This is a genomic window from Wenzhouxiangella sp. XN24 (assembly GCF_011064545.1).
GTDB lineage: Bacteria > Pseudomonadota > Gammaproteobacteria > Steroidobacterales > XN24 > XN24.
Map to the genome: position 1 here is coordinate 285,409 of NZ_JAAMFG010000028.1, position 56,259 is coordinate 341,667.

The 56,259-nt window shown below is 67.4% G+C and carries 53 protein-coding genes, 1 tRNA gene, 1 other RNA gene and 1 riboswitch (2 of these 56 cut by a window edge); of the genes, 24 read left to right on the plus strand and 31 right to left on the minus strand.

Translation table 11 applies throughout. From position 1 onward, the window contains the following. The 4 genes in view from G6032_RS05625 to G6032_RS05640 are tightly spaced (each overlapping or abutting the next) and all read right to left on the minus strand, a layout consistent with a single transcriptional unit that may run on beyond the window. A protein-coding gene (locus G6032_RS05625; RefSeq protein WP_165281146.1) for a tetratricopeptide repeat protein crosses the window boundary here: on the minus strand, positions 1 to 1,024 show its 5' portion. It extends 929 nt beyond the left edge of the window; the window shows 1,024 of its 1,953 coding nt (coding positions 1-1,024); it begins with the start codon at positions 1,022 to 1,024; its stop codon lies beyond the left edge, outside the window. Continuing rightward, the gene (locus tag G6032_RS05630; RefSeq protein WP_165281147.1) at positions 1,021 to 3,171 is read right to left on the minus strand and encodes a hypothetical protein; all 2,151 of its coding nucleotides are present in this window, start codon (positions 3,169 to 3,171) and stop codon (positions 1,021 to 1,023) included. The genes G6032_RS05625 and G6032_RS05630 overlap by 4 nt, the downstream gene beginning before the upstream one ends. Next, the gene (locus G6032_RS05635; protein WP_165281148.1) at positions 3,168 to 5,084 is read right to left on the minus strand and encodes a hypothetical protein; all 1,917 of its coding nucleotides are present in this window, start codon (positions 5,082 to 5,084) and stop codon (positions 3,168 to 3,170) included. The genes G6032_RS05630 and G6032_RS05635 overlap by 4 nt, the downstream gene beginning before the upstream one ends. Then, on the minus strand, positions 5,081 to 7,336 hold the full coding sequence (locus G6032_RS05640; RefSeq protein WP_165281149.1) for a tetratricopeptide repeat protein: 2,256 nt from the start codon (positions 7,334 to 7,336) through the stop codon (positions 5,081 to 5,083). Before G6032_RS05640 ends, G6032_RS05635 begins: the two co-directional genes overlap by 4 nt. A 220-nt stretch (positions 7,337 to 7,556) precedes the next feature. On the opposite strand from G6032_RS05640, the gene G6032_RS05645 reads away from it, so the two are divergent. The 7 genes from G6032_RS05645 (at position 7,557) to G6032_RS05675 (ending at position 14,540) form a co-directional block, all read left to right on the plus strand. Next, positions 7,557 to 9,074: a GMC oxidoreductase gene (locus tag G6032_RS05645; RefSeq protein ID WP_165281150.1), complete on the plus strand. Its 1,518-nt coding sequence runs from the start codon at positions 7,557 to 7,559 to the stop codon at positions 9,072 to 9,074. Then, a complete protein-coding gene (locus G6032_RS05650; RefSeq protein WP_165281151.1) occupies positions 9,071 to 9,346 on the plus strand; it encodes a hypothetical protein in 276 nt (91 codons plus the stop codon). Before G6032_RS05645 ends, G6032_RS05650 begins: the two co-directional genes overlap by 4 nt. Next, positions 9,343 to 10,248: a PhzF family phenazine biosynthesis protein gene (locus tag G6032_RS05655; protein ID WP_165281152.1), complete on the plus strand. Its 906-nt coding sequence runs from the start codon at positions 9,343 to 9,345 to the stop codon at positions 10,246 to 10,248. Before G6032_RS05650 ends, G6032_RS05655 begins: the two co-directional genes overlap by 4 nt. Positions 10,249 to 10,358: 110 nt before the next feature. Further along, positions 10,359 to 12,524 carry a PhoX family phosphatase gene (locus G6032_RS05660; protein ID WP_165281153.1) on the plus strand — a complete coding sequence of 722 codons (2,166 nt, stop codon included), beginning with the start codon at positions 10,359 to 10,361 and terminating at the stop codon, positions 12,522 to 12,524. 124 nt (positions 12,525 to 12,648) lie between these two features. Continuing rightward, on the plus strand, positions 12,649 to 13,272 hold the full coding sequence (locus tag G6032_RS05665; protein WP_165281154.1) for a hypothetical protein: 624 nt from the start codon (positions 12,649 to 12,651) through the stop codon (positions 13,270 to 13,272). A 19-nt stretch (positions 13,273 to 13,291) separates the two neighbouring features. Further along, a complete protein-coding gene (locus tag G6032_RS05670; RefSeq protein ID WP_165281155.1) occupies positions 13,292 to 14,236 on the plus strand; it encodes a sodium-dependent bicarbonate transport family permease in 945 nt (314 codons plus the stop codon). Between the two features lies 1 nt (position 14,237). Next, positions 14,238 to 14,540: a transcriptional regulator gene (locus G6032_RS05675; protein ID WP_165281156.1), complete on the plus strand. Its 303-nt coding sequence runs from the start codon at positions 14,238 to 14,240 to the stop codon at positions 14,538 to 14,540. Positions 14,541 to 14,543: 3 nt separating this feature from the next. Here the strand turns inward: G6032_RS05675 and G6032_RS05680 are convergent, their stop codons facing one another. Next, positions 14,544 to 15,251: an SGNH/GDSL hydrolase family protein gene (locus G6032_RS05680; protein WP_206211828.1), complete on the minus strand. Its 708-nt coding sequence runs from the start codon at positions 15,249 to 15,251 to the stop codon at positions 14,544 to 14,546. Positions 15,252 to 15,386: 135 nt separating this feature from the next. Between G6032_RS05680 and G6032_RS05685 the strand changes: the two genes are divergently transcribed. Continuing rightward, on the plus strand, positions 15,387 to 16,400 hold the full coding sequence (locus G6032_RS05685; RefSeq protein WP_165281157.1) for an alpha-L-glutamate ligase: 1,014 nt from the start codon (positions 15,387 to 15,389) through the stop codon (positions 16,398 to 16,400). 46 nt (positions 16,401 to 16,446) lie between these two features. Here the strand turns inward: G6032_RS05685 and G6032_RS05690 are convergent, their stop codons facing one another. Next, positions 16,447 to 18,741 carry a M28 family peptidase gene (locus G6032_RS05690; protein ID WP_165281158.1) on the minus strand — a complete coding sequence of 765 codons (2,295 nt, stop codon included), beginning with the start codon at positions 18,739 to 18,741 and terminating at the stop codon, positions 16,447 to 16,449. A gap of 107 nt (positions 18,742 to 18,848) precedes the next feature. Here G6032_RS05690 and G6032_RS05695 point away from each other — a divergent pair, with 107 nt between their 5' ends. Further along, on the plus strand, positions 18,849 to 19,202 hold the full coding sequence (locus G6032_RS05695; protein ID WP_165281159.1) for a nucleotide pyrophosphohydrolase: 354 nt from the start codon (positions 18,849 to 18,851) through the stop codon (positions 19,200 to 19,202). 56 nt (positions 19,203 to 19,258) lie between these two features. Here the strand turns inward: G6032_RS05695 and G6032_RS05700 are convergent, their stop codons facing one another. After that, a complete protein-coding gene (locus tag G6032_RS05700; RefSeq protein WP_165281160.1) occupies positions 19,259 to 19,543 on the minus strand; it encodes a hypothetical protein in 285 nt (94 codons plus the stop codon). Positions 19,544 to 19,666: 123 nt separating this feature from the next. Here G6032_RS05700 and G6032_RS05705 point away from each other — a divergent pair, with 123 nt between their 5' ends. The 3 genes from G6032_RS05705 (at position 19,667) to G6032_RS05715 (ending at position 24,795) form a co-directional block, all read left to right on the plus strand. After that, entirely contained in the window at positions 19,667 to 20,368 is a 702-nt protein-coding gene (locus G6032_RS05705) for a transcriptional repressor (RefSeq protein ID WP_165281161.1), read from the plus strand. A gap of 142 nt (positions 20,369 to 20,510) precedes the next feature. Continuing rightward, positions 20,511 to 21,584: an efflux RND transporter periplasmic adaptor subunit gene (locus G6032_RS05710; protein ID WP_165281162.1), complete on the plus strand. Its 1,074-nt coding sequence runs from the start codon at positions 20,511 to 20,513 to the stop codon at positions 21,582 to 21,584. 25 nt (positions 21,585 to 21,609) lie between these two features. Continuing rightward, positions 21,610 to 24,795, plus strand: a complete 3,186-nt coding sequence (locus G6032_RS05715) for an efflux RND transporter permease subunit (RefSeq protein WP_165281163.1) — start codon at positions 21,610 to 21,612, stop codon at positions 24,793 to 24,795. Here the strand turns inward: G6032_RS05715 and G6032_RS05720 are convergent. From G6032_RS05720 to G6032_RS05745, 6 genes are all read right to left on the minus strand, one after another. Next, positions 24,734 to 26,113: a diguanylate cyclase gene (locus tag G6032_RS05720; RefSeq protein WP_165281164.1), complete on the minus strand. Its 1,380-nt coding sequence runs from the start codon at positions 26,111 to 26,113 to the stop codon at positions 24,734 to 24,736. The two genes, G6032_RS05715 and G6032_RS05720, sit on opposite strands and share 62 nt — an antisense overlap. 130 nt (positions 26,114 to 26,243) lie before the next feature. Further along, positions 26,244 to 26,435: a hypothetical protein gene (locus G6032_RS05725; RefSeq protein ID WP_165281165.1), complete on the minus strand. Its 192-nt coding sequence runs from the start codon at positions 26,433 to 26,435 to the stop codon at positions 26,244 to 26,246. Then, a complete protein-coding gene (locus G6032_RS05730; RefSeq protein WP_346763765.1) occupies positions 26,432 to 26,974 on the minus strand; it encodes a dihydrofolate reductase in 543 nt (180 codons plus the stop codon). Before G6032_RS05730 ends, G6032_RS05725 begins: the two co-directional genes overlap by 4 nt. Before the next feature lie 15 nt (positions 26,975 to 26,989). Further along, positions 26,990 to 27,823 carry a thymidylate synthase gene (locus tag G6032_RS05735; RefSeq protein WP_165281166.1) on the minus strand — a complete coding sequence of 278 codons (834 nt, stop codon included), beginning with the start codon at positions 27,821 to 27,823 and terminating at the stop codon, positions 26,990 to 26,992. 1 nt (position 27,824) lies between these two features. Continuing rightward, positions 27,825 to 28,607 carry a prolipoprotein diacylglyceryl transferase gene (gene lgt, locus G6032_RS05740; protein WP_165281167.1) on the minus strand — a complete coding sequence of 261 codons (783 nt, stop codon included), beginning with the start codon at positions 28,605 to 28,607 and terminating at the stop codon, positions 27,825 to 27,827. A 5-nt stretch (positions 28,608 to 28,612) separates the two neighbouring features. After that, positions 28,613 to 29,809 carry a class I SAM-dependent rRNA methyltransferase gene (locus G6032_RS05745; protein ID WP_165281168.1) on the minus strand — a complete coding sequence of 399 codons (1,197 nt, stop codon included), beginning with the start codon at positions 29,807 to 29,809 and terminating at the stop codon, positions 28,613 to 28,615. Positions 29,810 to 29,891: 82 nt separating this feature from the next. On the opposite strand from G6032_RS05745, the gene G6032_RS05750 reads away from it, so the two are divergent. Then, positions 29,892 to 31,967 carry a thioredoxin domain-containing protein gene (locus G6032_RS05750; RefSeq protein ID WP_165281169.1) on the plus strand — a complete coding sequence of 692 codons (2,076 nt, stop codon included), beginning with the start codon at positions 29,892 to 29,894 and terminating at the stop codon, positions 31,965 to 31,967. Between the two features lie 90 nt (positions 31,968 to 32,057). Here the strand turns inward: G6032_RS05750 and G6032_RS05755 are convergent, their stop codons facing one another. Genes G6032_RS05755 through gcvT form a run of 7 tightly spaced genes read right to left on the minus strand, consistent with a single transcriptional unit; the run spans position 32,058 to position 40,763 of the window. Further along, the gene (locus G6032_RS05755; protein ID WP_165281170.1) at positions 32,058 to 34,877 is read right to left on the minus strand and encodes a trypsin-like peptidase domain-containing protein; all 2,820 of its coding nucleotides are present in this window, start codon (positions 34,875 to 34,877) and stop codon (positions 32,058 to 32,060) included. A gap of 3 nt (positions 34,878 to 34,880) precedes the next feature. Continuing rightward, the gene (locus G6032_RS05760) at positions 34,881 to 35,825 is read right to left on the minus strand and encodes a carbohydrate kinase family protein (RefSeq protein WP_165281171.1); all 945 of its coding nucleotides are present in this window, start codon (positions 35,823 to 35,825) and stop codon (positions 34,881 to 34,883) included. Beyond that, positions 35,822 to 37,282 (minus strand): aminomethyl-transferring glycine dehydrogenase subunit GcvPB, encoded by a 1,461-nt coding sequence (gene gcvPB / locus G6032_RS05765; protein WP_165281172.1) that lies wholly within the window; start codon positions 37,280 to 37,282, stop codon positions 35,822 to 35,824. The genes G6032_RS05760 and gcvPB overlap by 4 nt, the downstream gene beginning before the upstream one ends. A gap of 33 nt (positions 37,283 to 37,315) precedes the next feature. After that, positions 37,316 to 37,816: a thiol peroxidase gene (gene tpx / locus G6032_RS05770; RefSeq protein WP_165281173.1), complete on the minus strand. Its 501-nt coding sequence runs from the start codon at positions 37,814 to 37,816 to the stop codon at positions 37,316 to 37,318. A 36-nt stretch (positions 37,817 to 37,852) separates the two neighbouring features. Continuing rightward, on the minus strand, positions 37,853 to 39,226 hold the full coding sequence (gene gcvPA, locus G6032_RS05775) for an aminomethyl-transferring glycine dehydrogenase subunit GcvPA (protein ID WP_165281174.1): 1,374 nt from the start codon (positions 39,224 to 39,226) through the stop codon (positions 37,853 to 37,855). Positions 39,227 to 39,235: 9 nt separating this feature from the next. Next, on the minus strand, positions 39,236 to 39,622 hold the full coding sequence (gene gcvH / locus G6032_RS05780; RefSeq protein WP_165281175.1) for a glycine cleavage system protein GcvH: 387 nt from the start codon (positions 39,620 to 39,622) through the stop codon (positions 39,236 to 39,238). Between the two features lie 49 nt (positions 39,623 to 39,671). Further along, positions 39,672 to 40,763 (minus strand): glycine cleavage system aminomethyltransferase GcvT, encoded by a 1,092-nt coding sequence (gene gcvT / locus G6032_RS05785; RefSeq protein ID WP_165281176.1) that lies wholly within the window; start codon positions 40,761 to 40,763, stop codon positions 39,672 to 39,674. Between the two features lie 154 nt (positions 40,764 to 40,917). After that, positions 40,918 to 41,015: riboswitch (glycine riboswitch) on the minus strand. A 161-nt stretch (positions 41,016 to 41,176) separates the two neighbouring features. Here gcvT and ispG point away from each other — a divergent pair. The 3 genes from ispG to G6032_RS05800 all read left to right on the plus strand — a co-directional run bounded on the left by ispG (position 41,177) and on the right by G6032_RS05800 (position 43,694). Next, positions 41,177 to 42,400, plus strand: coding sequence for a flavodoxin-dependent (E)-4-hydroxy-3-methylbut-2-enyl-diphosphate synthase (gene ispG, locus G6032_RS05790; RefSeq protein WP_165281177.1), 1,224 nt, complete (start codon positions 41,177 to 41,179; stop codon positions 42,398 to 42,400). A 93-nt stretch (positions 42,401 to 42,493) separates the two neighbouring features. Next, positions 42,494 to 43,297 carry a phenylalanine 4-monooxygenase gene (gene phhA, locus G6032_RS05795; protein WP_165281178.1) on the plus strand — a complete coding sequence of 268 codons (804 nt, stop codon included), beginning with the start codon at positions 42,494 to 42,496 and terminating at the stop codon, positions 43,295 to 43,297. A 58-nt stretch (positions 43,298 to 43,355) separates the two neighbouring features. Continuing rightward, positions 43,356 to 43,694 carry a 4a-hydroxytetrahydrobiopterin dehydratase gene (locus G6032_RS05800; RefSeq protein WP_165281179.1) on the plus strand — a complete coding sequence of 113 codons (339 nt, stop codon included), beginning with the start codon at positions 43,356 to 43,358 and terminating at the stop codon, positions 43,692 to 43,694. A 68-nt stretch (positions 43,695 to 43,762) separates the two neighbouring features. On the opposite strand, the gene G6032_RS05805 is transcribed toward G6032_RS05800, so the two are convergent. Genes G6032_RS05805 through G6032_RS05830 form a run of 6 tightly spaced genes read right to left on the minus strand, consistent with a single transcriptional unit; the run spans position 43,763 to position 50,102 of the window. Beyond that, positions 43,763 to 45,430 (minus strand): acyl-CoA dehydrogenase family protein, encoded by a 1,668-nt coding sequence (locus tag G6032_RS05805; protein WP_165281180.1) that lies wholly within the window; start codon positions 45,428 to 45,430, stop codon positions 43,763 to 43,765. 11 nt (positions 45,431 to 45,441) lie between these two features. Beyond that, the gene (locus tag G6032_RS05810; RefSeq protein ID WP_165281181.1) at positions 45,442 to 45,714 is read right to left on the minus strand and encodes a DUF4404 family protein; all 273 of its coding nucleotides are present in this window, start codon (positions 45,712 to 45,714) and stop codon (positions 45,442 to 45,444) included. Between the two features lie 27 nt (positions 45,715 to 45,741). Next, the gene (locus G6032_RS05815; RefSeq protein WP_165281182.1) at positions 45,742 to 46,980 is read right to left on the minus strand and encodes a UbiH/UbiF/VisC/COQ6 family ubiquinone biosynthesis hydroxylase; all 1,239 of its coding nucleotides are present in this window, start codon (positions 46,978 to 46,980) and stop codon (positions 45,742 to 45,744) included. Further along, a complete protein-coding gene (gene ubiH / locus G6032_RS05820; RefSeq protein WP_165281183.1) occupies positions 46,977 to 48,200 on the minus strand; it encodes a 2-octaprenyl-6-methoxyphenyl hydroxylase in 1,224 nt (407 codons plus the stop codon). Before ubiH ends, G6032_RS05815 begins: the two co-directional genes overlap by 4 nt. Before the next feature lie 5 nt (positions 48,201 to 48,205). Then, positions 48,206 to 49,513 carry a Xaa-Pro aminopeptidase gene (gene pepP / locus G6032_RS05825; RefSeq protein ID WP_165281184.1) on the minus strand — a complete coding sequence of 436 codons (1,308 nt, stop codon included), beginning with the start codon at positions 49,511 to 49,513 and terminating at the stop codon, positions 48,206 to 48,208. A gap of 34 nt (positions 49,514 to 49,547) precedes the next feature. Then, positions 49,548 to 50,102 carry a UPF0149 family protein gene (locus tag G6032_RS05830; protein ID WP_165281185.1) on the minus strand — a complete coding sequence of 185 codons (555 nt, stop codon included), beginning with the start codon at positions 50,100 to 50,102 and terminating at the stop codon, positions 49,548 to 49,550. Positions 50,103 to 50,191: 89 nt separating this feature from the next. On the opposite strand from G6032_RS05830, the gene G6032_RS05835 reads away from it, so the two are divergent. The 7 genes from G6032_RS05835 to rpiA all read left to right on the plus strand — a co-directional run bounded on the left by G6032_RS05835 (position 50,192) and on the right by rpiA (position 53,425). Beyond that, positions 50,192 to 50,458 carry a TIGR02449 family protein gene (locus tag G6032_RS05835; protein ID WP_346763766.1) on the plus strand — a complete coding sequence of 89 codons (267 nt, stop codon included), beginning with the start codon at positions 50,192 to 50,194 and terminating at the stop codon, positions 50,456 to 50,458. After that, the gene (locus tag G6032_RS05840) at positions 50,455 to 50,769 is read left to right on the plus strand and encodes a cell division protein ZapA (RefSeq protein WP_165281186.1); all 315 of its coding nucleotides are present in this window, start codon (positions 50,455 to 50,457) and stop codon (positions 50,767 to 50,769) included. Before G6032_RS05835 ends, G6032_RS05840 begins: the two co-directional genes overlap by 4 nt. Positions 50,770 to 50,797: 28 nt before the next feature. Beyond that, positions 50,798 to 50,981: non-coding RNA, 6S RNA (ssrS, locus tag G6032_RS05845), on the plus strand. 45 nt (positions 50,982 to 51,026) lie between these two features. Beyond that, positions 51,027 to 51,620: a 5-formyltetrahydrofolate cyclo-ligase gene (locus G6032_RS05850; protein ID WP_276610870.1), complete on the plus strand. Its 594-nt coding sequence runs from the start codon at positions 51,027 to 51,029 to the stop codon at positions 51,618 to 51,620. Continuing rightward, positions 51,617 to 52,090, plus strand: coding sequence for an EVE domain-containing protein (locus G6032_RS05855; protein ID WP_165281188.1), 474 nt, complete (start codon positions 51,617 to 51,619; stop codon positions 52,088 to 52,090). The genes G6032_RS05850 and G6032_RS05855 overlap by 4 nt, the downstream gene beginning before the upstream one ends. A 169-nt stretch (positions 52,091 to 52,259) precedes the next feature. Continuing rightward, positions 52,260 to 52,643 (plus strand): histone H1 protein, encoded by a 384-nt coding sequence (locus G6032_RS05860; protein ID WP_165281189.1) that lies wholly within the window; start codon positions 52,260 to 52,262, stop codon positions 52,641 to 52,643. 119 nt (positions 52,644 to 52,762) lie between these two features. Further along, positions 52,763 to 53,425, plus strand: a complete 663-nt coding sequence (gene rpiA, locus G6032_RS05865; RefSeq protein WP_165281190.1) for a ribose-5-phosphate isomerase RpiA — start codon at positions 52,763 to 52,765, stop codon at positions 53,423 to 53,425. 352 nt (positions 53,426 to 53,777) lie between these two features. Here the strand turns inward: rpiA and G6032_RS05870 are convergent. The 5 genes from G6032_RS05870 to G6032_RS05890 form a co-directional block, all read right to left on the minus strand. After that, positions 53,778 to 53,851, minus strand: a tRNA-Gln gene (locus G6032_RS05870). Between the two features lie 25 nt (positions 53,852 to 53,876). Continuing rightward, positions 53,877 to 54,269, minus strand: coding sequence for a 30S ribosomal protein S9 (gene rpsI / locus G6032_RS05875; RefSeq protein WP_165281191.1), 393 nt, complete (start codon positions 54,267 to 54,269; stop codon positions 53,877 to 53,879). A 17-nt stretch (positions 54,270 to 54,286) separates the two neighbouring features. After that, positions 54,287 to 54,715 (minus strand): 50S ribosomal protein L13, encoded by a 429-nt coding sequence (rplM, locus tag G6032_RS05880; RefSeq protein WP_165281192.1) that lies wholly within the window; start codon positions 54,713 to 54,715, stop codon positions 54,287 to 54,289. Between the two features lie 143 nt (positions 54,716 to 54,858). Next, positions 54,859 to 55,188, minus strand: a complete 330-nt coding sequence (locus G6032_RS05885) for a (2Fe-2S) ferredoxin domain-containing protein (RefSeq protein ID WP_165281193.1) — start codon at positions 55,186 to 55,188, stop codon at positions 54,859 to 54,861. 2 nt (positions 55,189 to 55,190) lie between these two features. After that, positions 55,191 to 55,919 carry a DUF481 domain-containing protein gene (locus tag G6032_RS05890; protein ID WP_165281194.1) on the minus strand — a complete coding sequence of 243 codons (729 nt, stop codon included), beginning with the start codon at positions 55,917 to 55,919 and terminating at the stop codon, positions 55,191 to 55,193. A 119-nt stretch (positions 55,920 to 56,038) separates the two neighbouring features. On the opposite strand from G6032_RS05890, the gene G6032_RS05895 reads away from it, so the two are divergent. Next, positions 56,039 to 56,259, plus strand: partial view of a (Fe-S)-binding protein gene (locus tag G6032_RS05895; protein WP_165281195.1) — the beginning only. Its footprint extends 973 nt past the window's final position; the window shows 221 of its 1,194 coding nt (coding positions 1-221); the start codon lies at positions 56,039 to 56,041; the stop codon falls past the right edge of the window.

Sequence of the window (56,259 nt, forward strand, 5' to 3'; positions counted from 1 at the left end):
CCGGATCGCGCTCGACGGCGGACCGCAGGTCGGCGATCGCTTCGTCGAGGCCGACGCGCTGGTAGAAGCGCGTGCGACCACGCAGGAAGAGCTCGTAGGCGGTGAGGTCGGTCGTCGTCGCAGCCACCGAAACCTGGCGCACGCCGAGCACGTCCTTGAGCGCCAGGGTGATCGCCTGGGCGATCTCCTCCTGCACCCGGAAAATATCGACGAGATCGCGCTCGAAGGTTTCCGACCAGAGGTGCGTGTCGCTGCGCGTCTCGATCAGCTGCGCCGTGATCCGCACGCGCTCTCCCTGGCGGCGCACCGAGCCCTCGAGGATGTGCCGCACGCCCAGCGCGCGCGCAATCTGCGGAATCGGCGTGTCCTTGCCCTTGAAGGAAAAGGCCGACGTGCGCGACGCCACCTTCAACCCCTCCACGCCCGCGAGGATGTTCAACAGCTCTTCGGAGATGCCGTCGGCGAAGAACGCGTTGTCCGGATCGGCGCTCATGTTGAGGAACGGCAGCACGGCGATGGAGTTCTGGTCCGGTTCCCCGACTGCTGCGTCGCCAAGCTGAACATCCGCGGCAACCGCAGTTGCGGGGGCCGTTTGGTTCGTCGGCGGCGTTGTGGAAGCCGGCGTCGCGGCCAGCGGCGCAGGCGGTATCTCCGGCGCATCGGTCGCGGGCTTCAACAACCAGCCGGCGCCCAGGCCGATACCGAGCATCACCAGCAGGGCCGCTGCCAACACGGTGCGCTTGCCAAGCAAGGCCGGGGCGGACTCTCCTGCCGCCGTCTCGTCGGCCACCGGCGCGTCGGTCTTGCGGATGCCTTCCGGCGTCAGTTCCAGCGCCCAGGCGAGCACCAGCGCGATCGGGAAGCCGAGCACGACGAAGGCCACCACCAGCCCCATGCCCCACTCCGGCACGTTCATCTGCTCCAGCATGATGTCCGCCGCCTGCAGCACGGCGAAGGCCGTCGCCGCGTACACCACGGCGACCCGCACCACCTTGCGGCGCTTGAGTTCGAGCCAGAAACTCACGCGCCGGAATCCTTGCGCGAATACTTCGCGGCGAGCGCCTGGAATGCCGGGTGATCGCGATGGGCGTCGAACACCGGGTCCAGCACCAGGCCGTCGAAATGCCAGTACTTCATCTCCAGCTGGAGATAATCGTCCATGGCGCTGGCCAGCGTGTCGCTGTCGTCGATCATCGCGAGAACCCGCAACTGCTCCGCGCGCAATTCCGCCCGGATCAGCTGGTCGCGCGATGGAATGCGCATCGCCAGGGAGCGGCTCGCGGCATCACGCGCGGCGGCGGCCTCGCCGAGAATCGCTTTTGCGCGTGCCTGCGCCATGTATGCACGGTAATCGTCGGGATGTTCCTTAAGCACCGCGTCGAGGAAAACGATCGCTGCAGCGGCCTCCCGCCTGGCCTCGTTATCGCGACCCTGGACCAGGGCCAGCTGTGCGCGTGCCAACGCCTTGGGCACCAGGCTGAACTGGTCCTCCCAGAACTCTTCCGCCAACGTGTCGATCAATGTTTTCGCAAGGTCGAAATCGCGTGCCATGTAGGCGTGATGGAAATCGAATCCATACGTGGGCGTACCCACAGGCGCCGCCACGAGCACCGTGCCGGTGCTATCGACATAACGCGCCATCAAGGGCCCGCTCTCCCCGAGCACGCCCATGCGCGCTTGCGAATGCAGGGCAATGGCGGTTTGCGGGATCTCCGGCAGCGCGACGAGTTGCGCGTTCCAGCGCGAAACCGTGTCGAGATCGCCAAGCAACCACCCAGTCTCCATCAGCGCTTGCAGGACCTGGCCGGAACGCGGATCCAGCAATACGGCGCGCTCCAGCGCCGCGATGGTCTCCCGCGGTCGGCCCGCGCGCCGCTCGATAAAGCCGCGCAGTCCTGCGGCTTCTGCGCTGCCTGGGAGGCCCTCACTGGCCCGGTCGAGTTCCTCCAGCGCCGCCTCGTAGTCCAGGTGGGCGCGGTAGAAGTATTCCGCGCGCCACAACCGCAATTGCGGCTCGTCCGGCGCCAGCTCGAGTGCCTGGTCGATCCAGCGGCCGCCCTCGCTGCGATCGGCGTCACGCCGAGTGTGGAACCAGAACAGGTTGACGTATTCCCGCCCCAGCTCGCCCATCGCCAGGGCGAATTTCGGGTCGCGCGCCAATGCGCGCCGATAAAGCTCGATGCGCTCGCGTATGCGACTCTCCGTCGCTTCGTCGCGGATCGCGCGCGCCCGCAGGTAGAGATCGAATGCCTCGGGATCCAGCGTCGGCGCCGACGGCCTGCTGGCCGCAGTGCTGCCGACGTTCAGCGTGCGTCCGAGCGCCGAGGCAATCGCCACGGCGATGTCCGACTGCAGATCAAAAATGTTCTCCGGCGTCAGCTCGCGATCGAAGGTGTCGGCCCACAGGTGCGCGTCCGTCTTGGCGTCGATCAGCTGTGCATTGATGCGCACGCGCTGGCCCGCCCGCTGCACGGCGCCCTCGAGAATGGTCGCCACGCCGAGTTCCTCGCCGATCTGGCGCACGTTCTTGGTGGTGTCGCGGTACTCCATCATGGAGGTGCGCGAGATGACGATGAGCTGGTCGTTGCGCGCCAGTTGCGTCAACAGGTCGTCGTGAATGCCATCGACGAAATACGCCGTGTCGGGCTCCGCGCTGCGATTGGTGAACGGCAGCACCGCGATCGAACCGGCCGGCACTTCGAAGGGCGGCGGCTCGGGGCGCACGCGCGCGGGCGGTGGCGCGGACTGGACGGCCTGTACCGCCGGCGCCGCCTGTTGCTGCGTCACCCGGCTTTCCTGCTGCGCCTGGCGCCCGTCCTGCTCCCCGGTGAGCGCCGAGCCCAGGTGCTGCCAGACCAGCAGCAGCATCACCAGTACCACCGAGCCCAGCGTGATGACGTCCAGCCGGCGCGCCTGCGGGCTGGCGTCGCGCGCGTTCGTGCCGTCGTCCCGCCGCACGCCATGCGGCCCGACCTCGAACACCCAGGCCAGCGCCAGCACCGGCACGAAGCCCAGCAGCAACAGCGCGATGATCGCCTTGCCGACCCACTCCGGCGCGCCGATGAAACCGAGCACGATCTCCGCCACCTGCAGGATCAGCCAGCCGATCACTACATAGGCCGCGGCGACGCGGAACACGTTGCGGCGCTTGAGTTCGTTGAACAGGCTCATCGTTCGCACTCCAGGTGTGGCGCGTTCGCCGCCACGTGTTCGCCGCTCGCCGCCACGCGTCGGCAATAATCAGGCCAGCCCGCCGCTTCCCAGAACGCCAGCAGGCCCCGCGCCTCGGCAAGCTCGAGAAACCGCGGCTGCTCACGAAAGGACCTGTCCGCCGGCGACCAGACCATCATCAGCAGGATCTGTCCCGAGAGCGGCTTCGCGCGCAGCGCCTCGGCCAGCGCCTCTTCCTCGAGTCCGACGAAGAGGAACAACTGCACCCACTCCTGCTCGGGCCATTGCTCCGCGGCCTGCAACAACAACTCGCGCGCCTCGTCGCGGCGTGCGGGATCGGTGACGGCCGGCGCGATCGCCCGATGCACCTCGAGATGTTCGGCTGCGATGCGGCCGTCATCGCGCAGCCAGTCCTCGTAGCGGGCCGCCGCTTCCGCATGGTCGCCTTCGGCCTGCGCGATCTTCAGCAGCCAGGCGCTGGCGGGGCCGCGCCAGCCGAGCTCCCGGGCGCGCCGCAGGTGCGTTTTCGCCGCCTCGGTTTCGCCCTCGATCGCCAGTGTCGCGCCGAGCCAGCCGAGATGAATGCCGCTGAGCGGGTCCAGCCTGCGTGCTTTCTCGAAGCTGGCGCGGGCCGCCCCCACGTGCCCGCCCTCCAGCAGCGTCAGGCCGTTCCACATCCACGAATTGGCGTTGTTCGGATCCCCGGCAAGGGAGCGCTGCATCAGGCGCACGGCGTCGAGGCGCTCGCCCCGCTCCGCAGCCAGGCGGGCGCTGACGGCGAGCGCCTCGGGCTGCTGCGGCACGATGGCTAGCGCCCGGGTCGCAGCGGCGCGCGCCTCGTCATGCGCCTCGTCGGCCGAGGCCTCGGCAAAATAGGACGGCATCACCACGTGGATGGCGGCGAGCACAGCCCATGCCTCGGCAAACCGCGGGTCACGCGCCACCGCGCTCTCGAGCAGCTCGCGCGCCGGCAAAAGATTCGAGCCGCGCTGTGCGAACAATTGCCGACCGCGCAGGTAGAACTCGTAGGCTTCGAGGTCGTCGGTCGCACGCCGCACCTGAACCGCGCGCACACCCAGGGTTTCCCCCAAAGCATCGGCGATGGCCTGGGTGATCTCTTCCTGCACGCTGAACACGTCGGTCAGCTGCCGGTCGAAGCTGTCGGCCCACAAGCGCTGGTCGTCTTCGGCGCGCACCAGCTGCGCCGTGATCCTGAGCCGGTCGCCCTGGCGCCGGACCGAGCCCTCGACGAGATGCGCCACGCCCAGGTGCGCCGCGATCTCCCGTGCCCCCATGGCCTCGTCACGCAACGCGAACGACGAGGTGCGCGACGCCACCTTGAGCCCGTCGATGCGCGCCAGCACGTTGAGCAACTCCTCGGCCATGCCGTCGGCGAAATAGGCGTTGTCCGGCTCCGGACTCAGGTTGGCGAAGGGCAACACCGCGATCGAGCGCGGATCCACCGGCGCTGCGGGCACGACCGGCACGGCGTAAAGCACCGCCGGCGGCGGGGCCGGTGCGGGCGCCGTCGCCTCCACCGGCGCGCTCACGCGCTGCGGCAGGACGAACTGCTTCACGGCGGAGAACCCCACCGCGAGCAACAGCAACACGATGGTGAGCTGGTCGGTGCGCCGTCCCACGCGGACGTTCTCGGGGCTCTCCTGCTGCGGGCCGCGATCGAACCGCAAACCTTCCGGCGTGAGCTCGAAGAGCCAGGCCACGAGCATCACCGGGAACACCCCCAGGCCCAGGCCGATGATCAGCCAGCGCACGATCGCATCCGGGAAGCCGAAGGCGGGAAACAGCAGGTCGGCGATGGCGATCAGCAGCCAGGCCAGCGCCAGCCAGGCCAGGGCCGCACGCCACACGTTGCGGCGCTTCATTTCGCTGAAAAAATACGCCACGGCGTTCACGGCAGCACTTCCATCCCGGCCAGCTTCGCGCGTTCGGCCGCGGTGTGCTGCTCGATCCTGCTCACCACCGCCCGGAACTCCGGGTCATCCCGCCACGGCGCAAACATCAGCTCGCGCTCGAGGAACCAGTGGCGCGCAAAATCGAAATCCTCCAGCTCCAAAAGGTATTGCAACGCTGCGGCACGGTCATTGCGCAGCGCGGCCACTTGCGCCAGGCCGTAGGCCGGGTATTCGACGCCAAGCTGGGCGCTCGCCGTGCCCTGGCTGTGCATCGCTTCGAGCACCGGCAGCGCGTCGTCGACGCGCTGCGCCCAGTCCGGCATCTCCATGCGTTGCTCCACCCAGGCCAGGTGCAAAAGGACCGACACATGCGACACCCGCGCACCCCGCGTGCGATCGTAACCACCCAGCTGCAAGGCCTCCAGCAGGTGGCGCCGCGCCTCCGGATACGCCCCGAGATGCGAGGCTGCCACGCCGCGTATCCTGGCGCCGTCGGGGCCGCCGCGGAGGCGCCCGATCTCGTCCAGCCCGGTCCAGTCGGCGCTCCACGCCGCGAGATCCTGCCGGGCATAGAGTTCCCAGCGATTGTTCTCGCCCCGCGCGCGCGCGGCCTCGATCCAGGCCTCGGCCAGCGGCTGGTCATCCAGGTTCGCCGCCAGCCTGGCGATCTGCGCGGCGCTGTACGGATCGCCGGGGCGCGCAAAATGCACCTTCCTGAACTCGCGGATCGCGTCGGCGAGACGGCCCTGGTCACGCGCCAGGTTGCCGAGTTCCTCGAGCGCATAATCATTGCCCGGCGACTCCGCCAGCACCTCGGAAATTATCGCGCTCGCCTCGTCATACTCGCGCAGGATGAGCAGCTTGGACGCCAGCCGGGTCTTCATAAAGATCGACAAGGGGTCGACCTCGACGGCGGCCCGGTGCACCTCGATCATGCGCTCGAACTGCCCCAGGTCGCGCAGCACGTCGCCATAGAGGTTGTAGGCGGTGACGTAGTTCGGGCTGATGCGCAGCGTGCGTTCGAACAGGGCCTGCGCGCCCTGCGAATCGTTGTAATAGCGGTCCTGCACCATCGCCATCGCCGCCAGCGCCTCGGCCGATTCCGGATCGAGCGCCAGTGCGCGGCGCGCGGCCCGCTCCGCTTTCGGAAAGGCTTCCGTCGCCTGCACACCGCCGTAGTCTTCCAGCCATACCCAGGCCTCGGCGATGCCGCTGTAGGCGGCCGCGAAACCGGGGTCGAGCGCAATGGCCTGCTCGAACTGCTCGATGCCGCGCAGCAGGCCGGCGCGACTCGGCTCGCGCGCCAGCTGCCGGCCGCGCAGGTAATGGTCGTAGGCGACGACATTGGCCGTGCGGGTCGAGGTCTCGGCATCGATGTCCAGCTCGAGGCGCAACGCCTGCACGATCGCGGTCGCGATTTCGTCCTGCACCGTGAAGATGTTCTCCAGCCGGCGGTCGTAGCTCTGCGACCACAGGTGGAAGCCGCTGCCCACCTCGATCAGCTGCGCCGTGACGCGCACCTGGTCGCCGGCCTTGCGCACCGAGCCCTCCAGCACGGTTTCCACGTTGAGCGCCCGCCCGATCTCGCCGATGTCGGCCTGGCGGCCCTTGAAATTGAACGAGGAGGTGCGCGCGGCGACCTTGAAGTCGTCGATGCGCGCCAAGAGGTTCAGCAGTTCCTCGGAGATGCCCTCGGCGAAATAGGCCTGGTCGCCCTCCGGGCTGAGATCCTCGAAGGCCAGCACGGCGATGGACCGCGCCGGCGCACTCGCCGCGTCGGCCGCCTCGCCGGGGGATGCCTGGGCCGCGGTCGCCTGGCCGGTGGATGTCCCAGGCACGGTCGCCTGGCCGGCAGCGGTCTGTGCCGCGGAAGTTTGCGCAAGCCCATCGGCGTCGCTGTCGCGTCCGGCGAACCACACGCGCTCGATGGCCATCCCCGCGATCAGCACCATCGCCGCCACCAGGACCACGCGATCGACCCGCCGGTCGCCTTGCGAGGCCGCCTCGTCCGCCGCAGTCACGTCGGCCGTGCGCTTCATCCCCTCGGGCGTCAGCTCGAAGGCCCAGGAGAGGAATATCGCCAGCGGAAAGCCGAGCGCCAGGAGAGCGGTAAAGGACTTGAACACCCAGTCGGGCGCACCGAAGTTGTCCAGCAGCACGTCGGCCACCTGCAGCAACAGCCAGCAGACCACCACGTAGGCCGCCCCGACGCGAAAAACGTTGCGGCGCTTGAGTTCGCTGAACAGCGTCATGGCATCATGATCCCGTACATAGCGCTTCCGCTGTTCTCCGCGTGCTGTGACGCCGAATAATGATGCAGCTACTCCATTAGCACGGGGTCTTGCGCACAGGTTTCGCCCTGGGACGAGATACAGGTTCCCAATTCTACGCATATTTACTTATATTGTTCACTTCGCTCGATTTTTTTGCTCAATTAATCGCGCAATCGCCATATCGGCCCGAGGAGGCGCCATGGCCCGCGTCCATGAAGTACTGATCATCGGCAGCGGTTTCGGCGGCAGCATCGCCGCTGCCCGCCTCGCCGAGGCCGGCGTGGACGTCGCCATCCTCGAGCGCGGCCCGTGGCGCGATACGCTGCCGGTCCAGTCCATGGGCATCCCGAACCGGATCCGCTACCCCGCCGGCCTGCAGCTCGCGACCCGCGGCTTCAAGCGCATCAATGGCAGGCTGCTGCCGCGCGGGGGGCTGACCCTCTCGCGTTACGGGCTGTTCGAATCGTTCTCCGCGGGCGACGTCTCGGTGCTCTGCGCCTCGGGCGTCGGCGGCGGGAGCCACGTCTATACCGCGCTGAACGACCGCCCGCGCGTGTCCGGCTACTGGGACGGGCATCACCCGGACGTGTCGAACGACGTGCTGGAGCCGCATTACGAGCGCGTCATGGCCGAAATGGGCGGCCGACCCCCACGCCTGGAAGACGCGATCCCCAACCTGACGGCGTCGCGCTACCGCGGCCACGACTGGCTGCAGGGCGGCGACGGTGGACGACAGCCGGCCCACGCCGTGCAGTATCCCGAGATCCCCGGCACCAGCCGCGAAATCGACTGGGGTGAAGGCATCCGGCGTCGCGAGGCCGACTGGAAGGACGGCGGACTGCTGGGGTCGCGCTTCGGCACCAAGACCACGCTCGACTTCGCCTTCCTCGCTCCGGCGATGCGCCGCGGCCTGCGCGTGCTGGACCTTCACGAGGCGATTTCCGTGCATCGCTGCCGCCAGACCAACCTGGCGCGCTATTCCGTGCAGGCAAAAAACCTGTACACGGGCCAGGTCGAGGCTTTCTACGCCGACCACGTGATGCTCGCGGCCGGCACCATGAACACCCTGCGCCTGTTGCTGGTGAGCCGCGACGAAGCGCGCGGCCTCGACGGGCTGCCGGCGCTGGGCCGCCGCTTCGGCACCAACGGCGATCACCTGGCGTGGTGGGGCATGGACGACGCGGAAGCCGATTTCAGCCGCGGGCTGCCCTGCCACGGCCCGGTGGCCTTGCGTCACGGTGGACGTGAGGACGACCCCTTCATGGTCGAGGTGGGGCTGATCGGCGTCGACGCGTTCCCGATGCCGGACCGGTTGCGGCGCCGGTTGCGGCGCGGCGTGATGCTGGTAGCCATGGGCGCGGATCTCGCCGACGGCCGGGTGTCGCTGCGGCGTGGCCGGCTGCATGTCCGCTACACGCGCGATGCGCAGCCGGTCTATGCACGCACGGAGGCGCTGTTTCGCGAGATCGCTGCGCAATCCGGCAAGCCGGTTCGCATGCGGCGCCGCCCGTTCACCGTGCACCCGCTTGGTGGTGCGGTGCTCGGCCCGAGCGATGCGGAGAGCGTCGTGGACGGCCGCGGCGAGGTGCACGGCTACCCGGGCCTGTTCATCGTGGACGCGGCTGCCCTGCCGGCAGCACCCGGCGGACCGCCCTCGATGACCATCGCCGCCTGGTCCAGCTTCGTGGCGAGCCGTTTCCTGGAGGACCGCACGTGAACCAACCCGGCGAAATCCACCGCCAGCGGCTCCCCCGGCGCCTGTTGCTGCTCGACGCGATCGGCGCGCTGCTGCTGGCGGGCGGAGTCCTCGAACTGCTGCAGACGGGCCCGAGGCTGATCCCGGAACCGCTGCGTCTCCCCGGGGTGGCGATCGGGCTCGTGGTGCTCGGCGGGGTCATGATGCTGGCGGTCCCGCTGTGGCTGTTGCGGCGCCACCGCCGTCCGAGAGGGCAAAGACATGGCGTGGGCGGCAAGGGGTTCGGACAATGAGCCGCAACCGGCGACGCTACCGCATTCTCGACGTGTTTACGGACACGCCCTACGGGGGTAACCCGCTGGCCCTGGTGATGGAAGCCGACGGATTGAGCGGCGCACAGATGCAGCTGATCGCGCGCGAATTCGCCTTGTCGGAGACGGTGTTCATCCTCCCGCCGCGCCACCGCGGCCACACCCATCGCTTGCGCATTTTCACGCCGACCCAGGAGTTGCCTTTCGCTGGCCATCCCACCATCGGCGCAGCGCTGACGCTTGCAGAGGAAGGCTGGACGGACACGGAGTTCGTCTTCGAGCAGGGCGTAGGCCCGGTGAGTGTCAGCCTGCGCCAGAGCAAGCACCTGCAGACCGCATGGCTGCACGCGCCCAATCCCCCCGAGGTCGGCCCGCCCGCGCCGCCGACGGACGCGCTCGCGACCGTGATATCGCTGCATCCCCGCGATATCCTCGCCGGCGACTGGGGACCCGGCATGGTCTCCGCGGGCGTGCCTTATCTCGTCGTCCCGGTGCGCGATATGGATGCCCTGGGGCGTGCGGAGCTCGACCTGCAGCGCTGGCGGGAAATCGTCAAGGATCTCTGGGCGCCCAACGTTTACCTCGTTGCCCCGGTGGACGGCCCTGGCCAGACGCATTACCGCGCGCGGATGTTCGGGCCCGCGATCGGCATCGCCGAGGATTCCGCCACGGGATCCGCCGCCACCGCGTTTCCGGCCTGGCTCGTGCCGCGCCTCGGCCTCACGGCCGGCGTGCTGACGGTGACCATCTCACAGGGTTTCGAGATGAACCGGCCCAGCCGGCTGATGATCGAGGTCGAACTCTCCGCCGGGCTCATCACGACGGTCCGGGTCGGCGGCACGGCCGTGTCGATCGCGGCAGGGACGCTGCAGGCGCCCGGCTGAGACTTCGATCCCGTTCGATTCCAGGGCGGTTTCCGGCGTATCGCGGAATTGTCATCTTGGTTCGGCAGACTCATGCGGAAGTAAAACCGCAATGAGTCGAGCCTGACCCGATGACGACCCCCACGCAGCCTGATCGCTTTCGCCCGGCCGACGCCGGCAACGACGAACCGGAAACGAATCTCACCGCCCACACCACTTTCAGCGCGGTCGTGGCACGGCGCTATTCGCGTCGTGACGTCCTGCAAGGCGGGCTTTCGGCCGCGCTGGCCGCGCTGTTCGCCGCACCCGTCCTCGGGGCGTTCGCCCGCGCGGGTGAGACCCCGGGAGCCGCCCTGCGTGGCGCGCCATCCGCGAAACCGGGCTTCGAGGCGATCCCCATCTATCGCGGCGATGCCGTGAGCATCGCGCGCGGTTATACCGCTACGCCGTTCCTGGTCGCCGGCGAACCGATCATCGGCGACCAGGTCGGTGAGGCGAGGGCCAATTCAGTCGCCGCGTTCGAGGATTGCTCGGGCGCGGACATGGAAAAGCGCATCGGCTCACATCACGACGGGATGCACTTCTTCCCCGCTTCCGAGGCACCGAACCACCGCGGCGTGTTGTGCCTGAATCACGAGTACATCGATCCCTACAAGCTCTTTCCCCGGGGCGCCTGGGTTGCCGAGGGCCCGCGCCCGGGAGAGCAGATCCGCAAGGGCATCGCCGCCCACGGCGTCTCGGTAGTCGCCATCGAGCGGGGTGCGGAAAACAGGGGCTGGCGCATCGTGAAAAGCCACCTGAACCGCCGCATCACGCCGGAGACGCCCGTCGTGTTCGCGGGGCCCGCACGGGGCTCCACGCTGTTGCGGACGAAATACAGCCCGGATGGCACGCGCACGCGCGGCACTTTGAACAACTGCGCGAACGGCCACACGCCATGGAACACCTACCTCACCTGCGAGGAGAACTGGGCGAGTTACTTTGCCGCGGGGAAGGAATCGTCGCGGCGCGAACTGCGCCGCTATGCGGTGGGTGAGAACAGCGACCGCTACGGCTGGGACCGACCGGCCATCCGGCCGGACGGTCGCTACGATGAACCCACCGCCAGCGAGACGAACCCCGATCCCTATCGACGCTTCGCCTGCGGCGAGGACCTCGGCGCGGATGCGAGCGAGGATTATCGCAACGAGCCCAATTGCCAGGGGTGGGTGGTCGAGATCGATCCCTTCGATCCCCATTCGATCCCGGTGAAACGCACCGCGCTGGGCCGCTTCGCGCACGAGGGCTGCACCGCCGCGCCCGCACGCGAGGGCGAGCCGCTGGTGTTCTACTCGGGCGACGACGCCATGAACCAGTACATGTTCAAATTCGTCACGCGCGAACGCTATGCGCCGGCCACCGCGGGTGGGCACATGCTGGATTCGGGCACCCTGTACGCGGCCCGCTTCGACGCCGACGGCCATGGCGCCTGGCTGGCGCTCGACCTCGCCGACCCGGTGTTCCTGGAAGCCGTCGCCCGGGCGAGAAAAGACCCGCGCAGCGTCTGGCCGGGCGGGCACTACGACGATTTCGCGGGGTTCAGCGACCAGGCCGACGTGCTGGTGAACGCCCGCCTCGCCGCCGACGTGGCCGGCGCCACGCCGATGGACCGGCCGGAGTGGTGCGCGATCCATCCGCAGACCGGCGAGGTCTATCTTTCGTTGACGAACAACGACAACCGCGGCGCCGCCGACCCCTCGGCTGAAGAGCCGCGGCCCGTGCCGCCCGACGCTGCCAACCCCCGCGTTGCCAGTGAATTCGGCCATATCATCCGCTGGCGCGAGCAGGATGGCCGGCATGCCGCCACCCGCTTCAGCTGGGAGATCTTCGTGCTCTGCGGCCCGCCGGACGACAGCCGCACGCTCGCAGGCGAACCGCTGGACGCGGACAACATGCATGCCAGCCCCGACGGCCTGCGCATCGACGCCCGCGGCCTGCTGTGGATCCAGACGGACATGGGCGACACGCAGCAGGCGAAAGAACACGCGCGTTTCGGCAACAACCAGCTGCTCGCCGCCGATCCGGACAGCGGCGAAATCCGCCGCTTTCTGCAGGGCTGTCGCGGCCAGGAGATCACCGGCATCACGGCCACGCCCGACGAGCGCACGCTGTTCATCAACCTGCAGCATCCGGGCGAAGGCTCGGAAGCCGAGCCGATCCTCGCCTCGACGTACCCCGACGGTCCGCGGTCGCGCGGGCGGGGACGTTCCTGCATGCTCGTAATCAACAAGGACGACGGCGGCGTCATCGGGACCTGAGCGAGTTCAGCCCGGTTCAATCCCGATTCGCGCGGCACGAGAGTGGAGGCGCGATCGGCGCACCTTGCTCCCGCGCCGACGAGGGTGGAATAATCCCGCGCAACAAGGACCGGGGACGCCGCAAGTGACACACCATCGATTTTTCCTGGCGGCCGCGCTCGGGCTGTTGCTCATGCTGCTGTCCGGTTGCGCCCAGAACCCGCGCATCGCCGCGACCTGGCATGGGGATCGCGTGAGCGAACCCGTCGACGGGATCCTGGTCGTCGGGGTCGGCAACGACCTCACCTATCGGCGCATGTTCGAAGACCTCATCGTGCGCGAGCTTGCTGCCGGTGGTAACACGGCATGGGCCAGCAGCCGTCGCATCGACTCCGCGACACCGCTGCGCCGGGAAAGTGTCGAACAGGCGGTGCGGGACACGGGCGCCGGGCTGGTCGTCGTCACACGCCTCTCCAATCAGCAGACCGAATTCGTCGAATCGCGCGAGGAAGGCGGCGTCAAGGCGCGTCGTCGCCATGACACGCCGCTCGACTTTTTCCGCTACGACTACACGCTGGTCGAGCCCGCCGACTATCTCGTCGCCCGGAGCGCGGTGAACCTCGCCACCGACGTGTATCGCGTCGAGACGGGCACACTCGCCTACAGTCTCGACACATCCATTCCGCCGCGCGATACCCGCATCGAAATCATCGATGAAGCGGCCCTCGCCATCGCCGCACGACTGCGCAGGGACGGGCTGGTCCGCTGAACAGGCACGGGCACCGCTGATGTCGCTCGACCCCATCGTCCTGTTCTTCATCCTCGGTCTCGCCGCGGGACTGATGCGCTCGGAGCTGCGCCTGCCGGGCGCGATCTACGAGTTCCTCAGCGTCATCCTGCTGCTGGCCATCGGCCTCAAGGGTGGCGTCGAGCTGGCCCAGCAGTCGCTCGGCACCCTGTTGCCCCAGATGGTGGCCGTCGTGCTGATGGGTTTTCTCCTCCCCGTGGTCGCCTACCCGGTATTGCGCATGCTCGGGCGCCTCAAGCGGGCGGATGCCGCCTCCATTGCCGCGCACTACGGCTCGGTCAGCGTCGGCACCTACGCCGTGGCCGTGGCCTGGCTGGCATCGCGCGAGATCAGTTTTGAAGCTTACATGCCGCTGCTGCTCGTCCTCCTGGAGATGCCGGCGATCCTCATCGGCATCATGCTGGCGCGCGGCGTCTCCGCCGACACGAACTGGAAACAGCTTGGTCACGAGGTCTTCCTCGGCAAGAGCATCGTACTGCTGCTGGGCGGGCTGCTGATCGGCTGGGCGGCGGGACCGGAGGCCCTGGAACCCGTCGGCGGCCTGTTCTTCGACCTGTTCCACGGCGTGCTGGCGCTGTTCCTGCTGGAGATGGGACTCGTCGCCGCCAGCCAGGTGGGGAGCCTGCGCCGCCACGGTATTTTCCTGCTGGCTTTCGGCATCGCCTTTCCGCTGTTCGCCGCCGTGGTGGGCGGCGTGCTCGGCTTGCAGATCGGGCTGTCGATCGGCGGGACGATGCTGCTCGCCACGCTCGCCGCGAGCGCGTCGTACATCGCCGTGCCGGCGGCCATGCGCCTGGCGGTGCCGGAGGCCAACCCGACCCTGTCGCTGACCGCCTCCCTGGGCGTCACCTTCCCCTTCAATATTCTCGTCGGCATCCCGCTGTACCAGAAACTCGCGGTATTGCTGCACGGTTCCGGAGGCTGAAATGCACGCAGATCCGCGCAAGCTGGTGACCATCATCACGGAAGCGGCCATCGAGCGCCGCCTGCTCGAGGACCTGAAACGCCTCGGCGCGCACGGCTACACGGTCAGCGATGCGCGCGGCGAAGGCACACGCGGGATCCGCAGCGCCGGCTGGGAAGGCAGCAGCAACATCCGCATCGAGGTGGTGTGCGACGAAGCCACGGCCGAGGCGATGGGCCGCCATCTCAAGGCGCACTACTACGCGCATTACGCGATGATCATGTACTTCAGCGACGTCGGCGTGTTGCGGCCCGAGAAGTTCTGAACCTTAACCGAACTGCGCACGGATCACCGCGGCAACCTCGCGGCCCCACGCGGCGTAGGCCTTCGGGCCGGGATGAAAGCCATCGCTGGCCATGTAGGCGATGTCCTCCGGCAAGTGGGGCGTGACGAGACGGCACGCCGGATCGCCGGACGCCACGGTCTCGAGCAGGGCGGTGAACGCCATGGCCCGCTCGCCGAGACACCAGCGCAGCGGCTGTGGCAGCGCAGGGAACAGGTGCATGGGCGGGAGCCCGGTCAAGACGACAAGCCGCACGCCGAAACGGAATTTCAACAGTTCGACAAGGCTCTTTTGTCGGGCGACGAACTCGTGCGAGCGCGTCCCGCCGGTCACGTCGTTCACGCCCAGTGACAGCACGGCGACGTCGTAGCCTGCCGCATCTGCGGATTCCAGGCGACGCAGCAGGTCGGCCGTCCTGGAGCCCGTTTTCGCATCGATCCGCCAGTGAACGGTGAACTCGTCCTTGAGCGCCTTCAGCAGGGAACCCGACAACCCTTCGTCCTGGCTCGCGGCGCCGACGCCCGCCGCGGCCGAGTCGCCGGCGATCAGCATCCTGAGTGGCGGTCCGTTGCCAATCGTCCCGGCCCGCGGACCCGGCGCCTCCGGAAGCCGAGGCGTGACGCGCCGCACTTCGCGGCCCTGGTAGAACAGCCAGGGGAACAGGGCCGCCGCGACAACTCGATAATCCAGCACAGTTCGACACCAGCTAAAGAAAATTCCTGTCGAAAGTCTAGGCTGCCTGCGGAGAAAAAGTCAGCCCGTTGCACCCGGATCGACGTGGCTCGCCCCGGGCGGTCATACTCCGCTCGCCTAACCGAGGAGTCCACGATGCCGCTGCACAGCCGATTCGAGCGCCTGGCGAAGCCGGCGGTCTATGTCATTCACGAGAACGACGAGTGGGTGGAACCGTTGCGCGTCGCGTTCCGCCAGCGCGACATTCCCTTCGCCGAGTGGTTCGTGGACGGGGGCACCATCGAGCTGGCCGACATACCGCCGCACGGCGTGTTCTACAACCGCATGAGCGCCTCGTCCCACACCCGCGCGCACCGCTACGCCGTCGAACTGACGGCGCCGCTGCTCGGCTGGCTGCACGCTCACGGGCGCCGCGTGGTGAACGGCCGGCGCGCACTGCAGCTGGAGGTCTCGAAGTTCGAGCAGTACCTCGCCCTGCAGGCCGTCGGCGTGCCGACCCCGCGCACCTTCGCGGCCAACGGCCGGGCGGAGGTCCTCGCGGCCGCCCGCGCGCTCGACTCCACGCCGTTCATCGTCAAGCCCAACCGCGGCGGCAAGGGCCTGGGCGTGCGGTTGTTCCACTCGCTCGAGGAACTCGAGGACGCGCCGGACGCCGACGCCGTCGCGTCACTGGACGGCATCGAACTCGTGCAGGAATACGTCCGGCCGGCCCGCGATTCGATCAGCCGCATGGAATTCATCGGCGGCCGCTTCTATTACCAGGTCGACGTGGATACCACCGGCGGATTCGAGCTGTGTCCCGCCGACCACTGCGATATCGGCGACCGCTTCTGCCCGGCGGGCGAAACACCGCCGCAGGGCGACGCGGCTCCGGCGAGTGTCGCGGCGAAACCCAAGTTCGTGCTGTCGTCCGACGCGCCGGACGCAGGTCTCGTGGCGCGGCTGGAGCGTTTCTTCCGGGAGAACGACGCCGAGATCGCAGCGGCCGAATATGTCGAGAACAAGCAGGGCGAGCGCTTCGTCTACGACATCAACATGAACACCAACTACAACCGCCAGGCCGAGCTGGACGCCGGCGGAGGACGGCTCGGCATGGAACGGGTCGCGGAATTCCTCGGCGCCGAGCTGGCGCGTTCGCAAGCGGCCTGAAGCCCCCCGGTCCGGGGAACCGCTCATGCCGCGCGGCCAGGCCGACTCAGAGCTCGACGGTCGCCAGCAGGCGCGTCAGGTCACCGAGCTGGCCGGCGGGCATCGTATCTGCAGGCCTCGAGGGTGGAGCCGCGCCGTCCAGCCGGGGCAGGCCAGGCAGGTTGGCGCGGATGTCGAGTCGCAGCGGCTTGGGGTCAGCGACCTCCAGTTCGATCTCGACGCCGCCCGGCGGCAAGGCGAAAAACAACAGCCGACGCGGTTCCTCCGCGCCGGACTCCGACGGGTCGGGCTGGCCATCGACACGCAGCCCTGCGATCCCCCGCCCGGCCGGCCACTCGAGCACCGTCGAATGGTTCCCCGCGGGCGCAACGAGCCTGAACCGCAACCGCCGCCCGGCATCAGTCGGCTCGTCCGACAGCACCTCGATCCGGGGCCCCTCTGTATCGACCAGCGGCGCGGAGCGCTGCCAGGCGGGGTTGGTACCAAGGGCTTCGGGAAACCAGTCGGGCATCTCGGCCCGCACGGCATCGGCGCCGAGGATACGACTCGTCCACTCGTCCAGCGCCGGATCACGCGAATACCAGAGCGCCGCGTCCCGCTCCGGATGCGCGACGTAATGCATGCTGTTCGGGCGAGGTCGCTCGGCATCGAATCCGGCGCCATGAATCGAGAGCCCCAGGACGAGCACGCCCCCCGCCGCCAGCAATGCCGGCAGCACGGCCCCCAGGCCGCGGCCGATGACGGCCAGGGGCAGCGCGAGCAGCCCCAGCGAGAGGACCGTGAGCACCACCGGCGCGGCGATCATGTCCAGCGTCAGCGTCAGTTCCACGCCCCGCGCCAGCGGCGGCACGATCAGTACGACCGGCAACGCGAGGATCGCGACGGCCAGGGCGCGCACGCCCTGGCCGCGCGGCAGGTCGGGGCGCCAGAAGGCGAGCCCGGCGAGCGCGAACAGCAGCGGCCAGAGGAATACATCGCTGGCGCCGGGCAAGTGCCAGGCCGTGACCAGCGCCAGCGCCGCCCAGACCACGAGGTTTGCCGCGAGCACTTCTGCAGGCCAGAGGCGACGGCGCAGCCAACGCAGGGAAAGCAGGTAAAGCGCACCCGCCAGCAGCAGCATGCCGAGCAGGTATCGCCCGCTGTCGTAGGGCGAGCCGTGCGGCACCCACGCCAGTTCCGGAATCCATCTCGACAGCACGCCCCAGGCGGTCATGGCCAGCAAAGGCAACAGGAGCAGCACGGCCGCCAGGTGCAACACCCCGAGTCCCATGCCCCGCCACTGCACCAGGCCGAGCCGCGCAGCGCCGCCGATGGCTGCGAGCGCCAGCAGCGCGGCCAGCGCCGCCAGCGCCAGCGCCCAGGAAAGCGGGTAATGCAGCAGGCCGATCACCGGGGCACTGAAATAGACCCGGTCGGGCGCGGCGAGCTGGCCGAAGTCCGTGTCGCCGAAACCCCGCGCCAGCGACAAAAGATAACTACCGTGGTGCTGCAGGGTGCGCGGGTCGGCATTGGCGAGGTTGTCCAGCGGCGTGTGGTAGTGCGTGAGCGCCAGAACATTGGCGAAATCCATCCCCGCGTGGCCCGCCGCCTGGAACACGCTGAGGTCGGTGTCGTTCGGCATCAGCCTGAAGAGTTCGCCGGCGAGCGAGGTGGCCACGGGCCATGGAGCGGCCTCGCCGAGCACCCGGATCATGCCGCCGTTGTTTGGCGTCGTGCGAAACATGTGGACCTCGCCGGCATGCCCCCGACCCTCCGCATTCAGCACGATCCCCGTTTCGGCCGCCCACGGATGCTGGCTCACGTAGGCGTCGGCGCCGAGCAGGCCGACCTCCTCCGCGTCGGTGAACAGCACGATGACATCGTTGCGCATGGCCGGGCTCGCCTGCAGGGCGCGGGCCGTCTCGAGGATCGCCGCAAGCCCGTTTCCTGCATCACCGACCCCCGGCGCGACCGGCACGGAGTCATAGTGCGCCAGCAACACGACAGCGCCGGACGAAGCCCGGCCCGGGATGAGCGCCATGACGTTGGTGACCCGCGCCGCGCGGAGCGCGTTGCCGCTGCGACGTAACGCCGTCGTCTCCTGCAGCCGGGGTTCGAGTCCGATCTCCTGCAACGCCTGGACGAGATAATCCCGGGTGGCGCGGTGCGCTGCCGATCCCACCGGCCGCGGCACCACCGCGAACGCTTCCAGGTGCAGCCTTGCGCGGGACGCGGAAAACTCCGTTTCGGGAGCGCTTGCCGGCACCACCGGCGGTGGCACGGCGGGCGGCCACGCAAGGGAGAACACGACCCCGCCCGTCAGGACCAGCAACACCAGCACGCCGCGAATCACGTCACCCATGGCAATCCATTCATCCGGTTTCCTGCCTGGCGCGATTCTAGCGCCTTCTCGGCCGCTGCACCTGCTGCCATACTGGCGCCTGTCACTTGCGGCCGGCGGCAGCATCGATGAAAAACCTGCGTTTCGAGGATCTCGAGTCACGCCTCGCGGAATTCGCGGCAGCGCGCGACTGGGATCCTTTCCACTCGCCGAAGAACCTCGCCATGGCGCTGGCGGCCGAGGCAGGCGAACTGCTCGAGCAGTTCCAGTGGCTCACGGAAGAACAGAGCACCCGGCTCACCGACGAGCGACGGACGGCCGTGGCCCTGGAACTGGCCGACATCCAGCTCTACCTGGTGCGGCTCGCGGCGCGGCTGGACATCGACCTGGTGAGCACCGCCCACCGCAAGATCGATCTCAACGCCGAAAAGTATCCCGTCGAGAAGTCACGGGGTCACGCCCGCAAGTACAACGAGCTTTAGCGCGCGAGACGCTCCTCCCGCGATCGGGGCGGAGCGGAGCATTGCGGGGCCAATCGTCACTCGGCCAGCACGCGCTCGCAGCGCACGACCTCCCCGACCAGTTCGTCCCCTTCGATCAACAGGTCCACCGGCGCCCGGCCGGGCATCGTGAAGCTGATGACGTCCGCGCGGTGTATGAAGGTGCCCTCGCGAACCCCCGCGGCGGTCATGATGGTCGCACGGCCGTCATCCAGCAGGATGATTTCCTGCCACGCACCCTCGCAGCTGTAGACCTCGCGCTCGACTTCCCGGTCGCACCCGGTCACGGCCAGCAGCGCGACAGTCAATATCAGGATTCTCATGGCGCAGTCCTCGCCGGCGGCCTTCAGGTACCTCGAAGTATAGGAAGCAGCTGCAGGTGGGGGTTTTATTGCGAATGATTCTCATTTATAGTGTTCCCCACTGAGTGTACAGGGAGCAATCCGATGAACCAGTGGCACCTGAAAGTCCAGGCATCAGGACCACGACCCGAGGTCCAGCTGCGGCACGAGTCCGGTCTCTGTCGCGGCTGGTCCGGGGATATCGCCTGCCGCCTGTGTCGCAGCCTCGGTCTCCATGAGGGCGAGCAGCCCTGCCCCAAGCAACAGGCCTGGCGCCTGTTTCTCTTCGCCCACGCGATCGAGGACGAAGCAGCACTCGCGGAGAACGCCTCCGAGCAGGGCGGCGACACCACCTGCGAATCCGCATGCCAGGACAACTGCCCGATGAGCTGGGAGAAGAAACTGGCGGACCACGGCCTGGCGCCCACTCCGGCGCGCACTATGATTGCAGCCACGCTTTTGACTCATGCGCAACACGTCACGGTCGATGACGTGGAACATGCGTTGCGCGAGGCGGGGAAGAAACTCTCGCGAAACCGAATCCGCAAGACCTTGCAGGAATTCGTGGACTGGGACTTGCTGCAAGTCATCGATGTGGGGGATGGCACCGTTTTCTATGACACGGACACGTCACCCCACGCGCACGTCTACAACGTGGACACGGGCGAACTCACGGACTTGCGACCGGAACAGACATGGATCACCGGCTTGCCGGAACTGCCGAGAGACGTGCGACTCGACGCGGTGCAGCTGGTCTTCCGCGTCCGGCAGGCAACACCCCCGGACCTCCTCCCCGCCGGCGCCTGATAAATGCGCCGGCCGGCGGGGCCGGTTTCTGGATAGCTTTTTTGTCCAATCAGGCTTGGGCAGTACTCCGCCCCCTGGCCATGTTGCAGCGACCCGTCGATTCGTGGAGCATCGAGCAGGTCGAAACTGCCGCAGATCCTTCATGCCCATCAACTTGCCCGCTTCACGCCTGTTGCCTGGCGTCCTTGTCGCCATGGCGTTGGCCTCCCCGGTCGCAGCCGAAACGCCGGTGACCGCCGTCGATCCCGAAATCGGCCAGGGCAGCCAGGTACTGGCGCTCAGCGGCAATCTCATCGCCCGCCGCACGGCGGTACTGTCTCCCCAGGTCGCCGGACTCGTCGCCGCGATCCGCATCGACGCCGGCGATCGCGTCGCCATAGGCGATGAACTGCTGCGCCTGGACCAGGACCTCGCAAAGCTGGAAGTCCGACGTGCCGAGGCTGTGGTGGAAGAGGCCCGGCGAGCCTTGCTGGAAGCTCGCCGGCTGCGCGACGAGGGACGGCGCCTGGTCGAAAGTCGCTTCGTGCCGGACACCGAGGTCCAGGCCCGTGAAGCCGCGGTGCTGCAGGCCGAAGCCGCCGTGAGCCGCGTGCAAAGCGAACTGGAGATCGCCCGCGAGCAGCTGGCGCAACACGTCGTGGCAGCCCCTTTCGACGGGGTGATCACCACGAGAATGGTCGAAGTCGGAGAATGGGTCGCCACCGGCACCGCCGTGGCGGAACTCGTGGCGCCCGACGAGCTCTGGCTGGATGTACGCGTGCCCCAGGCCTACTGGACCCGCATCGACGCGGATACGCGGCTGCGGGCCTTCGCCGATCCTGCACCGGACACGGCGCTCGACGCGCGCATTCATGCGCGGGTGCCGGTCAAGGATCCGGCGGCCCGCACGTTCCTGTTGCGACTGCGGGTCGATGACGATTCCGGCCGTATCACGCCGGGGATGTCCGCCCGCGTGGAATTGCAGCTGCCTGGCGCCGGCCGCGTCACCACGGTCCCGCGCGATGCGATCCTGCGTTATCCCGACGGCACCGCCACCGTCTGGGTGGTGGACACGCGCGCCGAGCCGCTCGTCGCGCGGGAACAGGAAGTCCAACTGCTGCGCACGCTCGGTGAGCGCGTGGAACTGGCCGGAGCGTTCGACCCGGGACTGCGCGTGGTGATACGGGGTAACGAGGCGCTCAAGGAGGGCGAGACCGTGCGTCTCGTCGAGCCATGAGCCCCGCGGCCGGCGACGCCCGCTGATGTTCGCGGGCATCATCCGCCATGGCACCATCGTGGCCGTCGTGGTGCTCATCATCTGTGTGCTGGGCATTCTCGCGGCACTGCGTATCCCCGTGCAGATGATTCCCGATCTCGAGGTGCGCGTGATCGGCGTCGACACGCGCTGGCCCGGCGCCACGCCCCAGGACGTGGAAAAAGAGATCCTCGTGGAGCAGGAGAAGTACCTGCGGACGCTGCCGAATCTCAATCGAATGATCTCTCGCGCCAGCGACGGCCGGGCGGAAATCGAACTCGAGTTCCCCTTCGGCGTGAATCTCAATGAAGCGCTCATTCGCGTCAACAACGCGTTGAGCCAGGTGCCGGCCTATCCGGAGAACGTGGACGAGCCCCGCCTCGAGGCCAGCTCCTTCTCGCAGAACTCCTTCATGTTCTTTCGCATCGCGCCGCTCGAGAACAATCCTTTCGAGCTCGACATGAAGCTGATGTTCAACTTCCTGGACGAAAACGTCCGGCCCAGGATGGAGCGCGTGCCGGGCATCTCGCGGATCAATATCTGGGGCGGCGAAGACCGCCAGATCCGCATCCTGGTGGATCCGGCGGCGCTGGCCGAACGCGGCATCACGCTCGACCGGATCCGCACCGCCGTGCGTGAACGCAATCGCGACACCTCCGGCGGCGACCTCGAACTCGGCAAGCGCCGCTACCTGTTGCGCACCATCGGCCGCTTCAACGACCTGGAAGACCTCGAAGACCTGGTCATCGCGCAGCGCGGTGACAGCCTCATTCGTCTGCGCGACGTCGCCGCGGTCCGGATGGCGTACTACGAACCCCGCAGCCTGTCGTTCGCGAACGGCCGCCAGGTCATGACCATCGCGGTCGATCGGGAGCCGGGCTCGAACGTCATAAACATCAAGCAGGCCCTGTTGCCGGTCGTGGCCGACATCAACACGCAGGTGCTGCAGCCCGCCGGCATGGAAATGAGTCTCACCGCCGACGACGTGCTCTATGTGCAGGCTTCCGTGGCCAACGTCTGGCAGAATCTCGCGCTCGGCGCATTGCTCGCCACCGCCGTCATGTTCCTCTTCCTGCGGTCGTTCCGCGCCACGCTGGTGGGGGTGATCGGCATCCCCATCTGCACGATCGCCGCCTTTCTCGGCCTCCTCGCCTTCGGCCGCACCGTCAATGTCATCTCGCTGGCCGGCGTGGCGTTCGCCATCGGCATGACGCTCGACAACAGCATCGTGGTGCTCGAGGCGATCGAACGGTTCCGCAGGCAAGGCATGGAGCGGCGCGCGGCGGCTCTCGCCGGGGTGCGCATGGTGTGGCCGGCCGTGCTCGCCTCCACGCTCACGACGGTGCTGGTGTTCGCGCCGATCTTCTTCATCAGCCAGGAGGCGGGACAGCTCTATTCGGACGTGGCGGTGGCGATCTCGGCATCGATTCTCGCCAGCATGCTGGTCGCCGTGTCCGTCGTGCCGAGCCTCAGTGCGCGACTGGATTTCGGTACGCGCGGCACCCGCAGCGGGAGCGTACAGTCCGGCGTGGCGTTACGCGACGGGATCCTCGCCGGAGTGAACTGGTTGATCGCCTCGACCCGGCGACGCCTGGCCACACTGGTCATCGTCACCGCTTCCGTGGGCGCCATCATCGTCACCCTCACGCCGCCGGCGGAATACCTGCCCGAGGGCGAGGAACCCAAGACCTTCGCGCGCATGCTCGCCCCGCCGGGCTACAACCTGAGCGAAATGCGCGAGATCGGCGCGCAGGTCGAGGCCTACCTCCTGCCCTTCGTCGGCGACGATCCCGCGCGTTTCGCGCGTGGCGAGACACCCGTGCCGGCGATGGCTTACATGAACCTCTCCATCGCCGCCGACAACCTCCGCATCATCGCCGAGACCGTCGACCCGGCACAGATCGAGCCCCTGATGCAGGCCCTCGACACCCACTTCCGCAGTTATCCGGGGATGCGCGCCTTCGCGAGTCGTGGCTCCATCATCTCCAGCAATGACGGGGGGACCCGCAGCGTCAATCTCGACATCACGGGTCGCGACCTCGCCGAGATCTATCGCGTGGCGCGGCTTGCCTACGACCGTGCCGAGATCTTGTTCGACAACCCGCGACTGGGCTCTTCGCCCGCCTCCCTGTCGCTGGACCAGCCGCTCGTCGAGATCCGTCCGCACTGGGATCGGGCGGCCGAAATGGGCCTGAGCGCACAGCAGATCGGTTTCGCGGTGTCAGCTTTGACCGACGGCGCCTTCATCGACGAGTACTTCCGCGGTGATGACAAGATCGATATCTTCCTGTTCAGCACGGCCGGCAGCGAACAGGCCCTGTCGAACATCAACGACCTGCCGATCTATGCGCCCAACGCCGGCGTGGTGCCGTTGTCCGCGATTGCGGAGATCGTCGAAATCGTGGACACGGACTCGATCCGCCGCCTGAACGGCCGGCGAGCGGTCACCTTGAATATCATTCCGCCGCGCAGCGTCGCGCTCGAAACCGCGTTGGAGCTCGTGCAGGACGAAGTGGTGGACTGGCTGCGGCGGGAAGGACAGTTGTCGGAAGGCGTCAGCATCGACATCTCCGGCGCCTCCGACCAGTTGACGGAAACGCGCGCCGCACTGGCTGAAAACTACCTGGTCTCCGTCGTGCTGTGCCTGCTCGTCCTGATCGCGATCTTCGGCCACTGGGGCTGGCCGCTCGTGATCCTGACCTCGGTGCCGCTGGGGATCGCAGGCGGCATCGGCGGGCTCGCGCTGCTCAACGGGCTGGGCGGGCTCCTCCCGGCCGTCGGCCTGCCCGCCATCAGCCAGCCCTTCGACATGATCACCATGCTCGGCTTCCTGATCCTGCTCGGCGTGGTGGTCAACAATCCCATCCTGATCGTCGATCGCACGCTGAGCAATCTGCGCGAGGGCATGCAGGACACGGTCGCAGCGGTCAGCGAGGCCGTGGCCTCGCGCATCCGGCCGATCATGATGTCGATGATCACCACGCTGTTCGGCCTGGCCCCGCTGGTCTTCATACCCGGGGAAGGCACGGAGCTCTACCGGGGAGTCGGCGTGATCGTGCTCTCAGGACTGCTGTTCGCCACGCTGGTGACGCTGACCTTTCTCCCGGCGTTGCTGGTCACCATCCTCCAGTTCAGTCGTGGCCGGCCACGTAGGGAAAGTACTGGCGATCCGCGCCCAGGATATGTCGAGTGACGACATCGTAGGCGAGGAACTGGAACAACTCGCCGACGCCGAGTGAGTCCTCGTGGAAGGCCGCCGACAACCGCTGTGCCTTGTCGAGCAACCGGCCATGCTCCTCGGCATGTTCCTCGAGTTCCACGAAACCGATGCTGGCGAGGAACTCCTCCTCGTCCTTGAAATGCTGCACGACGTCGGCAATCAGCCGCTCGACGATCTCTGCGATCTCGTCACGCGGCCGCGAGGAGAGGACGGCGGCGAGAATCTCGTTGGCCACGTCGAACAATCCCTGGTGCTGTCGGTCGATCAGCGCATGACCGGAGGCGAAGCTGTCTTTCCACGAGAGCTTGATAAAGTGGCCTTCGACGTGCTCGGCGGTCGCGGGCAGGCTCGCCCCGGTGGTGTCGACCTCGACCCGGTTGCGGCCTGCGTCCTTGGCGCAGTAGACGGCCGCGTCTACACGCCCCAGCAGGTCTTCGATGGATTCACCTTCGACGAACTGCGCGACGCCGAAGCTCGCGGTCAAAGCACCGAACGGGGGGAAATCCTGTGCGGCCACCATCTTGCGGAAGCGCTCCGCGGCCGTCCTGGCTGCCGATCCCGGCGTGTTGGGCATGAGCACGATGAACTCTTCGCCGCCCCATCGCGTCAGCGAATCCGACTTGCGCAGTCCGGAACGGATACAGGCCGCGAACTCGGTCAACACCCGGTCGCCGGCCTGGTGCCCGAAATTGTCATTGACGAGCTTGAAGTGATCGATATCGAACATCACGAGCGACAGCGGGTGACCGAAGCGCAGCGCCCGGTGGATTTCCGCCTCCAGCGCCGTCTCGAAATGACGGCGATTCCACGCGCCCGTCAACCGATCGGTGCTCGCCAGCTCCTCGAGGTTCCGCACTTCGGAAGCCAGCTGGGCATTGGCCTGGTTCGCGGACTTCAATGCCAGCTCGGCCTCGAGGTGATCCCGCAACGCCCCCTCGGCTTCGACCGCGACCACCCCCACCGCCACCAGTTTCCGGCCGTCGTCGAGCACGGGGAAATGCGTCACGACATAGCACGCGGGCCCACGGTCGGTCTGGAACGCGCATTCGATGTTGACGCCGTCGAGCCGTATTTTTGCTTCCTCGTGGGCTGCCGTCACGGCGCCTACCCGCTCCGGGGCGAGAAACTCAGCATCGGTGTGACCCGTGATCCGGTCGAGTTCCGCGCAGGCGAAGCGCGCGTAACCGAGGTTGGCGAACAGGTACCGGCCATCCAGCGTCTTGATGGCGACCCCGGCATCATCCGTGTTCAGAAGATGCGGCCAGAGCGTCTGGATATCGTTGCCAGGCATCGGTTCTCCTCGCGGGATTGGGCTGCGGACCTTCGGCAACTCGCCGGGACGGTCGAGTCAGCCTGCACCCTAACCGATCCGCACCGGCGAGGAAGTGACCACGATCAAGGTTTGATCGGTCGGGAAGTACCTATTGGCGCTTTGCGATGGATGACGGGCCGGCGCCCGGACGCAACAGCCAGGCCGTCCAGCCGATCGCGACGAGGCCGAGCGTCAGCAAGGCGATGAACCAGCCGCCGCGGTGGCCGACCAGCAGCAACATCGCCAGGCCCAGGAGGTAGGCGAAAAGCAGGGCGACGCCGAGCATGAACGTGGTTTTCAAGTTGCGATCCTCTCCGCGGGCGGGCGCGCGACCCGCTCGAGCACGACGAAGGTGAGATCCCAGGCATTGCGTTCGTCGGACAACCGCTCGCGTCGTGCGACTTCGTGCCATTCGTCGGGATCGAGCTCCGGAAACAGCGTGTCGCCCCAGGGCTCGGCGTGGATTCGCGTCAGGTAGATCCGTTCCGCCCCGGGCAGCGCCTGTCGATACACGTCCGCTCCGCCGATCACCATCAACTCGATAGCACCCGCCTGCGCCGCAATGCGCCGCGCCTCGTCGAGGGAGCCGACGCGACGCGCACCTTCGGCGCGCCAGCCCGAATCCCTTGAAAGCACCAGGTTCGTGCGCCCCGGCAATGGCTTGCCGATCGCATCCCAGGTCAGGCGACCCATCAACACGGGCTTGCCCATCGTCACCTGCTTGAAATGCGCGAGGTCCGCGGGCAGATGCCAGGGCATCTTGCCCTCCGCGCCGATCACGCCGTTATCGGCGACAGCGGCGACCAGGGTCAGGGTCGGCAAAGCGATATCGCTGTTCACATCCTAATGATAAACCTAGATCGAGACCGGTGCCGGGATATGCGGCTGCGGCTCGTAACCGACGATCTCGAAGTCGTCGTGACGGTAATCGAAAATGCTCGGGGGACGACGCCGGATCACCAGCCGGGGCGGTGATCCCGGGCTCCGCTGCAACTGCAGATCGGCCTGCTCGAGGTGGTTGAGATACAAGTGTGCGTCGCCACAGGTCCAGATGAACTCCCCGACGTCGAGCTCGCATTGCTGCGCCATCATGTGGGTCAGCAGTGCGTAGGACGCAATGTTGAACGGCACCCCGAGGAACACGTCGCCGCTGCGCTGGTAGAGCTGGCATGACAGCTTGCCGGCGCCGACCCAGAACTGCACGAGGCAGTGGCACGGCGCCAGAGCCATCCGTCCGGCGTGGACATTGTCCTGGGGACTCACCGTCTCGTCGGGCAACTCGGCCGGGTTCCACGCGACCATGATGATGCGACGCGAGTCCGGCCGCCGGCGGATCGTGTCCACCACCGCCGCCACCTGGTCGATGGTCTCGCCGTCGGCCGCCGGCCACGCCCGCCACTGGCGGCCGTAAATCGGCCCGAGGTCGCCCGACTCGGTCGCCCACTCGTCCCAGATCCGCACGCGCTCCCGCTGCAATGCCGCTATGTTGGTGTCGCCCGAAAGAAACCACAGCAGTTCGTGGATGATCGAGCGGACGTGAAGCTTCTTGGTGGTCAGCAACGGGAATCCCGCAGCCAGGTCGAAACGCATCTGGTGACCGAACACGGAAAGCGTGCCGGTGCCCGTGCGGTCATCCTTGCGCAGGCCCTCGTGGCGGACGCGTGCCAGCAAATCGAGATACTGCTGCATGTCAAAGCCCTCGCTGTGCCGGGCGGTAAGCCAGCCAGAGCAGCACGATCCCGAGGCCGATGAGCGGGATCGTCAGCAACTGGCCCATGGTGAGCCAGCCGAACGCCAGGTAGCCGATGTGCGCATCCGGCAGCCGCACGAACTCCACCACGAAGCGGAAGAAGCCGTAGCCGAGCGCAAAAGCGCCCGAGACCGCCATGCGCGGCGGCCGGGTCGCCGAGTAGAACCACAAGACCAGGAACAGCGCCACGCCCTCCAGCGCCGCCTGGTAGAGCTGCGAGGGGTGACGGGCCACGCCGTCCACCACGAAGGCCCAGGGCACGTCGGTGGGCTTGCCCCAGAGTTCGCCGTTGATGAAATTGCCGAGCCGGCCGAAGGCCAGCCCGAGCGGCACGATGGGCGCCACGAAATCGGTCATGGTGAAGAAGCCGCGACCCAGCTTGCGGCCGTAGATCCACATCGCGACCATGACGCCGAGCAGCCCCCCGTGGAACGACATGCCGCCTTCCCAGACGCGCAGCAGCATGACCGGGTCGCGCAACCACGCGTCGAAGTTATAGAACAGGATCGAGCCGAGCCGCCCGCCGATGATGACGCCGAGCGCACCGTAGAAGATCAGGTCGTCCACCTGCTCCGCGGTCCACCCCGAGCCCTGTTGGGCGGCGCGGCGGCGCGCCAGCCACCACGCGACGCCGAAGGCCAGGATGTACATCAGGCCGTACCAGCGGATCGCCAGCGGCCCCAGCTGGATTGCGACAGGATCGATGTCCGGGTACGGAATCATGGCGGTTACTCCGGCACGATGCGGCAGAACACCGCCTTGAGGTAACGGGTTTCCGGAATGAGCGGATGCGAGGGATGATCCGCGGACTGCCCGCCGAGCTCCAGCACCTGCACGGCCCGGCCCAGATGGCGTGCCGCACGCTGGATCGCCACCAGGTGATCTTCCTGCGAGAGGTGAAAAGAACAACTGCAGGAGACCAGCAGCCCGTCACGCTCCAGGAGCCGCATGGCGAGCTGGTTGGCCCGCTGGTAAGCGATGAGCCCGGCTTTCTGGTCCTTGCGCCGCTTGATGAACGCCGGCGGATCGACCACCACGGCGGCGAAGCTGCGCCCTTCATCCGCCAGGGCCTTCATGACATCGAAGGCCTGGCCCTCCGCCGTCTCCACCTCGAGCCCGAGGCGCTGCGCGTCCCGTTCGGCCACCTCGAGCGCGGTCGCCGACGAGTCCACGAGCATGGCCCTGGCGCCACGCGCCGCGGCAGCCAGGCCCCAGGCGCCCGTGTACGAAAAAACGTCGAGCACGCTGTCCGGCCGATAACGGGCGAGGCGCGCGCGGTTGTCACGCTGGTCGTAGAACCACCCGGTCTTCTGGCCCGTGCGGAGCGGCGCGGTCAGCTCCAGCGCGTTGTCGACCACGCGCACTTCATCCGGCACCTCGCCGGCAGCGACCTCGACATAACGCTCCAGGCCCTCCAGCTTGCGGGCGCTCGAGTCGTTGCGCCACAGGATCCCGGCGGGCGAGTACACCTTGGTGACAGCATCCACGATGTCGCCTTTCATGTTCTCCATGGTCGCGGTCCCCGCCTGCAACACCACGATGTCGCCGAAGCGATCGACGACCAGGCCGGGCAAGCCGTCGCCGTCGGCGAACAGCGCGCGATAGCAGCCCTGGCCGTAGAGGCGCTCCCGCATCGCAAGCGCCACCTTGAGACGATGCACCACCAGCGAACGATCCGGCGGATGGGCGACATCGCGCGACAGGATGCGCGCCACGATCAGGCTGTGCGGGCTGACGCCGGCATAGCCGAGAAACCGGTCCTCCGCGCTCATCAGCCGCACGATCGCACCGGCGGGCAGCTTGTTCAGCGGCGTCGCCGCCGTATCCACTTCGTTGCTGTAGATCCACAGGTGGCCCGCCCGCGGGCGGCGGTCCTCGCGAGGCTTGAGCCGAAGTTCTGGATAATCGGTACAGGCTTGATTCACGACGGGAAGCTCCGGAGAAGCGCCGGAGAAGGTCCGGTATAGTTGCGCGCAAGTCTACCCGATTCCATTGCCGGACATTGCCATGCCAGCCGACCGCAACCGCCTCGCCGACGAGACCAGCCCCTACCTCCTGCAGCACGCCGACAACCCGGTGGACTGGCACCCGTGGGACGCACAGGCGCTGGAACTTGCGCGGCGGGAGGGCAAGCCGATTCTCCTGTCGATCGGCTACTCGGCCTGCCACTGGTGTCACGTCATGGCTCACGAGTGTTTCGAGAATCCCGAGATCGCCGCGCAGATGAACGCGATGTTCGTCAACATCAAGGTCGACCGCGAGGAACGCCCGGACATCGATCGCATCTATCAGCTGGCCCACCAGATGATCGCGCAGCGCAATGGCGGCTGGCCCCTGACCATGTTCCTCTCCCCGGAAGACCAGGCCCCGTTTTTCGGCGGCACCTATTTCCCCCCGGAAGCCCGCCACGGACTGCCCGGTCTCCCCGAGCTGATGAACAAGGTCAGCGGCTACTGGCGCGACCACCAGGACGAGATCCGCCAGCACGCGGAAGGCGTGCGGGAAGCGTTCAGCGCGGTCTGGGAAGCCCCCGCCGGCGACCCGGCGACCGTCGAGATCGACCCCGAGCTGCTCGCGACGGCGCGCCGCGAACTGGCCGAGAATTTCGACAAGGAGCATGGCGGCTTCGGCGCGGCGCCGAAATTTCCCCACCCGCCGAGCCTGCAGCGGCTGCTGCGGCACTGGCGCAGCACCGCCCTGGGCGACTCACCGGATCTCGAGGCGCTCTACATGACCACCTCGACACTCCAGCAGATGGCCGAGGGCGGCATCTACGACCAGCTGGGCGGGGGGTTCTTCCGTTATGCGGTGGACGCCCACTGGATGATCCCGCATTTCGAGAAGATGCTGTACGACAGCGCACAGCTCCTGCCGCTCTATTCCCAGGCGTGGAGCGTGACCAACGAGAGCCTGTTTCGCCGGGTGGCGATCGACACCGCCGGCTGGGTCATGCGCGAAATGCAGGAGGCCGACGGCGGCTACTGTTCGAGTCTCGACGCAGATTCCGAGGGCAAGGAAGGGCGATTCTATTCCTGGGGCCGGGAGGAGCTGCAGCGCCTCCTGGAGCCTGCCGAGTTCGCGGCGGTCACCGCCGTGCATGGTCTCGATCGCGGCCCCAACTTCGAGGGCCGCTGGCATCTCCACACGTTCATGTCGCCGGACCAGTTCGCCGCAGGCAGCGGCCTGGACGGCGCGGAGGTGGAAATGCACCTCGCCACGGCGCGGGCGAAGATGTTTGCTGCCCGCGACGCGCGAGTCCGGCCGGAGCGCGACGACAAGGTGCTGGCCGCGTGGAACGGGCTGATGATCCGGGGCATGGCGATCGCCGCCCGGGTACTGGGCGATCCGGCGCTGGCCGCCTCGGCGGACCGCGCCCTGGCCCACGTGCGCAGCCGGATGGTCGTGGACGGGCGCCTGCTGGCGACATGGAAGGACGGCCGGGCGCGCTTCCCGGCCTATCTCGACGATTACGCGTTCCTGCTCGACGCGACGCTGGAGATGCTGCAGCTGCGCTGGAACAGCGCGGACCTGGAGTTCGCGGTCATGCTCGCCGACACGCTGCTCGAGCATTTCGAAGATCGCGACGGTGGCGGTTTCCTGTTTACGGCGGACGACCACGAGAAGCTCCTCGAGCGCCCGCGTCCCTTGGCCGACGATGCCATGCCGTCCGGAAACGGCGTAGCCGCGCTGGCCCTGAACCGCCTCGGTTGCCTTCTTGGCGAGCCGCGCTATCTCACGGCCGCCGAACGCGCGGTGCGTTCGGCGTTGCCGGCGATGCGCCGCGCCCCGTTCGCGCACTGCGCTTTGCTCGACGCGCTCGAAGAGCAGCTGCACGCCCCGGAGATCGTCATCGTACGAGGGCTGCCGCGCAAAACCGCCGACTGGAGCCGCACCGTCCGGCTGGTCTACGCACCCCGGCGACTGGTGTTCGACGTCCCGGCGGACGCGCCGGACCTGCCGCCGGCGCTCGCGGAGAAAACGGCGCCGGAGAGCGGCGCGCGGGCCTGGATCTGTCGCGGCACGACGTGCCTGCCGCCGGTGGACAGCCTCCCCGCGCTCACCACGGCCCTGAAGACGCCCTGAGGCGGCTCCAGGGGGCTGCTGCGGGCGTCTGCTGCGGACGACTTCTACGGGCGGCCGATACACCGGCCTCGCGCGCGAGCCCCTGCACAACTAGAGGGCGCGGCGCTCCCAGCTGCCATCACGCAGCACCAGCTCGTACATGGGCCAGTAGTGATCATCGAGCTTGAGGGTGAGCACTTCGACCTGGTCGTTCCAGTTCAGCGCCCGCACCCGGACCGCCTCGCGATGCGCACGGCCTTCGACCGCCGCCACGAAGGCATCGAGGTCCGGCGTCGGGCGGCCGTCCACCTCGACGATCCGCAACCCGCCCCGCAGGCCGTTGCGGCTGGCCGGGGAACCGAAAGCGTGGAACGCGACGAACACCCCGCTCGGCTCGATCCCGCGTTGCGCGGCCAGGGCGCGGTGGGGCGCCTGCAACAGGGCCCCGGCCCAGGACAACACCCGCCGGACGCCCCCGCTACCGAGCTCGACGGTCGGCACTTCCAGGTCCAGCACTTCGCCCTGGCGCCAGATCCGCAGCGTGACGACCGGCGCCTGCGTGGCCTCTTCCATCGGACGGAAACGGTTGACCACCGCCCCGTCGATCCGCAGCAGCAGGTCTCCGGGCCTGAGCTGCTCCGCCGCGGGCGTCGCCGCCACCGTGCGAACCACCTGCAACACCTGGCGCCGTTCGGGATCATGCGCTTCGAGCTCCGCGGCCAGTTCGTTGGACAGGCCGAGACGCCGCGCGCTCGCCAGCGGCAGCTCGAGGAATTCCGCCTCGAGTGAACGCAGGCCGCGTTCGCCGCGCGCCAGCGCGAGTACCTCGGCGACCAGCGTGGCGGGAATGCCCTTGTTGGTCTGCTCCATGCCTCGCCCGCCCTCGAGGGCGAAACTCGACCAGGTGCCCTGGACGTGACCGCGACTGTCGGTGATCACGCCGTCGAAGTCCTCGGGACCGCTGACCAGTTCGATGGTCTCGATGTTGCTGTCGCGAAACCGCAGGGTGCGCGACAGCGGCGCCTGCAAGGCCTCGATGGACGCCACCTGGACCGATTGCGACGCGATTCGGTGTCCGCCGCGCAGGCCGATGACCCAGGCTTCGTCGCCCGGCTGCAAAGGCCGTTTGGACAACGTTGCCGAACGCACCGGGGTCTCCCCGATCAGTTCGGGCTCGTAGCGGAGCACCACCAGGTTGTGCAGGGGGTGAATGAACTCGACGCGGGCGGGGATCTCCAGGGAGGCCGCAAAGGTCAGCATGATGTCACCGAGGCTCTCGGGCACCGTGTTGCGGTCGACCACCACCAGGCCCTGCCCGGCGTCCACCACCAGGCCGGTGCCGTGGTAGAAACGGTCGGATACGCCCGAGACGGCATAAGGCATCTCGAAATTCACCAGCACGAGCGAGTTCTGCACGGCCCGGATGCGCCGATCGTCCTCCGGCGGGAAGCGCGTGCTCGCCGGCTCCGGCAAGGCGGCGACGCCCGCCTCGGGCAGGGACTCGCAGGGCCACTCGCCCGCCGCGTCGTCGCGAATGCAGTAATCCGCCGGGAACCAGCGGCGGTCGATGCGAATGCTGCGCAGGCGGGTCGCGCGCGGATTGTCGAACTCGTAGAACCGCGCCGCGACGCGCGCCCGGTCCGGAAGGTGCTCGATCGCGGCGCGCAAGGCGTCCAGGTCGGGTGTCGGCCGCCCGTCGAGTTCGACGATGACCGCGCCGCGGGGGATCGCGGACGCCATGAGCATGTAGCCCGGGTTGGCCACGAACACGCCTTCGAGCGGCATGTTCAGGTGTCGCGCCTGCTGGTAGGACAGGTCGTGCAGCACCGCGTCGCCGATCTGCAGGAATGACGCCGGGGTCACGGCATGCAGGTCGCTCACCTCGACCTGGAGCGCGAGGTCGGTCGTGCCGCGCCGCACCGCCAGCGCGACGACGTCGCCCACGTTGGCGTCCAGCGTCTCGGCCAGTGCATCGAAGGTCGCCAGCGGCTCACCCTCGAGCTCGAGCAGGATGTCGCCCGGTTCGAGGGCGCCCTGGGCAGGCGCGCCGGCGACGATGTCGCGCACCACGAGGAGGCCTTTCTGTCCCGGAAACAGCGCCCGGTAGCGCGCCTCCGCCGCGGCATCGAGACCGAGGCGGCGCAGCTCGTCGTAGGGCAGGTGCACGAAGGTTGACAGCAAGGTACCGCGCGGCACGTCCTCGCCCCGCGCGATATGCTCCAGCGCGCGGGTGACGCGGCCGAGCGGCAGGAAGAAGCTCGACGCGGCCTGGGTGTTGGCGCCGGCGTTCAGCGCCACCACGCGCCCGTCGATGTCGATCACCGGCGACCCGGAGGAGCCGCCGGAGGTGCCCGAGGCCGCCTGGATGTAGAAGGTGTTGAAATCGTTGTACTGGCCGCGCCCGTAGTTGGGCGCTTCCCGGTCGAGCCGTGCCAGGGTCCCCGCGAGGATCGAGATCTGTTCGCCCGCATCATTGCCGACGACGCGAATCTCCCGGCCCGCCTCCGCGCCCTCGGGCGCCAGCGGCAACGACACGGGATCGATATGCCGCAACTGTGCCGGGTCGTAGCGATACACGCCGAAATCGTGCACCGGGTCGCGATAGACCGCGGTCAACTCGACCACTTCATGGTTCAGGAACACCGCTTCCGCCACCACCGGGCCGGCCGTGACGACGTGGCGGTTGGTGAGAATGAGGCCGCGGGCGGCATCCACGACGAAGCCGGTGGCCTGCGTGGACATGTTGCCGTTCGTATCGAAGGCCCGCGGTGCATCGACCCGGATGGTGACGACACTGGGGGCGATGCGTTCCAGGGTGGCTCGCCAGCCGGGGGGTTCCGCCGCGACCTCGGCGGCGCCCGGGGGCGGCGGGGCGCCGAAGGTGGCCGCACTGGCCAGCGCCAGCACGACGAATACAATCAATTTCCGCAAGCTTCAACTCCCAAGGTGCAGTTGGCGGCCGAAACTGGCCTCGTACCTCGTGTAGAAAGACTCCCGATCGAAGGAATGGTTCTGCGTGCCCGCGGATTCGACCTTGATGGCACCCATCAGCGAGGCGATCCGGCCCGTGGTCGCCCAGTCGGCCCCGTGCATCAGGCCGTGCAGCAGGCCGGCCCGATAGGCGTCGCCGCAGCCCGTGGGATCGACGACCGCCGCAGGCGCGGCCGCGGGAATCTCCAGCCGTTCGCCCCCGGCCAGGATCATCGAGCCCTCGGCGGCCCGGGTCACGACCAGGGCGCGGACCTGCGCAGCAATCTGCGCCTCGTCCAGGCCCGTGCGCTGCATGAGCATCTTGCCCTCGTAATCGTTCACCGCGACGACGTCGGCCAGCTCGATGAAACGCTTCAGTTCGGCGGCGCCGAACATGGGCAGGCCCTGGCCCGGATCGAAGATGAACGGGACGCCCGCCGCAGCGAACTGCTCCGCGTGGTCGATCATCGCCTGGCGCCCGTCGGGCGAGACCATGCCCCAGCTCAGGCCGGCCTCCGCAGGCACGGCATTGAGGTGCGCATGCGCCATCGCCCCGGGGTGGAAAGCGGTGATCTGGTTGTCCGCGAGGTCGGTCATGATGTACGCGACGGCGGTGAACGACTCGCTCAGCTCGCGCACGTGATCGAGCGGCACGCCGCGCTCCCGCAACCAGTCGCCGTAGGGCGCGAAGTCATGGCCGACCGTGGCCATCGGATAGCCCGTGTCGCCGAGCAGGCCGAGGTTGTAGGCAATGTTCGCCGCACAGCCGCCGAACTCGCGACGCAAGGCCGGGACCAGGAACGACACGTTCAGCATGTGGATCTGGTCGGGCAGGATCTGGTCCTGGAACTGCCCCTGGAACACCATGATGTTGTCGTAGGCGATCGAGCCGCAAATGAGCGCTTTCATGCCGCGGCGGGTTTCCAGGCCACGTCGAGCTGCCGCGCGGCGCGCACGTCGTCCAGGCGGCGGACGGGCGTCGTATAGGGTGCGCCGCGCAGCTTGTCGGGATCGGTCTGCGCTTCCGCCAGGATTTCTTCCATCGCCTGCGCAAACGCGTCGAGCGCTTCCTTCGACTCCGTCTCGGTCGGCTCGATCAGCAGGCACTCGGGCACCAGCAAGGGAAAATACGTCGTCGGCGCATGAAACTCGAAGTCCAGCAGCCGCTTGGCGAAGTCCATCGCCGTCACGCCGAGCTCCTTGGACTGGCGCTTCAGCGTCACGATGAACTCGTGGCTGGCGCGACGCTCGGGATAGGCGAGCTGGAACCCGGCATCGCGCAACCGCGCCATCAGGTAGTTGGCGTTCAGCGTCGCGAACTCGGCAACCCGCGGCATGCCCTCCCGGCCCAGCATCCGTGCGTAAACATAGGCCCGCAGCAGCACGCCGGCGTTCCCCATGAATGCCGACAGCCGCCCGATCGACAACGGCCGGTCCGCTTCGCTGACCCAACGATAACGTCCGCCTTCCTCGGCCACCACCGGGACGGGCAGGAATGGCACGAGGCGCTCGCTGACGCCGACCGCGCCGGAACCCGGCCCGCCGCCCCCGTGCGGGGTGGAAAAGGTCTTGTGCAGGTTCATGTGGATCACGTCGAAGCCCATGTCGCCCGGGCGAACCTTGCCGAGAATCGCGTTCAGGTTGGCGCCGTCGTAATACAGCAGCCCGCCCGCACCATGCACGACCTTGGACATTTCCAGGATTCGCCGGTCGAACACGCCGACGGTCGAGGGATTGGTCAGCATGATGCCGGCCGTCTTCGGTCCCACGGCGGCCTTGAGCGCCTCGAGATCGACATCGCCGTCCGGACCGGTCGGGATCTCGATGACCTTGCAGCCGCACATGGTCGCCGTCGCCGGATTCGTGCCGTGCGCGGCATCGGGCACGATGATCTCGTCGCGCTGGGTGTCGCCGCGCGACACATGGTAGGCGCGGATCATCGCCACCCCGGCGAACTCGCCCTGCGCGCCCGCCATCGGCGTCAGCGACACGGCTTTCATGCCCGTCACTTCGCGCAGTATTTCCTGCAGTTCCCACATGCAGGCCATGAAACCCTGACCGGTGGAATCCGGCGCCAGCGGATGACGATTCGTGAATCCGGGCAACAGGGCCAGCGTGTTACAGGCACGCGGGTTGTACTTCATCGTGCACGAACCGAGCGGGTAGAAGTTCGTGTCGATGGAGAAATTGAGGCGCGAGAGGCGGGTGTAATGCCGCACGGCGCCGAGCTCCGACACCTCCGGCAGGCGGGGCGGCGCGCTGCGCCGGAAGGCCGCCGGGATCTCCGCTTGCGCCGGCGCGAGGGGCGCCTGGGCCGTGGCACGCCGCCCGGGCCGGGAATGCTCGAAAATCAACGGTTCAGTCATCGTGCCCCTCCAGGAACAGTGCAGCCGACGGAACTAGCCGAGCGCCTTCAGCGCCGCCTCGTAATCCGGTTCCTGAGCGATCTCCGGCACCAGCTCGGAGTGCACCACGGTGTCGTTCTCGTCGAGCACGACGATGGCGCGGGCCGTCAGCCCGGCGAACGGCCCGTCCGTGATGAGCACGCCGTAGCCGCGCGCGAAATCGTCCGAGCGCATGTTCGACAGCGTCATCACGTTGTCGAGTCCCTCGTCCCCGCAGAAACGCTTCTGCGCAAACGGCAGGTCGGCCGAGATCATCAGCATCACGGTGTCTTCGTGCGTCCGCGCGTAGTCGTTGAACTTGCGCGTGGACAGCGCACACACCGGCGTATCGACGCTCGGGAAGATGGACAGCAGTTTCTTCTTGCCCATCCAGCGCGACAACGACACGTCGTTGAGGTCGCGGTCCGTGAGAGTGAAATCGGGCGCCTTGCTGCCCACGCGCGGGAACTCCCCGGCGGTGTGGATCTCGGTACCCTGCAAAGTAATCGTAGCCATGGAAATACTCCGGATGCTGTTCGTGTGATCGGGCCTTCAGGCGACCCGTGCGTGGCGGAGGACGTCGTCCAGCGCCTGGAAATAGGTCTCGATGTCCGTGGCGGTGCGGGTCTCGGTCGCGCACAGCAGCAGGGCATGTCCCAGCTCGGGATAGTCCCGCGACAGGTCGTAACCGCCGAGAATGCCGCGCTCGGCAAGCGCCTCGAGCAGGGGCGCGACGGGGTGGTCGAAAGACAGCACGGACTCGTGAAAGTACGGCCCGCTGAAGGTGCGCCGCACGCCCTCGATGGAGCCGAGCTGACCGATCAGTTCGGCCGTGTTGGCCACGGAGGCCGCCGCCACGCGCGCCAGGCCTTCGGCCCCGAGCAGGCTCATGTAAATCGTGGCCGCCGTGACCATGAGACCCTGGTTGGTGCAGATGTTGGAGGTCGCCTTGGAGCGCCGGATGTGCTGTTCCCGCGCCTGCAGCGTGAGCGCGAAGCCGCTCCGGCCATCGAGGTCGACCGTGCGCCCCACGATGCGCCCCGGCATCTGTCGCACCAGGGCCTGGCGGCAGGCCAGGAAGCCGAAATAGGGTCCGCCGGAAGACAGCGGCACGCCCAGCGGCTGGCCTTCGCCGCAGGCAATGTCTGCCCCACCCTCGCCCCAGGCCCCCGGGGGTTCCAGCAGCGCGAGGCTGATCGGGTTCACGACGGCGATCACCAGGGCGCCCCTGGCGCGCGCCCAGTCGGTCAGCGTGGCGACATCCTCGTAACCGCCGAAAAAGTTCGGCTGCTGGATCACCAGCGCCGTGACGTCGGCATCGTCCCACGCGCGCAGGGCGTCGGGCAGCGTCACCCCGGTCTCCCGGCAATAGGGCACCGTCTCGAACTCGAGCCCCTGTCCCCCGGCGATGCTGTGCGCGACGCGCCGGTAAGCCGGGTTCACCGTCGCGGGCACCAGGATGCGCCCGCTTTTCGACGCACGATTGGCCCGCACCGCCATCAGCGCCGCCTCGGCCATCGCCGACGCACCGTCGTAAAGCGAGGCATTCGACACGTCCATGCCGGTCAAGGACGCCATCATCGACTGGTATTCGTAGATCAGCTGCAACGTGCCCTGGCTGGCCTCGGCCTGGTAAGGCGTGTATGCGCTGTAGAACTCTCCGCGCGTCGTGATCTCCCAGACGGCCGCCGGAATATGGTGCTCATAAGCACCGGCGCCGATGAAATTCAGGTGACCTTCGTCGCGCGCTGCGCGCTCCCGCATCAGCCGCTGGATTTCCATTTCGCCGAGCGCCGGGGGCACGCCGGACAGCGCCTCGATCTTCAGGCCGGGCGGGATCTCGTCGAACAGCTGCTCGATGCTCTCGACGCCGATGACGCCGAGCATCTCGCGAATGTCGTCTTCCGTGTGCGGAATGAAAGGCATGGGTCGCTCTCAGTCTTCCAGGGTTGCTGCGTATGCCTTCGCATCCAGCAGTTCAGGGGTTTCGCTCGCGGACGCCGGCCGGATTTTCATGATCCAGCCCTCGCCGTAGGGATCGCTGTTCAGCAGTTCCGGCTGGGTCGCCAGGGCCTCGTTGACCGCCGTCACTTCCCCGGCAATCGGGCTGTACACGTCGGAAGCCGCCTTGACGGATTCGACCACGGCGCAGGCCTCGCCCGGGGCGACGCTGCGCCCGACCTCCGGCGTTTCCACGAACACGAGGTCGCCGAGGGCTTCCTGGGCATGATCGGAAATGCCGAGCGTCACGCTCCCGTCGTCTTCCGGCCGGAGCCACTCGTGGGTGCGGGCATACTTGAGTTCTGCGGGAATCTTGCTCATCACGGGCCTCTCGAGGACTGGGTCGGAAACAGGGGTCGGAATAAAAGCTTCAGTCGAGCTGAATGCGGGATTTGCCGTTGCGCACGAAAGGCGGGCGCACGACGCGCGCCCCGAGCAGACGGCCGCGGATATCGACCTCGACGTGCTCACCGGCATCGGCCGGCACGCGCGCGAAACCGATGGAGCGTGCGAGCGTCGGGGAGAAACTGCCGCTGGTGACCTCACCGTCGCCGGCGGCCGTGACCACGCGCTGGTGGCCGCGCAATACGCCGCGATCCTCGAGCAGGAGGCCGACCAGCTTGCGCGGGGCGCCCGCAGCGCGCTGCGCCTCGAGCACGCCCCGACCGATGAAGTCGCGCTCAGCGGGCTCCCAGGCGACGGTCCAGCCCAGGCCGGACTCCAGCGGCGTGGTCGTCTCGTCCATGTCCTGGCCGTAGAGGTTCATCCCGGCCTCGAGACGCAGGGTATCGCGCGCCCCCAGCCCGCAGGGCCGTACCCCGGCGCTTTCCAGCGTGCGCCAGGCATCCGCCGCCGCCTTCGCGGGCAGGATGATCTCCCAGCCGTCCTCGCCGGTGTAGCCGGTGCGCGCCACGAACAACTCGCCGTACTGCGCCGCCGTGAACGGCGTCAGCGCGAGGGCCGCCTCGCGGGCTGCGGGGTCCAGCAGGATGGCTGCCTTGTCGCGCGCGGCCGGGCCCTGGGCGGCGATCATGGCCAGCTCGGGGCGCTCCCGGACCGTCACGCCGGTGCCGGCCGCCCGGGCCTGCAACCAGGCGAGATCCTTGGCCCGCGTCGCAGCGTTGACCACCATGCGATAGCGGTCCGGGGCGAGAAAATAGACGATGAGGTCGTCGATGACGCCGCCCTCGTCGTTCAGCAGGCAGCTGTAGAGCGCCTTGCCGGGAACCTTGAGCCGGGCGACGTCGTTCGCCAGCAGGTGCCTGAGCCAGGCCTGGACGGTATCGCCCTCGAGATCGACCACGGTCATGTGCGAGACATCGAACAGGCCGGCATCCGTGCGCACGGCGTGATGTTCCTCGACCTGCGAACCGTAGTGCAACGGCATGTCCCAGCCGCCGAAATCCACGATTCGCGCACCGAGGCGCTCGTGGTCCTGGTGCAACGGTGTCTTTTCGCCCATATCGTGTCTCTCCCCGCGGCCAAACAGCATGACGACAGGCGTCGCCTGCCGCCTCTCTGTCCGGGAACCTGAGAGATTCAGCCCCGCTGCGCACTGCGCCTGCGGAACCGGTCACCTTCGGTGGGCCCTGCGTGCGGCCGCTCTCCAGAGCCAACTCATCCCCGACGTCCTTTTGCCTGAGCGTTTCCGGGCGGTGCTTGCGCCTTCGGCGCCCCGGGCCTTGCGGTCCGGAGTCTCTCCACCGGGGATTTATATATACGTTGGAGCGCGTGATCATACCCGAGGCTGCGGCCCCGCGGCCAGCGACGACGGCGAGACGGTGCCGCCGGCGCCGCTCGGCGCTTGCTTGCGGCCGGACCGCCGGGCGGGGATCATTGGCGCCCAGGCATTTCGCCCCGCAAGAGACCGACCGCATGAGTCCTGTACGCAGACGCGCCTCCCTGCCGGTCACGGTGGATCACGTGCGCATCGGCGGCGACGCGCCCATCGTCGTGCAATCGATGACCAACACGGACACGGCCGACATCGACGGCACGGTGCGCCAGGTGGCGGACCTGGCGCGGGCCGGTTCCGAGGTCGTGCGCGTCACCGTCAACACCCGCGAGGCGGCTGCCGCGGTCCCGGCCATCCGCGAAAAGCTCTATGCGCTCGGCCTCAACGTCCCCCTGGTCGGCGACTTTCATTTCAACGGCCACAAGCTGCTGGCCGAGGTGCCCGAGTGCGCCGTGGCGCTGTCGAAGTACCGTATCAACCCGGGCAACGTCGGTCGGGGCAGCAAGCGCGATCCCCAGTTCGCTTCCATGATCGAGGCCGCCTGCCGCTACGAGCGCCCGGTGCGGATCGGCGTCAACTGGGGCAGCCTCGACCAGGACCTTCTCACGCGCCTGATGGACGAGAACTCGAAGCTGGCCGAACCGCTGGATGCGCATGCCGTCACCCAGGAAGCCATGATCCGCTCGGCGCTGGACAGCGCCGCGCGGGCGGTGGACATCGGCCTGCCGCGCAACCGCATCATCCTGTCCTGCAAGGTCAGCGGCGTGCAGGACCTGATCGCCGTGTACCGCGATATCGCGGCGCGCTGCGACTATCCGCTGCACCTCGGGCTCACGGAGGCCGGCATGGGCAGCAAGGGCATCGTGGCCTCGACCGCCGCGATGGCCGTGCTGCTGCAGGAAGGCATCGGCGACACGATCCGCGTTTCGCTGACTCCCGAGCCCAACGGCGATCGCACCCAGGAAGTGATCGTGGCGCAGGAGATCCTGCAGACCATGGGGCTGCGCGCCTTCACCCCCATGGTCATCGCCTGCCCGGGTTGCGGCCGCACCACCAGCACGGTCTTCCAGGAACTGGCGCAACAGATCCAGGACCACCTGCGCCATCGCATGCCGGAATGGAAGAAGCGCTACACGGGCGTCGAGGACATGACCGTGGCCGTGATGGGCTGCGTGGTCAACGGGCCCGGCGAGAGCAAGCACGCGAACATCGGCATCAGCCTGCCCGGGACCGGCGAACGCCCCGTGGCCCCCGTATACGTGGACGGACAGAAAGACGTGACCTTGAAAGGGGACGCGATCGCCGCGGAATTCCAGGCGATGGTGGACGCCTACGTGGAGCGGCGTTACCCGCCGCGCGACTGAAGCCTCGGGGAAGCACCGGCTGGTGCGGCGCGTCATGCGCGGGGCGGGGCCGCCCCGTAGAATAATGCGCATATCAATCACACGGGGCAGCGCATGGGCAAGGGCACGCAATACGTGGCCAAGGTTCCCGACGAGAACGGCTTCATTCACTACACGGACGCCGAGCACGAAGTCTGGCACGACCTGATCACGCGCCAGAAAAAAATCCTGCCGGGCCGCGCCTGCGACGAGTACATCGCCGCGCTGGAGCGACTGGAGTTGCCCGAGGACCGCGTCCCGCAATGCGCCGACGTCAGCCGCGTGCTCAGGGACGCGACCGGCTGGGAAGTCGCGCCGGTGCCCGCGCTGATCAACTTCACGGATTTCTTCAACCTGCTGGCGAACAAGCGCTTCCCGGCGGCGAGTTTCATCCGTTCCCGCGAGGAAATGGAGTACCTGAAGGAACCCGACATTTTCCACGAGATCTTCGGCCACACGCCGCTGCTCACGGATCCTCGCTTCGCCGCGTTCACGCATGCCTACGGCAAGGCCGGCGCCGCCGCCCGCAAAGAAGACCGCCCGATGCTGGCGCGCCTGTACTGGTTCACTGTCGAGTTCGGCCTGATTCATCGGCCGGACGAAGGCCTGCGCACCTACGGTGCAGGCGTGGTCTCGTCCGGCGGCGAAACGCTCTACGCGCTCGACAGCGACCGGCCGACGAGAAAACCCTTCGACCCGCTCGACGTGCTGCGCACGCCTTACCGGATCGACATCTACCAGCCGATCTATTTCGTCATCGAGAGTTTCGATACCCTCTTCGAGGTGGCGCAGATGGACCTGCTCGCATTGATCGACGAGGCGCGGGCGCTGGGCATGCATCCCCCGGCCTACCCGCCCAAGGAAGCGGCCACCGCCTGAGCGGGTCCGGGCACGCCATCCGGCTTATCAACACACCCAGTTACCGAGGAGACACCCCGTGAGCGAACTCGCAGCCAAGACCTGCCTGCCCTGCGAAGGCGGCGCCAAGCCCATGTCGGCCGAAGAAGCCGGCCAGCTGCTCTCGAGCCTGCACGACGACTGGTCCCTGAGCGAGGACGGCACCGAGATCCGCCGGGATTTCCGCTTCAAGGGTTTCTACCGCACCATGGGCTTCGTCAACGCCGTCGCATGGATCGCCAACCAGGAAAACCACCACCCCGATCTCGCGGTCGGCTGGGGACATTGCCTGGTGAGATTCTCCACCCACGCGATCAACGGCCTTTCGGAAAACGATTTCATCTGCGCCGCCAAGGTGGACGCACTGTTCAAGGACTGAGCCTTGCGGAGCAACCCGGCCCCGAGCGATGCGCGGCAGGCGGCGCCGGGCGCCGGGCGGGCGATGCGCTAGACCGCCAGCAACGCCACGTCGTCTGGCTCGATGGCTTCGAGCCGCGTGATCTGCGTGGCGGAAAACGCGAGCGCCGCGGCGCGCGCACGGCCGTCCCGCTCCTCGTCCAGGGACCACTGCGCATGCTCGCACAGCAGCGCCAGCGCGGTGGCCCGCCCCAGGGTCAGGGCGAAACCCCGGGCGTTGGTTTCCAGGGCGGCGCGACCCGCGCGGGCCGCAGTGCGGTGCCAGGCAAGCGCCCGGTCCGCTGCCGTGCCGGCAATGCTCACGGCCGCCACCAGCCGGTCGTCCCGGCATGCGCGCGCGCACGCGGCGATGCGCCGCCGCAGCACGGCCAGTGGTTCGCCATCCCCGCAGGCCTTGAGCAACTCGAGCGACAACACGTTGGTGGTGCCTTCCCAGATCGGCAGCACCTGGCTGTCGCGAACAATGACCGGCAAGCCGGTATCTTCGACGTAGCCGGCGCCGCCGAAGCACTCGATCGCCTCGGTCGATACCGCCACCGCCTGCTTGCCGGTCGTCAGCTTGGTGAGCGACGTCATCAGCCGCAACAACGCGCGTTCGTCGTCGTCGCCCTCGCCATGCTCCGCACGCCCCAGCAGGCGGATCAACTCGAAGCACAGGTGGAAGGCCGCCTCGTATTCGGCCTGCATCGCCGCAAGCGTCTGCACGTGGAGGGGCTGGCGGGACAGCGGCTGGCCGAAGGCGGTGCGGCGCCGTGCGTAATCCCGGGCCAGCGCGACGCCGCGGCGCATGAAGGAGGCGGCGCAGACACTGTTCCAGGTCCGCGTAAGGGTCAGCATGGGGACGATCTGGCGAATACCGTCCGTGAGCCCTGCGACCGGGATCGCCGGAGTGCCGTTGAGCATCAACTCCGCCGTCGGCACCTTGCGCGTGCCGAGCTTGTCCTTGAGCCGCAGCACCTCGATGTGATCGAGCCGGCCGCCGGCGTCACGGGTCTCCACGTAGAACAAGGCCAGGCCGCGCCCGCCGGCATCGTTGCCCTCGGGGCGCGCGAGGGTCAGCGCCATCTGCGAGGTGGCGGCGGAGGTGAACCACTTGCGTCCCCACAGGGTCCAGCCGTCATCCTGGCGGCGGGCCACGGTTTCCGATGCGCCGACGTCGGATCCGCCCGTGGACTCCGTCATCCACTGGCCGCTCGTCCAGAAGCGGGCCGGGTCGCGCGTGGTCAGGCGAGGAACCGCACGCGCCGCGAGTTGCTCGTTGCCGGAATCGATCAACGTGCGCGCCGCACCGTCGGTCATCGCCAGGGGACAGCTGTACAGGTCGGTGGACGGATGGAACAGGTGCACCATGGCGAACTGCACGGTCCGCGCCAGTGCGCCGTAAGTCCCTTCGTAACCGGTCGCGACCAGGCCGAACTCCGCCGCGAGACGCTCGGCGCGACGCCATAACGGGGTCAGCTCGATTTCGTCGATGCGGTTGCCCCAGGCGTCCCATTGCACGAGTCGCGGCTCGTTGAGCCGGTCGGCGAGCTGCATCCGGTAGAGCTCGCCGCCGGCCAGGGCGCCCATCCGGCGGAGGCTGTCCTCGACCTCGGCGGGAATCGCGCCCTCGAAGCGGCGCGCCAGGACCGAACGCAGCACGCGATCGTCGTCGTACTGGTTGGCAAGCCCGGGCGGATCCTGGTTGAACGGCTGCATCGGCGCCGGCGCTAGATGCCCATCTTGTTCAGGTGATCGAGAATCCTCCCGAGCACGAGGGTCATGGTGGGATGGCTGCGCTGGAACTCGTCGATATGCTCGCGCAGCTGCTCCCGGAGCGTCTCGGCGTGCTGGTCGTCCGCAGCCGCGACGCGATCCTCGATCTGCGCCTGGAGCGCATCGATGCGCGCCCGCTGGCTGGCGCTGAGCTCACCTGCGTCCGCCACTTCCCGGCGCAATTTCGCCAGCAGCGCCTCCATTTCCTCTCTGGACGTTGTCGGCATGGTCATTACTCCAATACTAAAGCATTGTCAGGCGGCGACACCGGATCGGGCGGCCGCCGGCAGGTCACCTTCGAGGCCCATCGCACGGCGCACGAAGACGCCCTTGAGCGGAGCGAGCCGATCGACGAGCGTGAACCCGGCCCGCCGCACCGAGCCGGCCGCGGGATTGTCGTTGCTGAACAGCCGGTTGATCGCGTCGAAGGCCCGCATCGCGAAAAAGTTCTCCGGCTTGCGCCAGCGCTCGTAACGCCTGAGCAATGCGGGATCCCCGGGATCACGTCCTGTAGCGAGCCCCGCAGCGACGACTTCGGCCAGTGCAGCCGCGTCCAGGAAACCGAGATTCACGCCCTGCCCCGCCAGCGGATGCACCGTGTGTGCCGCGTCCCCGACCAGCGCAAATCGGCCGCGGGTGTAATCCGGCGCATGGCGCATGCGCAACGGGAAAGCCGCCCGCGGGCCGGACTCGAGCACCTGGCCCAGGCAACCGTCGGACGCCTCCGCGACCGCGGCGCGGAATGTTTCGTCGTCCATGGCCAGCAGCGCTTCCGCCTCGGCGGGCGTCGTCGACCAGACGATGGATACCTGCCCGTCAGCGAGAGGCAAGAGTGCGATCGGCCCGGTCGGCAGGAATCGCTGCCAGGCGGTTTCGCCGTGCGGCAGCTGGCAGCGGATGTTGCAGACCACCGCCCGCTGCTCGTAATCGTGGCCCCGCACGCTCAGCCCCGCCATCTCGCGCGAGGCGGATCGGGCGCCGTCAGCGCCGACGACGAGGCGAGCCGACAGGCGCCGGCCATCCTCCGTGCCCAGTTCCGCCCGCTCCCCGTCCAAGACGAGCGACGCCAGGCGGGCGCCATCGAAAAGCCTGACGTTGTCGAACCGCAGCAGCGCGTTGCGCAGCGCGAGCCGGACGAGTTCGTTTTCCACGATATGTCCGAGCACCGGTGCTGCGATGTCCGCGGCGCTGAAGTGCACCGCACCGGGGCCGCCCGCGGGGATCGCGCCGTCCCAGACCCGCATCTGCGTGTAGGGACCGATGCGGCCGGCGGCAATCTCTCCCCACGCGCCGCAGGCCACGAGCACCCTCCGGCTGGCCTCCGACAATGCGGACACGCGCAGGCCGGGTTGATCGCCGGCTCCCCACTGCGGCGGCGGATCAGCGTCCAGCACGGTGATGGCGATCGAGGGCGCGGCGCGCGCCAGCAGCGCGGCCGTGGCGGCGCCGACCATGCCGGCGCCCACCACCACGATGTCGGGCTCACGTCTCATGGTGCCAGGGGCCGTCCGAGCGCGAGCCGCGGCAGGCGACCTCCGAGCCCCATGCCCCGACGCGCGACTGCGGCGCGGGCGGCGGGCAGCAGGTCCAGTCCGACGAGCCCGAGGCGCCGGCCCGCGCGCAGCGGTGCGAAATCGCTGGTGAAAAGCTGCACGAGGCCGTCGGTATCGCGCACCGTGCGGGCGCGATCCTCCTCCCGCCATTCGGCATATTCCTCCAGCAGTTCCGACGCGCCCGGATCGCCGCCGCGGGCGACGAGCTCGGCGAGCACGGCGACGTCGCGCAGCCCGAGGTTGAATCCCTGGCCGGCCACCGGATGGATGCCGTGCGCCGCGTTGCCGACCAGCACCACGCGACCCGCGTGCCATGCCTGGGACTGGACGAGGGACAGCGGGTACCGGGCCCTGCGGCCCACCTTGCGGAACACGCCGAGACGATAGCCGAAAGCCGCCTGCAGGGCCGCGAGAAAGCCGGCGTCGCTTTGCTCTGCCTGTGCCGCAGCGTGCTCCGGCGACAGCGTCCAGACGATCGTGGCGCGTCGCTCGGTGAGCGGCAGCACGGCCAGCGGACCGCTGGGCGTGAATCGCTCGAATGCCGTACCGGCCGGATCCACCGCCGGCGTCACATTGGCGATCACGGCCGACTGCCCGTAATCGCGGACCTGGTGAGCGATGCCCGCCATGGTCCGCACCGGGGATCCCGCGCCGTCGGCAGCCACCAGCAGCTTCGCCGACACCGTGGCCGGCGCAGCGTCACCGCGATCGATGAGCACGTCGATCTGCCCCTCGCCCTGCTCGAGACCGACGACCGTCGCCGGCGCCCACGCTGCCAGGTCACCGGCAGCCTCGATGCCCTCCCAGAGCGCCTGGCCGATGACGCGATTCTCGAGCACGTAGCCGAAACTTTCGAGGTCATGGTCGGCGGCACGGAGGCGCGTCGCGCCGAAAGCGCCGCGCTCCGAGACGTGCACGGCGCGGATCGGCGCAGCCCGATCGGCGAGCCGCGCCCAGCAACCGATGCCTTCGAGGATGCGCCGGCTGCTTTCGGAAACTGCAGTCGCCCGATCGTCGTAGCTCGGCTGGGCCGCGTCCGTCGGCGGCCGTGCCTCGACCACGAGGACGCGCAATGGCAACGCCGCGAGCGCGACCGCCAGCGATGCGCCGACCATGCCGCCGCCGGCAATCACCACGTCGAAAGCTGGATCGTCAGGCATGTTTCCTAGGCCGCATTCATGAGTCGTTCGATCTCCGCCGGGTCTTTCGGTGCATCGCGGGACAGCACGTCCGGCGCATCCCGGGTCACGAGCACATCGTCCTCGATGCGGACGCCCATGCCCCACCACTTCTTCGCCACCCCGCGGGTTCCGGGCGCTATATAAAGTCCGGGCTCCACTGTCAGGACCATGCCGGGCTCGAGAATGCGCCACTCCTCCCCTACCTTGTAGTCGCCCACGTCGTGCACGTCGAGCCCGAGCCAGTGGCCGGTGCGATGCATGTAGAAACGACGGTAGTCCCCGTTCTTGACGAGTGTCGGCACGCGCCCCTTGAGGAGACCGAGACGGATGAGACCGCGCGTCAATACTCGCACCGCCGCCTCGTGAGGCTCGTTCCAGTGGTTGCCCGGGCGCACCTTGTCGATCGCCGCCAGCTGCGCTTCCAGCACGACCTCGTAAAGCGCACGTTGCTCGTCGGTGAAGCGTCCCGACACCGGGAAAGTACGGGTGATGTCCGAGGCGTAGCACTCCAGCTCGCAACCCGCATCGATCAGCAGCAGGTCACCCTCCTTGAGGCGGTCCCGGTTCTCGACGTAGTGCAGGATGCAGGCATTCTCCCCGCCGCCGACGATGGGCTGGTACGACACGGTGGCGTCGTGGCGGCGGAACTCGTGGAGAAACTCGGCCTCGATCTCGTACTCCGTCAATCCCGGTCGGCAGTGACGCATCGCACGGACATGCGCGCCTGCGGCAATCTTCGCCGCCTTGCGCATCGTCGCGATCTCGCTGCGGCTCTTGAACAGCCGCATGTCGTGCAACAGGTGATCGAGTGCGACGAACTCGTTCGGCGCCGTGACACCGTTCTTCGACGCCGCGCGCAGCTGGTTGATCCAGCCGAGCAGCCGCTGGTCGAACTCCGCGTTGAGTCCCATCGCGTAATAGACCCGCTCGCAGTTCTCCAGCAGGCCGGGCAGGATGTCGTCGATGTCGGAGATCGGGAAGGCGTCGTCCGCGCCGAAGTCTTTTACGACGCCCTCCGGCCCGGCGCGCCGCCCGTCCCACGTCTCACGCTCCGGATCCCGGTCGCGACAGAACATGACGAACTCGCCGTGCGCACGTCCCGGCGCGAGCACGGCCACAGCCTCAGGTTCGGGAAAGCCCGTGAGGTAATGGAAATCGCTGTCCTGGCGGTAGGCGTGCTCGACATCCCGGTTGCGGGTGCGGGTCGGCGCCGACGGCAGGATGGCGATCCCGCCCTTGCCGATCATTCGCATGAGTTGTCTGCGCCTGCGGCCGAAGTCCCTGTTGTTCATTGTCGATGGCGCCCCGGTGCTTGTCGTATGTATGTCAATGATAACCGGGCGGCGGACGACACTCGTCATAGACCAGTTGCACGGCGACCCGGACGTATTCCTCGAGTTCCGCGAGCGCGCTCTCGCCCGCTTCCTCGACCTCCTCCTCGGTCACGCCGGCGCGCCCGATTTCGGAGAAATCGGACAGCACCTCGCGGACTTCGTCCGGCAACTCCTCCATCGGCCGCAGCCCGCGCACCGCCAGGCCATAGAGGAAGCCGTTGCACCAGGCCGCCAGGGCACCAGCCCGGTCCTCGATGGGCGCATCGTCTGCAGGCAACAGCAACTGGAAAGACATTTCACCGCCGCGCAGTGCGCCGGCAGTCGACTCATACAATGATTCGAGCAGCCCGCGCGCATCCTGGCTACCGCCGAAACTGTAGTCATCGATGTCGGCGAGCGTGTTATGGATCCAGGTGTCCAGCGCCTCTTCGACTCCCGCGCACAAGAGTCCGCAGAGCGTGCCATGCGCCTCGGCCGCCACAGGGCCGCCTGGCTCGGCGCCGAGGGCCAGCTGGAGTTCATCGTAGTCGGGAATCTTCTCGCGCACATGCCTTACCTGCTACCGGCCGGGAGCGTCGGCCATGAAGCGATGCTAACACCGCCCCAGGCGTCCTCACAGGCACCGCGGCGACGTGATTGACCGCCTCCGGGGCCGTCACTATAGTTGCCGGCATGGACGAAGGCACGGCGCACGCAGTGGACCTGGAACTGAAGCGGCTCGAGCGGCGGCTCGAAGAGCTTGTAGCGGTCTGTCGGCAGCTCAAGGAAGAAAACCGCTCGCTCCGGCAACGGCAGGACACCCTCATGGTGGAACGGGCTTCGCTGATGCAAAAGAACGAGCAGGTGCGGACGCGCGTCGAAGCCATGATCGGTCGCCTCAAGACCATGGAGCAGGGTTCATGAGCGAGGAACCTGCCCGGGTCAGCGTGCGAATCCTCGAGAAGGAATACCAGTTCGCCTGTCCGTCCGACGAAAAGAACGACCTGATACGCTCGGCGGAATACCTCAACGCGCGCATGAAGCAGATCCGCGACACCGGCAATGTCGTCGGGACCGACCGGATTGCCGTGATGGCCGCGCTGAACCTCGCCAACGACCTGCTCAAGGGACGCAGCCGTGACCAGTCGCTGGAGTCCCAGGTCGGAACACGGCTGAAAAACCTGCGTGAACGCGTGGAAATCGCGCTTGAGGATGGCAAGCAGCTGGAACTATAGCTGCCCGCGGCAAGTCTTAAAGTCTTGGCGTCTCCTGCGGTGTTCGATTCGGGCCGGGATCCTCTCGACCCTAATTAACTACCCTGGGACCGGAACGTGTCGGCACCGGTGCGCAAGCCCGCTTCTGGCGGAAAGCCTTAGGTACGACTACTGGTCCCACTTATTGCTCTGGTTCGAGAGCAATGGTCTGTAACGGCACAGGCGGGAGGCGCCACCTTATTTTTTCTCCGCACGATCCGGTTGCGTCACGCAGCGCGTTGCGACTCGAGATGAGAGCGCGGCGACGCGCGCTGCCGCCGTTTCGGCGGCGGCTTGCCAACCAGGCGATCGTGAGACGGATCACGACACTCCCTGCTTTTCGTCGTGCGCGCAGTATCGCTTTGTACTGGCCGGCGGACGGGGAACCGGACGTACGCGCCGTCGCCGCGACGGCATGGCGTCACGACAAGCGCGTTCTCCTCCCCGTGGTGTCGCAGCAGGGCGTCATGCGCTTCGCCGCCTGGGATCCGAAGACGAGATTTCGCCGCAACCGCTATGGCATTCCCGAGCCCGTGGCGCGCCGCTTGCGCGCCCCCGCGACACGCCTGGACCTGGTCGTCATGCCGCTGGTCGCTTTCGACAAGCACGGCAACCGGCTCGGCATGGGCGGTGGCTACTATGATCGCGCGCTCGCCACGCGAGGACGGCGAACGACCCTTGTCGGCGCGGCTTTCTCATGCCAGCAGGCTCCCCTCATTCCCGCCCAGCCGTGGGATGTGCCACTCGATATAGTCGTCACCGAAGCCGGCCCCGCGATCACGTGCAAGGTGATGCGCGCATCGGCCGTACCGTCGCAAGGAGCTCAGCAATGAAGTACTGGTTGATCAAGTCCGAACCCGGTTCGTTTTCCATCGACGATCTTGCGCGTGCTCCGCGCAAGACGACGTGCTGGGATGGCGTCAGGAATTACCAGGCACGAAACATGCTCCGCGACGAGATGAAACGCGGTGACCTCGCTTTTTTTTATCACTCCAATTCCGAACCGCCCGGCATCGTCGGCATCGTCGAAATCGTTCGCGAAGGTTATCCTGATCACACGGCTTTCGATCCGGATGATCATCACTTCGATGCCAGGAGCGACCCGGAATCTCCCCGCTGGTACATGGTCGACGTCAAGCTCGTCGACAAGTTCGAACGCTTGTTGAGCCTGCGCGAACTGAAAGAATATGCCGGCGATCAACTCGCAGGTTTTCAATTGCTCGCGCGCGGCAACCGACTGTCGGTCATGCCCGTATCCGCACCGCATTGGAAATTCATCAATTCGATTTCGAAAGCAAAATAGCGTGCGAAACGCGTATTGCACTCACGCGACGAAGATCGTGCTCGTCCAATTGCGGGCGCAGTGAACGAATCAATTCGGATTCGAGCGCGCGTCATGACGCCAGGATGTTTGCTGGATGTAACGCGTTGTTGTATATACAGCCTCGCGAACCCACTACACGGAGATACACATGGCTGTTGCATCGAAAAAGAAAACTGCGAGCAAGAAGAAACCGGTGGCGAAGAAGAAAGCTGTCGCCAAGAAGAAACCGGTTGCTCGCAAGAAGGCGGTAGCGAAGAAGCCGGCTGCCAAGAAGAAGCCTGCCGCGAAGAAGAAGCCGGCTGCCAAGAAGAAGCCCGCCACGAAGAAGAAGCCGGCTGCCAAGAAGAAGCCCGCCGCGAAGAAGAAGCCGGCTGCCAAGAAGAAGCCCGCCGCGAAGAAGAAGCCGGCTGCCAAGAAGAAGCCCGCCACGAAGAAGAAGCCGGCTGCCAAGAAGAAGCCTGCCACGAAGAAGAAGCCGGCTGCCAAGAAGAAGCCTGCCAGCAAAAAGAAGACCGTCTCGAAAAAGAAGTAGGCGCTTCCTGTTGAGCGGATCCGGCAACTTGCCGCCCGCGTCGAGTTTTGAGGGCCGGGTCCGCGATGAGCGGCTCGGCCCTCGCTCTATCCAGCCCCGGAACCCGTACGGAGGACCGCATGGACCAGGAGAACAAGAAAGCCGCCGTTGCTAAAGCCGCGGCCGACGAAGTGCCGATGGGTTGCCGGCTCGGCGTCGGCACCGGCTCGACCGTAAATCACTTCATCGACGCTCTGGCGGCGCGCGGCATCGAACTTGCCGCGGTCGTATCCAGCTCGGACGCGACCACCGCGCGCCTCGAGCAGCGTGGTATTTCAGTAAGCGAACTCAACGCCACGGGCGACCTCGATCTTTATGTCGATGGGGCAGACGAAGTCGACCCTGCCGGCCACATGATCAAGGGCGGCGGCGGCGCATTGACCCGCGAGAAAGTCGTGGCCGCCGCGGCGAAGAAATTCATCTGCATCGTGGACGACACCAAGCTCGTACGCGTGCTCGGCACTTTTCCGCTGCCGGTCGAGGTCATTCCCATGGCCCGTTCCTACGTCGCACGGCAGATGGTAAAGCTCGGCGGCCTGCCCGAATATCGCGAAGGCTTCGTCACGGACAACGGCAACGTCATCCTCGATGTCAGGCATCTCGACATCGTAAACCCCGTCGAACTCGAGGACCGCATCAACCGGATACCGGGTGTCGTGACCGTCGGTATCTTCGCGCGGCGCAAGGCGGACCTGGTACTGGCGGCCGGTCCGGATGGCGTGCAACGCCTGGCGCCCGGCTAGCCGCCGCCTCCGGCGGCTCGGCCCTTCGGGCTCGTTGCCGCAAGCGGCAACGCCGTCTCGGCCGGCCAGGCCGGCCTCGGCTCGAACCTAGGTTCTCATCCTCGTCCCCGGCACGAACGACAAAACCGAACAGGGCCCCTTGCGGGGCCCTGTTCAGTTTCGTAGTGGCTGGGGGACTAGGATTGCTTCGCCGCCTCCGGCGGCTCGGCCCTTCGGGCTCGTTGCCGCAAGCGGCAACGCCGTCTCGGCCGGCCAGGCCGGCCTCGGCTCGAACCCAGGTTCTCATCCTCGTCCCCGGCACGAACGACAAAACCGAACAGGGCCCCTTGCGGGGCCCTGTTCAGTTTCGTAGTGGCTGGGGGACTAGGATTCGAACCTAGGTTGGCGGAGTCAGAGTCCGCAGTCCTACCGCTAGACGATCCCCCAATTCGGGAGGCGCGATCCGCCCGGATCAGCGCTTCGAGTACTGGGTGGCGCGACGCGCCTTGCGCAGGCCGACTTTCTTGCGCTCGACTTCGCGCGCGTCACGGGTAACGAACCCGGCCTGGCGCAACGCCGGCTTGAGAGCCGGATCGTAGTCGACCAGCGCACGGGTCAGTCCGTGCCGGATGGCGCCCGCCTGGCCGGTCGTGCCGCCGCCGTGAACGGTGACCTCCACGTCGAAGCGATCATCCATGTGAATCAGCTCCAGCGGCTGGCGCACGATCATGCGCGCAGTGCGACGCCCGAAAAACTCGTCGAGCGGCTTGCTGTTCACCGTGATCGCGCCCTTGCCGGGACGCAGGTACACGCGAGCCGTCGAGGTCTTGCGCCGGCCGGTGCCGTAGTTCATGTCAATGCTCATATTCTTTCCTGGCCGGTTCAGATCTCCAGCGCCTGGGGCTGCTGGGCCTGGTGAGTGTGTTCGCCGCCGGCGAAAATGCGCAGCTTGGTCAGCATCTGCCGGCCGAGGGAATTCTTCGGCAACATGCCCTTGACGGCTTCCTCGATCACCTGCTCGGGGGCGCGCTGCAGGCGCTTGCCGAGCGTTTCCGACTTCATGTTGCCGATGTAGCCGGTGTGATGATAATAAATCTTGTCGGCGATCTTGTTGCCGGTGACATGCACCTTGCTCGCGTTGATCACGACAATATAGTCACCGGTGTCCACGTGCGGCGTGAATTCCGGCTTGTGCTTGCCACGCAGGCGGCGCGCCAGTTCGGTCGCAAGACGGCCGAGCGTCTTGCCGTCGGCGTCCACGACGTACCAGTCGCGGCGGACGGTGGCCGGCTTTGCGGTAAAAGTCTTCATGTCCCAGCTCCAGAAAGATGAGCGGCAGGCGAAAAGCAGGCAAATATAAGGCACTGCCTCCCGCCATGCAAGCGGCCAGGTCGGGCTTCGCCTGACCAGTGCGGAAAAAACCCTTTTAAATCAGCCACTCCGCTCCGCCCCGCCTATTTGGCTGGCGGCTCGGAAGGGAGTTGCAGTCGCTCCACCACGCGGCCATGCACGACGTGCTCCTGGATGATCTCCTCGAGATCCTCCTGGTCCACGTAGGTATACCAGACCCCGTCGGGGTACACGACCACGACCGGGCCCTCCTCGCACCGGTCCAGGCAGCCCGCGTTGTTGACGCGGACCTTGCCCGGCCCGGCGAGGCCAAGTTCCTTGACGCGCGCCTTGGCCCAGGCCCGCGCCGGCTCGGCACCCGCTTCCTGGCAGCACGGCCGCCCGTCTTCCCGGCGGTTGGTGCAAAAAAACAGGTGCCGCTGGTACCAACCCATGATCAGAACCTGTATTCGAGACCGATGGTCGTATAGAAGTCCGAGTTCCGATTGCCCGCCGGCACGTCGGTGTTGTGCTTGACGACGTAGCTGATCTTGGCGGCCAGGTTGCCGACGATCGTCGTTTCCAGGCCGGTCTCGCTTTCGGCGTAGGTGTTGTCGGAGGACCACTGGATGAGGAGGTTCTGGATGAACTGAGCCGACGGCGAGATCTGCCAGGCATAACGCAGGCCGCCGCTCAAGACGCCGCCTTCCTCCGAGGTGCCGTCCGCGAGATCCGCGAAGCGGTAACCCACACCGACTTCGCCATTGAGCGAATGCACGTCAGTATCGAGGATGACCCTACCGTAACCGATGCTCGGCACCCACTCTTCGCGGACACCGCCGAAATTGTCCTTGCGCCAGTCGATGCGCCCGTAGAAGTAATCACCTTCGGACCAATAGTAGTTCGCGGTACCGCGTGCCTCGTAGCGTTCCTCGGTCGTGACCGAAGCTTCCTCGCGCGTCACGAAGAGCAGCTTGGCATCGTAGAGCCACGGGCCTTCGGTGACGTACTGAAGGTCCGTGTTGCCGGTGATCGAAAGCGTGTCCGAGTTGCCCCGCGCCTCGGCGTACCCGAAGCCGACCTGGCCGCCCAATCCGATTTCGGTTTCCTCGGCCTGCAGTATTGCCGGGGCAACCAGGCCGGCAGCCGACGCTGCCAGAGTCATGAACAATCCCTTAGACTTCACGCTGAACTCCTTCGCTATTTTGGGCACCTGGGGCGCCGCCACGGCCCTGCGGCCAAATTCGGGGCCGGGAGAATACCAAATAATTCACCGCGGGGCCGCAACAGGAGGCGAAGCGAAGCATGACCAAGCCCGCGGCCTTTCCGCTGGATCTCGCCGATCGCTGCGTCAAGTGCGGCCTGTGCCTGCCGCATTGCCCGACTTACCAGCTGTCGGGCGTCGAGGGCGAATCGCCACGCGGCCGGATCGCGCTGATGCAGGGACTCGCCACCGGACGGCTCGAGCCCACGCCCGGACTCGTCGATCACCTGAACCAGTGCCTGGGCTGCCGCGCCTGCGAACG

Coding starts and splice junctions, on each gene's coding strand:
- G6032_RS05630 (WP_165281147.1), bottom strand. CDS start 3,171: ATGAGCCTGTTCAACGAACTCAAGCGCCGCAACGTGTTCCGCGTCGCC.
- G6032_RS05640 (WP_165281149.1), bottom strand. CDS start 7,336: ATGACGCTGTTCAGCGAACTCAAGCGCCGCAACGTTTTTCGCGTCGGG.
- G6032_RS05645 (WP_165281150.1), top strand. CDS start 7,557: ATGGCCCGCGTCCATGAAGTACTGATCATCGGCAGCGGTTTCGGCGGC.
- G6032_RS05655 (WP_165281152.1), top strand. CDS start 9,343: ATGAGCCGCAACCGGCGACGCTACCGCATTCTCGACGTGTTTACGGAC.
- G6032_RS05660 (WP_165281153.1), top strand. CDS start 10,359: ATGACGACCCCCACGCAGCCTGATCGCTTTCGCCCGGCCGACGCCGGC.
- G6032_RS05670 (WP_165281155.1), top strand. CDS start 13,292: ATGTCGCTCGACCCCATCGTCCTGTTCTTCATCCTCGGTCTCGCCGCG.
- G6032_RS05675 (WP_165281156.1), top strand. CDS start 14,238: ATGCACGCAGATCCGCGCAAGCTGGTGACCATCATCACGGAAGCGGCC.
- G6032_RS05685 (WP_165281157.1), top strand. CDS start 15,387: ATGCCGCTGCACAGCCGATTCGAGCGCCTGGCGAAGCCGGCGGTCTAT.
- G6032_RS05690 (WP_165281158.1), bottom strand. CDS start 18,741: ATGGGTGACGTGATTCGCGGCGTGCTGGTGTTGCTGGTCCTGACGGGC.
- G6032_RS05695 (WP_165281159.1), top strand. CDS start 18,849: ATGAAAAACCTGCGTTTCGAGGATCTCGAGTCACGCCTCGCGGAATTC.
- G6032_RS05700 (WP_165281160.1), bottom strand. CDS start 19,543: ATGAGAATCCTGATATTGACTGTCGCGCTGCTGGCCGTGACCGGGTGC.
- G6032_RS05705 (WP_165281161.1), top strand. CDS start 19,667: ATGAACCAGTGGCACCTGAAAGTCCAGGCATCAGGACCACGACCCGAG.
- G6032_RS05710 (WP_165281162.1), top strand. CDS start 20,511: ATGCCCATCAACTTGCCCGCTTCACGCCTGTTGCCTGGCGTCCTTGTC.
- G6032_RS05715 (WP_165281163.1), top strand. CDS start 21,610: ATGTTCGCGGGCATCATCCGCCATGGCACCATCGTGGCCGTCGTGGTG.
- G6032_RS05720 (WP_165281164.1), bottom strand. CDS start 26,113: ATGCCTGGCAACGATATCCAGACGCTCTGGCCGCATCTTCTGAACACG.
- G6032_RS05735 (WP_165281166.1), bottom strand. CDS start 27,823: ATGCAGCAGTATCTCGATTTGCTGGCACGCGTCCGCCACGAGGGCCTG.
- lgt (WP_165281167.1), bottom strand. CDS start 28,607: ATGATTCCGTACCCGGACATCGATCCTGTCGCAATCCAGCTGGGGCCG.
- G6032_RS05750 (WP_165281169.1), top strand. CDS start 29,892: ATGCCAGCCGACCGCAACCGCCTCGCCGACGAGACCAGCCCCTACCTC.
- G6032_RS05760 (WP_165281171.1), bottom strand. CDS start 35,825: ATGAAAGCGCTCATTTGCGGCTCGATCGCCTACGACAACATCATGGTG.
- gcvPB (WP_165281172.1), bottom strand. CDS start 37,282: ATGACTGAACCGTTGATTTTCGAGCATTCCCGGCCCGGGCGGCGTGCC.
- tpx (WP_165281173.1), bottom strand. CDS start 37,816: ATGGCTACGATTACTTTGCAGGGTACCGAGATCCACACCGCCGGGGAG.
- gcvPA (WP_165281174.1), bottom strand. CDS start 39,226: ATGCCTTTCATTCCGCACACGGAAGACGACATTCGCGAGATGCTCGGC.
- gcvH (WP_165281175.1), bottom strand. CDS start 39,622: ATGAGCAAGATTCCCGCAGAACTCAAGTATGCCCGCACCCACGAGTGG.
- gcvT (WP_165281176.1), bottom strand. CDS start 40,763: ATGGGCGAAAAGACACCGTTGCACCAGGACCACGAGCGCCTCGGTGCG.
- ispG (WP_165281177.1), top strand. CDS start 41,177: ATGAGTCCTGTACGCAGACGCGCCTCCCTGCCGGTCACGGTGGATCAC.
- phhA (WP_165281178.1), top strand. CDS start 42,494: ATGGGCAAGGGCACGCAATACGTGGCCAAGGTTCCCGACGAGAACGGC.
- G6032_RS05805 (WP_165281180.1), bottom strand. CDS start 45,430: ATGCAGCCGTTCAACCAGGATCCGCCCGGGCTTGCCAACCAGTACGAC.
- G6032_RS05810 (WP_165281181.1), bottom strand. CDS start 45,714: ATGCCGACAACGTCCAGAGAGGAAATGGAGGCGCTGCTGGCGAAATTG.
- G6032_RS05815 (WP_165281182.1), bottom strand. CDS start 46,980: ATGAGACGTGAGCCCGACATCGTGGTGGTGGGCGCCGGCATGGTCGGC.
- ubiH (WP_165281183.1), bottom strand. CDS start 48,200: ATGCCTGACGATCCAGCTTTCGACGTGGTGATTGCCGGCGGCGGCATG.
- pepP (WP_165281184.1), bottom strand. CDS start 49,513: ATGAACAACAGGGACTTCGGCCGCAGGCGCAGACAACTCATGCGAATG.
- G6032_RS05840 (WP_165281186.1), top strand. CDS start 50,455: ATGAGCGAGGAACCTGCCCGGGTCAGCGTGCGAATCCTCGAGAAGGAA.
- G6032_RS05855 (WP_165281188.1), top strand. CDS start 51,617: ATGAAGTACTGGTTGATCAAGTCCGAACCCGGTTCGTTTTCCATCGAC.
- G6032_RS05860 (WP_165281189.1), top strand. CDS start 52,260: ATGGCTGTTGCATCGAAAAAGAAAACTGCGAGCAAGAAGAAACCGGTG.
- rpiA (WP_165281190.1), top strand. CDS start 52,763: ATGGACCAGGAGAACAAGAAAGCCGCCGTTGCTAAAGCCGCGGCCGAC.
- rpsI (WP_165281191.1), bottom strand. CDS start 54,269: ATGAGCATTGACATGAACTACGGCACCGGCCGGCGCAAGACCTCGACG.
- rplM (WP_165281192.1), bottom strand. CDS start 54,715: ATGAAGACTTTTACCGCAAAGCCGGCCACCGTCCGCCGCGACTGGTAC.
- G6032_RS05885 (WP_165281193.1), bottom strand. CDS start 55,188: ATGGGTTGGTACCAGCGGCACCTGTTTTTTTGCACCAACCGCCGGGAA.